The organism is Streptomyces sp. x-19, assembly GCF_046549115.1.
In the GTDB taxonomy this organism is placed as follows: Bacteria; Actinomycetota; Actinomycetes; order Streptomycetales; family Streptomycetaceae; genus Streptomyces; species Streptomyces albulus_C.
In genome coordinates, this window is sequence record NZ_JAJPWK010000025.1 from 57,480 (window position 1) to 107,303 (window position 49,824).

At 73.0% G+C, this 49,824-nt stretch carries 41 protein-coding genes, 1 tRNA gene and 1 rRNA gene (1 of these 43 cut by a window edge); 19 read left to right on the forward strand and 24 right to left on the reverse strand.

Going from position 1 to position 49,824, the window contains the following annotated elements:
• Window positions 1-571, forward strand: the 3' portion of a protein-coding gene (locus ACLJT4_RS34920; RefSeq protein WP_411128634.1) for a TAXI family TRAP transporter solute-binding subunit. 422 nt of this gene lie to the left of the window's left edge; only the last 571 of its 993 coding nucleotides appear in the window; the start codon falls outside the window, past its left edge; the stop codon is at window positions 569-571.
• A 66-nt stretch (window positions 572-637) separates the two neighbouring features.
• On the opposite strand, the gene ACLJT4_RS34925 is transcribed toward ACLJT4_RS34920, so the two are convergent.
• Window positions 638-2,053: an ATP-binding protein gene (locus ACLJT4_RS34925; protein WP_411128636.1), complete on the reverse strand. Its 1,416-nt coding sequence runs from the start codon at window positions 2,051-2,053 to the stop codon at window positions 638-640.
• Window positions 2,054-2,068: 15 nt separating this feature from the next.
• Entirely contained in the window at window positions 2,069-2,812 is a 744-nt protein-coding gene (locus ACLJT4_RS34930; RefSeq protein ID WP_411128638.1) for a response regulator transcription factor, read from the reverse strand.
• A 282-nt stretch (window positions 2,813-3,094) separates the two neighbouring features.
• Between ACLJT4_RS34930 and ACLJT4_RS34935 the strand changes: the two genes are divergently transcribed.
• From ACLJT4_RS34935 to ACLJT4_RS34970, 8 genes are all read left to right on the forward strand, one after another.
• On the forward strand, window positions 3,095-3,880 hold the full coding sequence (locus ACLJT4_RS34935; RefSeq protein ID WP_411128640.1) for an amino acid ABC transporter ATP-binding protein: 786 nt from the start codon (window positions 3,095-3,097) through the stop codon (window positions 3,878-3,880).
• Window positions 3,881-3,936: 56 nt separating this feature from the next.
• Window positions 3,937-4,848, forward strand: coding sequence for a glutamate ABC transporter substrate-binding protein (locus ACLJT4_RS34940; RefSeq protein WP_411128642.1), 912 nt, complete (start codon window positions 3,937-3,939; stop codon window positions 4,846-4,848).
• Between the two features lie 167 nt (window positions 4,849-5,015).
• A complete protein-coding gene (locus tag ACLJT4_RS34945) occupies window positions 5,016-5,663 on the forward strand; it encodes an amino acid ABC transporter permease (RefSeq protein WP_351476931.1) in 648 nt (215 codons plus the stop codon).
• Between the two features lie 91 nt (window positions 5,664-5,754).
• Window positions 5,755-6,690 carry an amino acid ABC transporter permease gene (locus ACLJT4_RS34950; protein WP_411128644.1) on the forward strand — a complete coding sequence of 312 codons (936 nt, stop codon included), beginning with the start codon at window positions 5,755-5,757 and terminating at the stop codon, window positions 6,688-6,690.
• Window positions 6,691-6,874: 184 nt separating this feature from the next.
• Window positions 6,875-8,674 (forward strand): FAD-dependent monooxygenase, encoded by a 1,800-nt coding sequence (locus ACLJT4_RS34955; RefSeq protein WP_411128646.1) that lies wholly within the window; start codon window positions 6,875-6,877, stop codon window positions 8,672-8,674.
• Window positions 8,667-8,753: a putative leader peptide gene (locus ACLJT4_RS34960; protein ID WP_311203421.1), complete on the forward strand. Its 87-nt coding sequence runs from the start codon at window positions 8,667-8,669 to the stop codon at window positions 8,751-8,753. The genes ACLJT4_RS34955 and ACLJT4_RS34960 overlap by 8 nt, the downstream gene beginning before the upstream one ends.
• A gap of 96 nt (window positions 8,754-8,849) precedes the next feature.
• A complete protein-coding gene (locus ACLJT4_RS34965; RefSeq protein WP_411128648.1) occupies window positions 8,850-9,389 on the forward strand; it encodes a cysteine dioxygenase in 540 nt (179 codons plus the stop codon).
• A complete protein-coding gene (locus tag ACLJT4_RS34970) occupies window positions 9,389-9,787 on the forward strand; it encodes a rhodanese-like domain-containing protein (RefSeq protein ID WP_411128650.1) in 399 nt (132 codons plus the stop codon). The genes ACLJT4_RS34965 and ACLJT4_RS34970 overlap by 1 nt, the downstream gene beginning before the upstream one ends.
• A 143-nt stretch (window positions 9,788-9,930) precedes the next feature.
• On the opposite strand, the gene recX is transcribed toward ACLJT4_RS34970, so the two are convergent.
• The 4 genes from recX to ACLJT4_RS34990 all read right to left on the reverse strand — a co-directional run bounded on the left by recX (window position 9,931) and on the right by ACLJT4_RS34990 (window position 13,502).
• Window positions 9,931-10,599 carry a recombination regulator RecX gene (gene recX / locus ACLJT4_RS34975; protein ID WP_411128652.1) on the reverse strand — a complete coding sequence of 223 codons (669 nt, stop codon included), beginning with the start codon at window positions 10,597-10,599 and terminating at the stop codon, window positions 9,931-9,933.
• 6 nt (window positions 10,600-10,605) lie between these two features.
• Window positions 10,606-11,730 (reverse strand): recombinase RecA, encoded by a 1,125-nt coding sequence (gene recA / locus ACLJT4_RS34980; protein WP_411128654.1) that lies wholly within the window; start codon window positions 11,728-11,730, stop codon window positions 10,606-10,608.
• Between the two features lie 221 nt (window positions 11,731-11,951).
• On the reverse strand, window positions 11,952-13,262 hold the full coding sequence (locus ACLJT4_RS34985) for an AI-2E family transporter (RefSeq protein ID WP_411128656.1): 1,311 nt from the start codon (window positions 13,260-13,262) through the stop codon (window positions 11,952-11,954).
• A 45-nt stretch (window positions 13,263-13,307) separates the two neighbouring features.
• Window positions 13,308-13,502: a DUF3046 domain-containing protein gene (locus ACLJT4_RS34990; protein WP_275462663.1), complete on the reverse strand. Its 195-nt coding sequence runs from the start codon at window positions 13,500-13,502 to the stop codon at window positions 13,308-13,310.
• A 382-nt stretch (window positions 13,503-13,884) separates the two neighbouring features.
• Between ACLJT4_RS34990 and ACLJT4_RS34995 the strand changes: the two genes are divergently transcribed.
• From ACLJT4_RS34995 to ACLJT4_RS35005, 3 genes are all read left to right on the forward strand, one after another.
• Complete coding sequence (locus tag ACLJT4_RS34995; RefSeq protein ID WP_411128658.1) at window positions 13,885-14,457, forward strand: DUF6542 domain-containing protein; 573 nt, start codon at window positions 13,885-13,887, stop codon at window positions 14,455-14,457.
• Window positions 14,450-16,105: an LCP family protein gene (locus tag ACLJT4_RS35000; protein ID WP_411128660.1), complete on the forward strand. Its 1,656-nt coding sequence runs from the start codon at window positions 14,450-14,452 to the stop codon at window positions 16,103-16,105. The genes ACLJT4_RS34995 and ACLJT4_RS35000 overlap by 8 nt, the downstream gene beginning before the upstream one ends.
• A 226-nt stretch (window positions 16,106-16,331) precedes the next feature.
• Window positions 16,332-16,625 (forward strand): ArsR/SmtB family transcription factor, encoded by a 294-nt coding sequence (locus ACLJT4_RS35005; protein WP_232817344.1) that lies wholly within the window; start codon window positions 16,332-16,334, stop codon window positions 16,623-16,625.
• Window positions 16,626-16,651: 26 nt separating this feature from the next.
• Here the strand turns inward: ACLJT4_RS35005 and ACLJT4_RS35010 are convergent, their stop codons facing one another.
• Window positions 16,652-17,065, reverse strand: coding sequence for a sec-independent translocase (locus ACLJT4_RS35010; RefSeq protein ID WP_411128662.1), 414 nt, complete (start codon window positions 17,063-17,065; stop codon window positions 16,652-16,654).
• A gap of 157 nt (window positions 17,066-17,222) precedes the next feature.
• On the opposite strand from ACLJT4_RS35010, the gene ACLJT4_RS35015 reads away from it, so the two are divergent.
• The 3 genes from ACLJT4_RS35015 (at window position 17,223) to ACLJT4_RS35025 (ending at window position 19,887) form a co-directional block, all read left to right on the forward strand.
• Window positions 17,223-17,801, forward strand: coding sequence for a TerD family protein (locus ACLJT4_RS35015; protein WP_016572786.1), 579 nt, complete (start codon window positions 17,223-17,225; stop codon window positions 17,799-17,801).
• Window positions 17,802-17,858: 57 nt separating this feature from the next.
• A complete protein-coding gene (locus ACLJT4_RS35020; protein ID WP_411128665.1) occupies window positions 17,859-18,539 on the forward strand; it encodes a transglycosylase SLT domain-containing protein in 681 nt (226 codons plus the stop codon).
• Window positions 18,540-18,726: 187 nt separating this feature from the next.
• Window positions 18,727-19,887, forward strand: a complete 1,161-nt coding sequence (locus tag ACLJT4_RS35025; RefSeq protein WP_411128667.1) for a TerD family protein — start codon at window positions 18,727-18,729, stop codon at window positions 19,885-19,887.
• A gap of 87 nt (window positions 19,888-19,974) precedes the next feature.
• Here the strand turns inward: ACLJT4_RS35025 and ACLJT4_RS35030 are convergent, their stop codons facing one another.
• Entirely contained in the window at window positions 19,975-21,390 is a 1,416-nt protein-coding gene (locus tag ACLJT4_RS35030) for a hypothetical protein (protein WP_411128669.1), read from the reverse strand.
• Window positions 21,391-21,982: 592 nt separating this feature from the next.
• Between ACLJT4_RS35030 and ACLJT4_RS35035 the strand changes: the two genes are divergently transcribed.
• Window positions 21,983-22,906, forward strand: coding sequence for a hypothetical protein (locus ACLJT4_RS35035; RefSeq protein ID WP_411128671.1), 924 nt, complete (start codon window positions 21,983-21,985; stop codon window positions 22,904-22,906).
• A gap of 31 nt (window positions 22,907-22,937) precedes the next feature.
• On the opposite strand, the gene ACLJT4_RS35040 is transcribed toward ACLJT4_RS35035, so the two are convergent.
• The 3 genes from ACLJT4_RS35040 to ACLJT4_RS35050 all read right to left on the reverse strand — a co-directional run bounded on the left by ACLJT4_RS35040 (window position 22,938) and on the right by ACLJT4_RS35050 (window position 25,132).
• On the reverse strand, window positions 22,938-23,246 hold the full coding sequence (locus ACLJT4_RS35040) for an AzlD domain-containing protein (RefSeq protein WP_411128673.1): 309 nt from the start codon (window positions 23,244-23,246) through the stop codon (window positions 22,938-22,940).
• Window positions 23,243-24,016, reverse strand: a complete 774-nt coding sequence (locus ACLJT4_RS35045; protein WP_411128707.1) for an AzlC family ABC transporter permease — start codon at window positions 24,014-24,016, stop codon at window positions 23,243-23,245. Before ACLJT4_RS35045 ends, ACLJT4_RS35040 begins: the two co-directional genes overlap by 4 nt.
• A 180-nt stretch (window positions 24,017-24,196) precedes the next feature.
• Window positions 24,197-25,132 carry an AraC family transcriptional regulator gene (locus ACLJT4_RS35050; protein ID WP_411128675.1) on the reverse strand — a complete coding sequence of 312 codons (936 nt, stop codon included), beginning with the start codon at window positions 25,130-25,132 and terminating at the stop codon, window positions 24,197-24,199.
• A gap of 121 nt (window positions 25,133-25,253) precedes the next feature.
• Here ACLJT4_RS35050 and ACLJT4_RS35055 point away from each other — a divergent pair, with 121 nt between their 5' ends.
• Window positions 25,254-30,008 carry a DEAD/DEAH box helicase gene (locus tag ACLJT4_RS35055; protein ID WP_411128677.1) on the forward strand — a complete coding sequence of 1,585 codons (4,755 nt, stop codon included), beginning with the start codon at window positions 25,254-25,256 and terminating at the stop codon, window positions 30,006-30,008.
• Window positions 30,009-30,092: 84 nt separating this feature from the next.
• Entirely contained in the window at window positions 30,093-30,926 is an 834-nt protein-coding gene (locus tag ACLJT4_RS35060) for an Fpg/Nei family DNA glycosylase (protein ID WP_411128679.1), read from the forward strand.
• Window positions 30,927-30,933: 7 nt separating this feature from the next.
• Here ACLJT4_RS35060 and ACLJT4_RS35065 read toward each other — a convergent pair whose 3' ends face one another.
• From ACLJT4_RS35065 to ACLJT4_RS35110, 10 genes are all read right to left on the reverse strand, one after another.
• Entirely contained in the window at window positions 30,934-31,263 is a 330-nt protein-coding gene (locus ACLJT4_RS35065; RefSeq protein ID WP_411128681.1) for a hypothetical protein, read from the reverse strand.
• Window positions 31,264-31,412: 149 nt separating this feature from the next.
• Complete coding sequence (locus tag ACLJT4_RS35070; protein WP_411128683.1) at window positions 31,413-31,883, reverse strand: Dps family protein; 471 nt, start codon at window positions 31,881-31,883, stop codon at window positions 31,413-31,415.
• A gap of 193 nt (window positions 31,884-32,076) precedes the next feature.
• The gene (locus ACLJT4_RS35075) at window positions 32,077-32,460 is read right to left on the reverse strand and encodes a helix-turn-helix domain-containing protein (RefSeq protein WP_233660265.1); all 384 of its coding nucleotides are present in this window, start codon (window positions 32,458-32,460) and stop codon (window positions 32,077-32,079) included.
• 94 nt (window positions 32,461-32,554) lie between these two features.
• Window positions 32,555-33,091: a CinA family protein gene (locus ACLJT4_RS35080; protein ID WP_016571083.1), complete on the reverse strand. Its 537-nt coding sequence runs from the start codon at window positions 33,089-33,091 to the stop codon at window positions 32,555-32,557.
• The gene (gene pgsA / locus ACLJT4_RS35085; RefSeq protein WP_411128686.1) at window positions 33,088-33,756 is read right to left on the reverse strand and encodes a CDP-diacylglycerol--glycerol-3-phosphate 3-phosphatidyltransferase; all 669 of its coding nucleotides are present in this window, start codon (window positions 33,754-33,756) and stop codon (window positions 33,088-33,090) included. Before pgsA ends, ACLJT4_RS35080 begins: the two co-directional genes overlap by 4 nt.
• Window positions 33,753-35,258, reverse strand: a complete 1,506-nt coding sequence (gene rimO, locus ACLJT4_RS35090; protein ID WP_411128688.1) for a 30S ribosomal protein S12 methylthiotransferase RimO — start codon at window positions 35,256-35,258, stop codon at window positions 33,753-33,755. The genes pgsA and rimO overlap by 4 nt, the downstream gene beginning before the upstream one ends.
• A 105-nt stretch (window positions 35,259-35,363) precedes the next feature.
• Window positions 35,364-36,203, reverse strand: a complete 840-nt coding sequence (locus tag ACLJT4_RS35095) for a helix-turn-helix domain-containing protein (RefSeq protein ID WP_411128690.1) — start codon at window positions 36,201-36,203, stop codon at window positions 35,364-35,366.
• 224 nt (window positions 36,204-36,427) lie between these two features.
• Window positions 36,428-39,229: a DNA translocase FtsK gene (locus tag ACLJT4_RS35100; RefSeq protein ID WP_411128692.1), complete on the reverse strand. Its 2,802-nt coding sequence runs from the start codon at window positions 39,227-39,229 to the stop codon at window positions 36,428-36,430.
• Between the two features lie 110 nt (window positions 39,230-39,339).
• Window positions 39,340-39,999, reverse strand: a complete 660-nt coding sequence (locus ACLJT4_RS35105; RefSeq protein WP_411128694.1) for a two-component system response regulator — start codon at window positions 39,997-39,999, stop codon at window positions 39,340-39,342.
• Window positions 40,000-40,266: 267 nt separating this feature from the next.
• Window positions 40,267-45,759, reverse strand: coding sequence for a HAMP domain-containing protein (locus tag ACLJT4_RS35110; protein ID WP_411128696.1), 5,493 nt, complete (start codon window positions 45,757-45,759; stop codon window positions 40,267-40,269).
• A gap of 260 nt (window positions 45,760-46,019) precedes the next feature.
• On the opposite strand from ACLJT4_RS35110, the gene ACLJT4_RS35115 reads away from it, so the two are divergent.
• Entirely contained in the window at window positions 46,020-48,680 is a 2,661-nt protein-coding gene (locus ACLJT4_RS35115; RefSeq protein WP_411128698.1) for a SpoIIE family protein phosphatase, read from the forward strand.
• A gap of 97 nt (window positions 48,681-48,777) precedes the next feature.
• Here ACLJT4_RS35115 and ACLJT4_RS35120 read toward each other — a convergent pair.
• The 3 genes from ACLJT4_RS35120 to rrf all read right to left on the reverse strand — a co-directional run bounded on the left by ACLJT4_RS35120 (window position 48,778) and on the right by rrf (window position 49,821).
• Window positions 48,778-48,850: transfer RNA gene (locus ACLJT4_RS35120), tRNA-Thr, on the reverse strand.
• A gap of 60 nt (window positions 48,851-48,910) precedes the next feature.
• Window positions 48,911-49,588 carry a DegT/DnrJ/EryC1/StrS family aminotransferase gene (locus tag ACLJT4_RS35125; protein WP_411128700.1) on the reverse strand — a complete coding sequence of 226 codons (678 nt, stop codon included), beginning with the start codon at window positions 49,586-49,588 and terminating at the stop codon, window positions 48,911-48,913.
• A gap of 116 nt (window positions 49,589-49,704) precedes the next feature.
• Window positions 49,705-49,821 (reverse strand): 5S ribosomal RNA (rrf, locus tag ACLJT4_RS35130).
• Window positions 49,822-49,824: the final 3 nt, after the last annotated feature.

A 49,824-nucleotide genomic window follows, 5' to 3' on the forward strand; every position in this document is an offset into this window, starting at 1 on the left:
CCGTGCCCTGAAGGGGCTGCGGGTGGGCGTCGGCTCGGACGGGTCGGGCGTCCAGCTCATCACCCGGCGGCTGCTGGAGGCGGCGGGGCTGGACTTCGCCGCCGACATCACCCCGGTGCGGGTGGGCATCGACCGGATGCCGAGCATGCTGGAGCACGGGCAGATCGACGCGTTCTTCTGGTCGGGCGGGCTGCCGACGCTGGCGGTGCAGCAGTTGGCGCAGCGGTTCCCGGTGCGGTTGGTGCAGCTCGGGGACCTGATCCCGGCCCTGCACCGGCAGGGCGAGTCGACCCGCTACTACCGGGCGGCGGTGATGCCGGCCGACGCGTATCCGCGGGTGCAGAACGGCGAGGCGGTGAAGACGATCGCGGTGGCGAACCTGCTGGTGACCACGGACCGGGAGGACGCCGCGCTGACGTTCGGGATCACCAAGGCCGTGATCAACAGCCGGGACGCGATCGGGCACGTGGTGCACGCGGCGCAGAACGTGGACCTGCGGACGGCGGTGTTCACCGATCCGCTGCCGTTGCACGCCGGCGCCCGGGAGTACTACGTCTCGGCCAAGCAGTGACGGCGGCGGTGCGCACGGCGCGTCCGGGTGGCGGCGTCGGCGCGCCGCGGCGCGGGGGCCGACCGCTCAGGGGGCGTTGCGCGGGACCGAGACGGTGACCTCCAGGCCGTGCGGCGGGTGCGGCGCGTAGTCGATGGTGGCGCCGCCGGCCGCGAGCAGTGCGCGGGTGATGGACAGGCCCAGGCCGGAGCCCGAGACGTTCTGGTGGCGGCTGCTGCGCCAGAAGCGGTCGCCGATCCGGGCCAGTTCGTCCTCGGTGAGCCCGGGGCCGCGGTCGGCGACGGTGACGGTGACGCGTTCGCCGTCGGGGGCCACGGCCACCGTGACGGGTTCTCCGGCCGGGGTGAACTTCAGGGCGTTGTCGACCACCGCGTCCAGGGCGCTGGAGAGGGCCACCGGGTCGGCCCAGCCGGTGACCGCGGGGTGGCCCTCGTAGCTGAGGCGGACGCCCCGGTCCTCGGCGAGCGGGCGCCAGGCGTCGACGCGTTCGACGGTCAGCGCCGCGATGTCGGTGAGGTGGAGGTCGGCGGCGGTGTGCTCGGCGAGCGCCAGGTCGAGGAGGTCTTCCAGGACCCGGGCCAGCCGCTTGCCCTCGGTGCGCACCGAGGCGATCTCCTCGTTGCCCTCGGGGAGTTCGAGGGCCAGCAGCTCGATCCGCAGCAGCAGCGCGGAGAGCGGGTTGCGCAGTTGGTGCGAGGCGTCGGCGACGAAGGCCCGCTGCTGCTCCAGGACGTCCTCGACGTGGTCGGCCATCTCGTTGAACGAGCGTGCCAGCCGGCGGAGTTCGGGCGGTCCCGCGGTGGCGGCGACCCGGGCCTTCATCAGGCCGGTGGCGATGTCGTGGCTGGCCGCGTCGAGCACCCGCACGGGCCGCAGCACCCAGCCGGTGAGCCGGAACGCCGCCGCGACGGCCACCAGCATGGCCGCGCACTCGCCGGCCGCGATCAGCAGCCAGCCGTGCAGGATGCGACTGCGCATCTGCCCGGTGGGCGAGTCGGTGACGACCACGGCGACCACGTCGCCGTCCCGGACGACGGGCGAGGCGACCGCGATCCGGCCGGTGTCGTCCCAGGGCCAGACCTGGTGCGGGTCGTGGCTGCGGCGGCCGGCCAGCGCCTCGCTGAACGCCTGGGCGCCCTCGCCGTCGGCGGGCACCGTCAGGTCCCGCGGGGCGGCGGCCATCGGGGTGCGGTCGCGGTAGAAGACGCCGGCGCGGATCCCGTAGAGCTCTTGGTAGCGCAGGAGTTCGGCGCGCAGGGTGGCCAGCCGTTCGTCCTCCTCGGGGGTCTTGCTGCCGGCGGCGGCGCTGGGGCGGGCGGTGACGAACTGGGCGAGGGAGGCGAACCGGGCGGCGTCGTCGATCCGGTCGACCACCACCTTCTGCTGCTCCACCCCGGCGGTGATCACGCCGAGCGGGACGCCGAGCGCGAGCAGCACGCCGGCCATCAGCACGATGAGGAGCGGGAGGAGTCGGGTGTGCACGGGGCCGGGCAGCCGTCAGGGGGCCGGCGGGCGGAGGCCCGCGGCGGGGCCGGCGGCCGGTGCGACCAGGCGGTAGCCGACGCCGCGGATCGTCTCGATCAGCGCCGGCATGCGGAGTTTGGCGCGGAGCGAGGCGACGTGCACCTCCAGCGTGCGGCCGGTGCCCTCCCAACTCGTCCGCCACACCTCGCTGATGATCTGCTCCCGGCGGAAGACCACGCCGGGGCGCTGCGCGAGCAGCGCGAGCAGGTCGAACTCCTTGCGGGTCAGCGGGACCGCGGCACCGTCCACGGACACCTGGCGGGTGGGGAGTTCGACGGTGAGCGCTCCGAGCCGGAGCGGCTCGCCGGGGCCGGGTTCCTCGACCGGTGCGTCGCCGGGGCCGCCCGGGGCGCCGGTGCGCCGGCTCACCGCGTGGATGCGGGCGAGGAGTTCACCGGTGTCGTAGGGCTTGACGACGTAGTCGTCGGCGCCGAGGTTGAGGCCGTGTATCCGGGAGCGGACGTCGGAGCGCGCGGTGACCATGATGACCGGGGTGGCGGAGACCTTCCGGATCCGGCCGCACACCTCGAAGCCGTCCTGGTCGGGCAGCCCGAGGTCGAGCAGCACCACGGCGAACGGCTCGGCGTCGTCGGGCAGCAGCGCCTGGAGCGCCTCCCCGCCGCTGCGGGCGTGCACGACGGTCAGCCCGTGCCGGGACAGCACCGCGGACAGGGCCGCGGCGACGTGGTCGTCGTCCTCGACGAGGAGCAGTCTCATGGGCCCTCCCCTCCGGTGTGCGTACGGGCCACAGGGCATCTACGGCGATGGGTGGCCCGCCCGTCAAGAGGATGCCGCCTCCGCGCCGCCATCCGTTACCCAGCCGGTACCCCCCGACCGCATACCGTCGGTAACTGGGCCGCGGGCCCCCGAGCCGCCCGTTCACCCTAAGTGTCCGTTTGCGGCCGGATCGTTATGCTCAATTCTCCCTCAGATGTAATGACGCTGGTCGCGGGCCGTCATTAGGGTCCTCCCAACCGAGGAGGACGGAGCTGTACGCCGATGAGCGAAGTATCGGTGACCAAGAACGCCGGGGGCCCTGCGCCCACGGGTGACCCGTTGGTCGTCCTGGACAACGTGAACAAGCACTTCGGCGCGCTGCACGTGCTCCAGGACATCAACCTGACGATCCGACGCGGCGAGGTGGTCGTGGTGATCGGGCCCTCCGGGTCCGGCAAGTCCACGCTCTGCCGCACGATCAACCGCCTGGAGACCATCGACACCGGCGACATCAGCATCGACGCCAAACCGCTGCCCCAGGAGGGGCGCGAACTGGCGCGACTGCGCGCCGACGTGGGCATGGTGTTCCAGTCCTTCAACCTCTTCGCGCACAAGACGGTGCTGGAAAACGTGGTGCTGGGCCAGACCAAGGTCCGCAAGACGGACAAGGCGACCGCGGAGGAGAAGGCCCGCGCGCTGCTCGACCGGGTCGGCGTCGGCGCCCAGGCGGAGAAGTACCCCGCACAGCTTTCCGGCGGCCAGCAGCAGCGGGTGGCGATCGCCCGCGCCCTGGCGATGGACCCGAAAGTGATGCTCTTCGACGAGCCGACCTCGGCCCTGGACCCGGAGATGATCAACGAGGTGCTGGAGGTCATGCAGCAGCTCGCCCGGGACGGGATGACGATGGTCGTGGTCACCCACGAGATGGGGTTCGCGCGCTCCGCGGCGAACCGGGTCGTCTTCATGGCGGACGGCAAGATCATCGAAGAGGCCGAACCGAACCAGTTCTTCAACAACCCGCGCAGTGACCGGGCAAAGGACTTCCTGTCGAAGATCCTCCATCACTGAGGCCGCGGTTGGGCCACCATGATTGCCAACACCTGTTGAACCAAAGGATGTTCACCATGAGGATGCGTAAGACGGCTGCTGCGGGTGCCATGGTGCTCGCGCTGGCGGCGACGGCGACCGCCTGCGGTGGCGAGTCGGGCTCGGCGGGCGACAAGCAGCCTGGAAGCGACGTCTACAGCGCCGACTACAAGGTCGCCAAGGACGTCAAGGTCGACTCCGCGACGCTGAAGAAGGCCCAGAAGGCCGGCAAGATCACCATCGGTGTCAAGGCCGACCAGCCGTTCCTCGGCTTCAAGGACCCGGCGACCAACACCTACTCCGGCTTCGACATCGAGATCGCCAAGATGGTCGCCGCCGACCTGGGCTTCTCCGACAAGCAGATCAACTTCCAGACGGTCGACTCGAACGTCCGTGAGACCGCCATCTCCAAGGGCCAGGTCGACTACTACGTCGGCACGTACACGATCAACGACGAGCGCAAGAAGCAGGTCAGCTTCGCGGGCCCGTACTACACCGCCGGCGCCGACCTCCTGGTGCGCCAGGACGACAAGGCCATCACCGGGCCGGACGCCCTCCAGGGCAAGAAGGTCTGCTCGATCGTCGGCTCCACCCCGCTCCAGGAGATCAAGAAGCCGAAGTACGGCGCGGTCACCACCGAGCTGTCGAAGTACTCGGACTGCGTGAAGTCCCTGCTGGACGGGTCGGTCGACGCGGTCACCACCGACGACGCGATCCTCAAGGGCTACGCCGCCCAGCGCCCGGGCAAGCTGCGGGTCGTCGGGAAGCCCTTCACCAAGGAGCCCTACGGCGTCGGCCTGGGCAAGGACGACAAGGCCCTGCGCGAGGCGATCACCACCGCGCTGGAGAACCACATCAAGAACGGTGACTACAAGAAGGCGTACGAGGGCACGCTCGGCAAGTCCGGCTCCCCCTACGTCGCCCCGGAGACGCCGCTGCCGCGCTACTGACGGCCCGCGCAACGCACCGGACAGCGCCGCCCCGTACGCCCGCCGCGACGGGTGTGCGGGGCGCGCTGCCTTCCGCGCGCCCCACCGACCTGCGGGCGGTGCCGCGCGGTGCCCCGTAGTACCCCGCCGTTCCCCGCCGCCGACCCGACCGCTACCGCGGAGACCCCATGAACGTACTCCTCGATTATCTGCCCGAGTTCCGGGACGGGTTCCTCGGAACCCTGGCGATCACCGCGTCCGCCGCGCTGCTCGCGCTGGTGCTCGGCGTGCTCATAGCCGGTTTCCGGGTCTCTCCGGTCCCGCCGCTGCGCGTCTTCGGCACGGCCTGGGTGACGGTGCTGCGCAACACGCCCCTGACGCTGCTCTTCCTGGTCGCGTTCTTCGTCGTGCCGCAGATCATCTTCCAGGGGGCCAGCCCCTACGTCCTGGGCACGTTGGCGCTCGGCTTCTACACGTCGTCGTTCGTGTGCGAGGCGGTGCGGTCCGGCATCAGCACCGTGCCGCTGGGGCAGGCGGAGGCGGCCCGGAGCCTGGGCATGAGCTTCTCCCAGACGCTGCGGCTGATCGTGCTCCCGCAGGCCACCCGCACCGTGATCCCGCCGCTGAGCAGCATCATCATCGCGCTCACCAAGAACTCCGCGATCGCCGGCGCGTTCGGGTACGGCGAGCTCTTCAACGTCTCCAAGCTGCTCAACGACAAGGGCTACGCGATCGCCTGGATCTTCCTGTGGACGGCACTCGCCTACCTCGTCATCACCTTCGCGGTCAGCGGCCTGTTCCGGCTGCTGGAGCGCCGGATGGGGGTCGCCCGATGAGCGGATCCGACGGCCGCAACACCAGGAACGACACCCACGGACGGGCGCCGTCGCCGCGCACCGGCGGGGCGGGACGAAGCGAGGTAAGGGCATGAGTGGCGCGAGCGTCCTCTACGACGTGCCGGGTCCGAAGGCGAAGGCCCGCAACCGCATCTACAGCGTCATCGGCGCGCTGGCGGTGCTGGGACTGATCGCCTTCGCGATCCTGCGGCTGGACTCCAAGGGCCAGCTGGACCCCGAGGTCTGGCGGATCTTCAACTACGCCGGCGTGCGGACCAGCATCCGCGACGGCGTGCTGACCACCCTCCAGGTCTTCGCGGTGGCGGCGGTGCTGTCGCTGGCGCTGGGCGTGCTGCTGGCGGTGGCCCGGCTCTCCGACCACAAGCCGATCCGCTGGCTGGCCACCGGCTTCGTCGAGCTGTTCCGCGCCGTCCCGCTGCTGATCACCATCTACGCGCTGTGGGTCATCCTCCTCACCAACCGTGACGCGCTGGGCCTGACCGGCAGCCAGCCGCAGTTCTGGGCCCTGGTCGTGGGCCTGACGGTCTACAACGGTTCGGTGCAGGCCGAGGTGCTGCGGGCCGGCATCAACGCCGTGCCCAAGGGCCAGCGGGAGGCCGCGTACGCGCTCGGCATGACCAAGACGCAGGTCATGACGACGGTGCTGGTCCCGCAGGCGATCCGCGCGATGCTGCCGACGATCATCAGCCAGCTGGTGGTGACCCTGAAGGACACCTCGCTGGGCTACATCATCACCTTCGAGGAGCTCCTCTACACCGCCCGGCTGATGAGCACCAACATCATCGTCAACGGGAACGACACCTACATCCCGGTGATCACCGTCATCGGCAGCATCTACGTGGCGATGTGCCTGGCGCTGTCCGCCCTGGCCAACTGGATCGAGCGGCGCGGCCGCCGGGCCCGCACCGGCATCGGCGTGGCCCCGGCCGCGGAGCCGGTGGCGGCCGGGGACGCCGCGGAACCGACCGGTCCGGTCGCCGACGCGCCGGCGGCCACGAAGGACTGACGGAACGTCCGGTCGCCCCGCGGCCGACACCGACCGTCCGGAGGCGGTGGCAACGGCGCCACCGCCTCCGTCACTTGACGCCAGCGGTCGCAATGGGTTGCATACGCTGTGTGATCACGCACCGGGCCCCCACCGTCAGTTCCCGCACGTCCCGTACGCACCGCCGGATCCAGGGAGCCGCCCCGTGGAGCCGGTGATCGTCGTCGGGGCCGGCCCGGTCGGTCTCGCCCTCGCCCTCGCCCTGGCCCGGCACGGCGTCCCCGTCGTCGTCCTCGACGAGACCGGCGGCAAGGAGGAGGTCCGGCCGGCCCGCACCGTCGTGCTCCGCCCGGACACCGCGGCGTTCGCCGCCCGGCTCGGCTGCGCGGAATCCCTGGCGGCCGACGGCGCCCGCTGGTCGGCGTGGCGCACCATGCGCCGCCGCCGACTGCTGGAACGGGTCGCCTTCGCCGCCGACGGCACCGCCGCGCCGGACCGGGACGACTCCGGTGCCGGCGCGTCCCCGGTGCACCTGCCCCAGCACGCGCTCACCCGCGCGCTGCGCGCCGCGCTGGCCGGCGAACCGCTCGCCCAGATCGTCCACGACAGCCGGCTGGCCGCCGTCGAACAGGACGACAAGGGCGTCAGCGCCCAGACCCGCGGGGACAACGGGACGTGGTGGCGCGGGAGTTACCTGGTCGGCTGCGACGGCCCGCGGTCCACCGTCCGCAAGCTGCTGGACGTCCGCTTCCCGGGCCGCACCGCCGTCGAGCGGCACGCGGTGGCCACGCTGCGTACCGAACTCCCCTGGCCCGACGAGGCGCTGCTGCACCGCGCGCCGGCCCGACACGGGGGCGGCCGGGTCAGCGAGGTGTCCGCCCGGCCGCTGCCCGGTGGGGTCTGGCGGCTGGACTGGCTGCTGCCCCCGGGGCGCGAGCTGGTCACCCCGGACGCGCTGGTGGCCCGGATCCGCGACTCGCTGGCCGGCTGGGCCGCCGAGGCCGCCGACGGGTCCGCCGACGAGGGCGCCGCGGGCGGACGCCCGCACACCGGCCTGGTCCCGCCCTACGAACTCCTCGACACCGGCGTCCACACCGTCCACCACCGGCTGGCCCGGACCTGGCGGCGGAGTCGCGCCTTCCTGGCCGGCGACGCCGCCCACCTGCTCGGCGCCCTGGGCACCCAGGGCCTGGACGAGGGCCTGCGGGACGCCGAGAACCTCGCCTGGAAACTGGGCCTGGCCTGGCATCACGGTGCCACCGAGGACCTCTTGGACAGCTACCAGATCGAGCGGCGGGGCGCGGTCGCCGCCCGACTGCGGGCCGCGGACTCGGCGTTGCCGCTGCTGCGGGACGGCGGCGCGGTGCGGTGGCGGACGGTGCTGCCCGGCGCGGCGCGCGGACGCAGCACCCTGCTGACCGACGGCCATCTGGGCCGCGGTCCGCTCGGCGCGGCCCCGGCCTACCCGCGGACGCCGCTGGCCGCCCCCGACGGCCTGCCCGGCGAGACGGCGGTCGGCACCCTCCCGGGGGCACCCGTGGTGGACGTGCCGGTGACCGCCTCCGACGGTGCGTCGGTGGGGCTGCGCGACCGGCTCGGGCGCGGGCTGTTGGTGGTGCTGGTGGCGCCCGGCACCGGGGTCTGGGACCGACGGCACTGGCAGTCGGCGGGGTTGATGCCGCGGCTGACGGACGCGGTCGGGGCGCTGCCGATGCGTGCGGAGATCCTGGTCACCGAGGCGTATCCGGGCGCCGCGGCGCACACCGTGCTCGTGGTGCGGCCCGACGGCCATCTGGTCGCCGCGCTGTCCGGGGTCCGGCCCGACGAACTGGCCGCCTGCGCCGAGGCGGTGCGCGGCGGGGCCGACGGGGCGGCGGGCCGCCGACCGACCGCGGACGTGCCGGCCCAAGGGGGCGGGCCGCTCGACGCGGTGACGGAGCCGGTGGGGGACGCGGTGCCGGTTGACCCTCCGGGAAGCTCCGTGCTTCACTCCGAGGGTGACTGATCACAGCTCGCGGTTCTGGCGGAGGGTCCATCTGGACCTGGTCCGCTACGCGGGCTGCACGTGTCGTCCGTCCTGTTGATCCCCACCGCCGCGGTCGTTCGCCGCGGTGGTCCTCCCCGCGCGGCAGTGCGCCGGACTCCGGCGGTCGCGCCCCCGATCACTCAGGACGGTTCCCGTGCCCGACGTACACCTGCCTGCGCGCCCGCGCGCCCGCGCCCAGGACGGCGGCCCCAGCGCCGCCGAACTCCTCGACTTCGCCCGCCGCACCGCCGCCGACCGCGCGCTGGTCGCGTCCCTGCCGCTCGATCCGGAGGGCCGCACCTGGGTCCGGCTGGACGGGCCCGGCGGCAGCGAGGCATGGCTGATCGGCTGGCCGCCCGGCACCGGCACCGGCTGGCACGACCACGGCGGTTCCCGCGGTGCCTTCGCGGCGGCCGCCGGGGAGTTGACCGAGCAGTCGCTCGCCGCCGCGATCCCCACCGAGGGGTGGAAGACCCTGGAACTCGCCGACGACGTCGACCGGGAGCGGCGGTTGAGCGACGGCCGGGGAAGGGCGTTCGGCCCGCACCACGTGCACCAGGTGCTCAACCTCTCGTCCGACGCCCATGCGGTGTCGGTGCACGCCTACTACCCGCCACTGCCGTTGATGCGGCGGTACAGCCGCACCGGCGCGGTGCTGCGGCTGGAAGAGGTCGAACGTCCGGAGGAGTGGTGATGAGCACGGTCGACGAACTGCTGGCACGGGCCCGGCGCGGACTGGACCGGGTGGACCCCGCACGGGCCGCGGCGCTCCAGGAGGCCGGCGGGCTGCTGGTGGACATCCGCTACGCGCGGCTGCGGGAACGCGACGGGACCATCCCCGGGGCGTTGGTCGTCGAGCGCAACGAGTTGGAGTGGCGCCTCGATCCCACGGGCGAGCACCGCGCCCCCGAGGCGACCCACCACGACCTGCCGATCGTGGTGATCTGCAACGAGGGGTACGCCTCCAGCCTCGCCGCGGTCTCCCTGCACGCCCTCGGCCTGCACCGCGCCACCGACCTGATCGGCGGCTTCCAGGCGTGGCGGGAGGCGGGGCTGCCGGTGCAGGGGGCGGGTTTGCCGGCGGAGGGCTAGCGCCGGCGGCGAGTCGACTCCCGTCGTGGGGCGGCGGGTTGGGCGGTGCCGCGGCCCGGCCCGCTCAACTCCCCGACCGGGTCGGCCGGGCCCCGGGAGTCGTGGGCCGGGGCGAGCGCGGTGGGCCGGCGTCCCGGGCCCGGTCAGGCGTCCGGGAGGTGGTGGTCGAGGAGGTCCGGGTCCTCGCCCTCCTCCTCCAGCGCGCGGCGGACGACGCGGAGGGCGAGGCCCTCCGGGTAGCCCTTGCGGGCCAGCATGCCGGCCAGCCGGCGCAACCGCTTGTCGCGGTCCAGACCGCGGGTCGTGCGCAGCTTGCGCGCGACCAGCTCGCGCGCGGTGGACTCCTCCTGTTCGGCGTCGAGCCGACCGACGGCCTCGTCGATCAGGGCGGAGTCCACCCCCTTGGTACGCAGCTCCCGGGCGAGGGCGCGGCGGGCCAGGCCCCGGCCGTGGTGCCGGGACTCCACCCAGGCGTCGGCGAAGGCCGCGTCGTCGATCAACCCGACGTCCTCGAAGCGGGCGAGCACCTCCTCCGCGGCCTCGTCGGGGATGCCCCGCTCTCGCAGGGCGTCCGCCAGCTGCCGGCGGGTGCGCGCGCTCCCGGTGAGCAGGCGCAGGCAGATCGCCCGCGCCTGCTCCTCGGGCGTGCGCGGCGGCCCCGACCCGGCCCTCGACGGGAGGGAGCCACCGCCGTCCCTGGCGGCGCCGTCCTCTTCGGGGGCGGCACCGCGGTTGCGGCGGCTACGGTTCTCGGCGTCGCCGGCAGCGCTGCCGAAACCGGCGCTGTCCGGCCATTCCGTTCGCCGTGTCATGGCGCGTCAGCTCTTGGCCGCCGCGGCCTTGGCGCCCTTGGCGCTCTTGGCGGCCGCGGCCGGTGCGGCGGCCTTGGCCGGAGCCTCGGCCGGGCCGGCGGCGTCCGTACCGGGCTCCGCCGCGACGGCCTCGGGCTTCACTCCGACGCCCAGCTTCTCCTTGATCTTCTTCTCGACCTCGTTGGCGAGGTCGGGGTTGTCCTTGAGGAAGTTGCGGGCGTTCTCCTTGCCCTGGCCGAGCTGGTCGCCCTCGTAGGTGTACCAGGCGCCGGACTTGCGGATGAAGCCGTGCTCGACGCCCATGTCGATCAGGCCGCCCTCGCGGCTGATGCCCTGGCCGTAGAGGATGTCGAACTCGGCCTGCTTGAAGGGGGGCGCGACCTTGTTCTTGACGACCTTGCAGCGGGTGCGGTTGCCGACCGCATCGGTGCCGTCCTTGAGGGTCTCGATCCGGCGGATGTCGATCCGGACGGAGGCGTAGAACTTCAGCGCACGGCCACCGGTCGTGGTCTCCGGGGAGCCGAACATCACGCCGATCTTCTCGCGGAGCTGGTTGATGAAGATCGCGGTGGTCTTGGACTGGTTGAGCGCGCTGGTGATCTTCCGCAGGGCCTGGCTCATCAGACGGGCCTGGAGGCCGACGTGGGAGTCGCCCATCTCGCCCTCGATCTCGGCCCGCGGCACCAGGGCGGCCACGGAGTCGATCACGATGAGGTCCAGGGCGCCGGAGCGGACCAGCATGTCGACGATCTCCAGCGCCTGCTCGCCGTTGTCCGGCTGGGACAGGATGAGGTTGTCGATGTCGACGCCGAGCTTCTGCGCGTACTCGGGGTCCAGGGCGTGCTCGGCGTCCACGAACGCGACCTGGCCGCCGGCCTTCTGTGCGTTCGCCACCGCGTGCAGGGTCAGGGTGGTCTTACCGGAGGACTCCGGTCCGTAGACCTCCACGACCCGGCCGCGCGGCAGGCCGCCGACGCCGAGCGCGACGTCGAGGGCGGTCGAGCCGGTCGGGATGACCTCGATGGGCTCCCTGGACCGCTCGCCCATGCGCATGACCGCGCCCTTGCCGAATTGCCGTTCAATCTGTGCGAGTGCGGCGTCCAGCGCCTTCTCGCGGTCGGTGCCTGCCATGGGTTCCACCCGGTTTGCTTGAGTCGATCGCTTCACGTCCATGACGCTAACGCCTGCCACTGACAATGCGCCCGGACCCGGCCCCGGCCTGTGGATAACTCGGCGCTCGGCCCGGGATTCCCGTGGGCCGGAGCCGCGTGGAGCGGCCGGAGCCCCCATGAGAATGGATGTTCGATTTTGGTGTCAAGCGCGCCGCGCCCGGCACCGCGGCACCGCCGGCCTCACTCGCCGGCCGGCCGCGCCGCCTGCGGCACGGCCTTCTCCTCGCCGCCCGGCGCACCGGCGGCCGGCTCCCGCTCGGGGGCCCGCACCGGCTCCCCGTCCGCCGCCCGGGCCGGCTCCGACGCGCCCTCGCCGCCACCGTCCCGGGCCCGGCTCCGACGCCTCGCCCGGAAGCCGGCCCGCGGGTCGGCGGTGACCTCGTAGCGCTTGACGTAGGCGCCGAGGAACGCCTGAAGGGTCGCGGTGGCCGGGATCGCGATCAGCGCGCCGACCGCACCCATCAGGGCCGTGCCGGCGATCACCGAGCCGAACGCGACGGCGGGGTGGATGTCCACGGTCTTCGCGGTGATCCGGGGCTGGAGGAGGTAGTTCTCGAACTGCTGGTAGACCACGACGAAGCCGAAGACCCACAGCGCGTACCAGGGGTTGACGGTGAACGCGATCAGGATGGGCAGCGCACCCGCCAGGTACGTGCCGATCGTCGGCACGAACTGCGAGATCAGGCCGACCCAGATGCCGAGCGCCGGCGCGTAGGGCACGCCCAGGATCTCCAGCAGGACGTAGTGCGAGACGCCGGAGATCAGCGCCATCAGGCCACGGGAGTAGAGGTAGCCGCCGGTCTTGGCGACCGCGATCTCCCAGGCGCGCAGCACCTCGGCCTGCCGGCGCGGCGGCAGCACCGAGCACAGCGCCCGCCGCAGCCGGGGGCCGTCGGCGGCGAAGTAGAACGAGAACAGCGCGATGGTGAGGAGGTTGAAGAGCCCGCCGAGCACCTGCGCGGAGACCGCCAGGACGTTGTTGGCGCTGTCCTGGACGTACTTCTGCAACCAGTCGGAGTTCAGCAGGTTGTTCTGCACCTGGACCCGGGAGAGGTGGGTGTGGAAGGTCTCGTTGATCCAGCTGATGACGGAGTCCAGGTACTGCGGGAACTCCTCGACCATGGTGGCGATCTGCCCGGCCACCATGGAGCCCAGCAGCGCGAAGAAGCCGATCGTGCCGACGAGGATCGCGAGGAACACCAGGCCGGTGGCGAGTCCGCGCCGCATGCCGCGGGCGGCCATCCAGTCGACGGCCGGCTCGACGGCCAGGGCCAGGAAGAACGCGATCAGCACGTTCAGCAGCAGCCCGATCAGCTGGTGGAAGCCCCAGGTGGCGAGCTGGAAGCACGCCACCAGGGCGAGCGCGAGCACCATGGCGCGCGGGAGCCAGCGCGGCATCCGCGCCCCGTACCGGTCGTCGTCGGGCCGGGCCTGGGGCGGGTCGGCGGGGCGGGAGCCGTCGTGGCTGCTGGTCTCATCTGTCACGCGCACGCTGCCCAGTGTCGCGCACCGGGCCGACACCGGGCCCGGGCCGGCTCAGCGCTTGTCCTGCGGCACGTCCATCACCGTGCAGACCACGCGCCAGACCTCCTTGGCGCTCCAGCCCGCCGCCAGCGCCTCGTGGACGGTGCGGCCACCGAGCCCCGCCATCACGTGGTCGCGCGCGAACGAGTCGGCGTAGGCCGCACCGAAGTGGTCCGCCATCCGCTCCCAGAACACCGTCAACCGCATGATTCCCGCCTCACACCCGCTTCGGCCTGCACCTTCCCCGGCTTCCCGCCGCCCGGTGCACGCGCCCCAGGGGCGTTCCGGGTCCGGCCCCTTCATACCGCCGGAGCCGGTCGAAGGGCCAGCGAGGGCGGGCGGCCGTCCAAGCCGCGGGGTGTGCCGGCGGGGCGGGGCGGCCTGCCCGCCCGCACCCCGGCCGGTCGCGGCGCGCCCCGGGAGGCTGGCACGGACCACCCCGACACACTTGCTAGATTGCGCAATCAAGCAGTCGAACGTGAAACCGGCTCGGCGCAATCGTCGTCTTCCTGGCCGGAACCACCCTCTTCCGCCACCGTGCGGCATGCCCCGAGACCGCTTCGCCGGTCCGACCGTCCAAAGGATGCGAATGACAGGTCAGCGCACCGAAGCCCCTGACGGCTACGACGACCTGGCCCGGAACCCGACACGGGTGTCACGCCGGGTGCCGGGTCCCCGCCGCCGCGGGGAGCGGCATCCGGGAACGGACATCGGGCCGGCGCCAGGACGGGCCGGCGCCCGACCGGACCGGGCGGGCCGCGGGCGCCGGGCGGCCCGGGCCGCCGCGGTGGCGCTGGTGGTGGCCGCCGCCGGCGCCCTGGTCGACACGGCGCTCTGGGGCCGGCCGGGCTGGGTGTTCGCGGTCACCGCGGCGCTCGGTGCGGCGCTGGCCGCGCGGACCTGCACCCGGGCCGGCGCCTGGTGGCTGATATCCGCGCCGCCCCTGGTGGTGGCGATGGTCACCGTGGCGTGCGAGGAGGCGGCCGGCACCACCACCCTCCAGGGCAAGGGGCTGGCGACGGCGGCGGTGCGCTGGGCCGTGGACGGGTTCCCGGCCATGGCGGCGGCCGAGGCGGTGCTGATCGCGGTGCTGCTGGTCCGCGGCGTGCGGGCGGGCCGGCGCGGCGGCCGGAAGCGGAGCGGGAGGAACAGCGGTGCATGACGAGCGGAGCCCCTACGGGCGGAGTCCGTACGGACCGGACGACCGGGAGTCCGGCGGGACGGGCGGCCGGGCCGCACGCCGCCGCGCGCCCCGTGGGCGGGGCGACCGACGGCGCTCCCCGTTGGTCGTCGCCGGCCGGACCGCGCTGGCCCTGTCCTCGGCGCTGGTCCTCCTGGCCAGCGGGGTGTCGTGGGCGGCGTACAACTGGGTCAGCAGCGGGCTGACCACCTCCGACGCGCTCAACGCCATCGGCGGCAAGGACGCGCCCAAGCACCTGGACAACTCCGTCAACCTGCTGCTGATCGGCCTGGACTCGCGCAAGGACATGAACGGCAACGACCTGCCGCGGGAGTTCGTCCGGGACCAGTTGCACGCCGGGTCCAGCGACATCGGCTACTACAACACCAACACCCTGATCCTGATGCACATCCCGGCGGACGGCGGGAAGGTCACCGCGTTCTCCATCCCGCGCGACGACTACGTGCAGACCTTCAACGGGGACGGCACCTCCCAGGGGCACTTCAAGATCAAGGAGGCGTACGCCAACGCCTACACGGTCGCCCACGACAAGTTCTCCGCCCAGGGGGTCAAGGGCGCCGACCTGGAGAGCCGGAGCCGGGAGGCCGGTCGGGAGGCGACGCTGGCCACCGTGCAGAACTTCCTCAAGGTGCCGATCGACCACTTCGCCGAGGTCAACCTGCTGGGCTTCTACGACATCGCCAAGGTCCTCCAGCCCATCGAGGTCTGCCTGAAGCACCCGGTGAAGGACCGCTACTCGGGCGCCGACTTCCCGGCGGGCCGCCAACAGCTCGACCCGAAGCAGGCGCTCGCCTTCGTCCGGCAGCGGCACGGCCTGGAGGGCGGCGACCTGGACCGCACCCACCGCCAGCAGGCGTTCCTGTCCTCGGTGACCCACAAGCTGAAGAGCGAGGGGGTCTTCGGCGACCTGGGCAAGCTCCAGGGGCTGTTCGACGTGGTGAAGAAGGACCTGGTGATCGACAGCAAGTTCGACGTCCTGGACTTCGCCCAACAGGCCACCAACCTGACCGGCGGGAACGTGGTGTTCCACACCCTGCCGATCGCCGGATTCGCCACCCGCAACCGCGAGTCCGTCAACCTGGTGGACGTCCCCAAGATCCAGTCCATCGTGCAGTCCCTGATCGGCGGGAAGTCCGGGAGCCCGGGCGGCGCGGGCGACGACGCGTCGTCGCCCGCGCCGTCGACGAAGGCCGCGCCGGGCACCGTCGACGTCCTCAACGGCGCCGGACAGACGAAGCCGGGGGCCGCCGCCGACGAACTCAAGGCGCTGACCGCGCTCGGCTACACCCCGGGCCGCGCCGACAACGCCGCGCCCCGGCAGCGCACCACCGTCCTGTACGGCGCCGGCGCCCAGGACGCCGCCCGGCAGATCGCCGACCGTGTGAGCGCCGGCGCGCCGGCCTCCTCGGCCTCGGTGCCCGCCGGGCACGTACAGGTCGTCCTCGGCGCCGACTTCACCGCCCCGCCGGCGACCGGGGCCACCACCCCGCCGGCGACGTCGGGCAAGTCCACCGGCTCGGGCGGGCAGGACGCCGCCCCCACGCCCGTGCCGTCCGACGCCTTCGCCGGCGACTCCGTCAAGGAGGGCGGCATCCCGTGCGTCAACTGACGCCCGAGGGGCGGCCGGTGGCCCCGTCGGCCACCGGGTGCCCCGGCCGCCTCCGGGGCACCGCCCGCCCCGGCGACCGTACGGGCCGGGGGTGCGCCGCCTAGACTGGGCCGACCGGGGGCCTAATACGGGGAGAGCCGCAGTGGTGAAGAGCGTCGAAGGTGCGGGCGGGAGTAGGGGCGCGGCGGTCGACCCGTCAGCCGAAGTGCTGGCCGAGGCGGCCGGGATGTTCGGCCTGCTGGCCTCGCCGCCGCGGCTGCACATCGTCTGGGCGCTCGCCCAGGGCGAGAGCGACGTCAGCGGCCTCGCCGAACGCGTGGGCGGCGCCCTGCCCGCCATCAGCCAACACCTGTCCAAGCTCAAACTGGCCGGCCTCGTCCGCTCCCGCCGCGAGGGCCGGCGGGTGGTGTACTTCGTCGACGACCCGGACACGGTCGCGGTGATGCGCACGCTCGTCGTCCAACTCGCCGCCCGCGAGGCGGACGCGCCGCCGGCCCGCCTGCGCCGACTGGGCGGCTGAGGGCCCCACCGGGCGCGCGGACCGCTTCAGGTCGCGTCGGCGTCGAACGGCGGGCGCTCCCCCGTTGGGGCGTCGGCCGCGGACCGCTTGCGCAGGTCCACCGGCACGCGGCTCGCGTGCGGCGCCGCCGCCGGCTCCGGGTCGAGTGCGGCGCGCAGTTCCCCGAGGCCGTCGCGGAGTTCCCCGAGGCCCAGTCCGTCGTCGCCGAGCAGTTGTTTGCGCACGAAGGTCCGCGGGTGCAGGTCGGTGAACTCGAAGTCCTTGAATTCCGGGCCCAGTCCGGCGCGCACCTCCTCCTTGGCCTGGTCGGAGAAGTTCCGCACCTTGCGTACCAGCGCGGTGGCGTTCTGGAGGAACTCCGGTAGTTTGTCCGGTCCGAAGAGCAGCACCGCCAGGATGCCGATGACGAGCACGTCGGGGGTACTCATGCCCAGGAACATCCCGCCACTCCTCTTGGGTCGCCGGTGCGCCGCACCGCTGCGTCACGCACGTCCGCGGACATTTTAGATATTGCGCAATCGTGGAACCAAGACGGGGTTCCCGGCGTTGTCCAGGACGACGGCACAGACAGGTTTCAGGACAGCTGGAGGGTTTTTCATGGGTGTGACCCTGTCCAAGGGCGGCAACGTCTCGCTCAGCAAGGAGGCCCCGGGCCTCAGCGCGGTGACCATCGGCCTGGGCTGGGCCGTCCGCACCACCACCGGCGCCGACTACGACCTGGACGCCTCCGCCCTGCTGTGCGCCCAGTCCGGGAAGGTCCTCACCGACCAGCACTTCGTCTTCTTCAACAACCTCACCAGCCCCGACGGTTCCGTGGTGCACTCCGGTGACAACCTCACCGGCGGCAGCCACGGCGACGACGAGCAGATCCAGGTGAACCTGGCCGCGGTCCCGGCCGAGGTCGGCAAGATCGTCTTCCCGGTCTCCATCTACGAGGCCGAGGAACGCGGTCAGAGCTTCGGCCAGGTCCGCGAGGCGTTCATCCGGGTGGTCAACCAGGCCGACGGCCGCGAGATCGCCCGCTACGACCTCACCGAGGACGCCTCCACCGAGACGGCCATGGTCTTCGGCGAGGTCTACCGGCACGGCGCGGAGTGGAAGTTCCGCGCCATCGGGCAGGGTTACGCCTCGGGCCTGCGCGGCATCGCCCAGGACTTCGGGGTCAACGTCGGCTGAACGGCGCGCCGGGCAGGGTGTCCGCCGGACGCCGGTGCGGGGCGGAAGGAGCGGGAGATGGCTGCATCCCGGGTGCGGTGGCGGTGGTGGGTGCTGCCGGGTGCCGCCCTGGCCGTCTGGGCCGTGGCGCACACCGACCGCGGCGGCACCACCCCGGACGCCGCACCGCGCCCGGCCGCCACGTCGTCCGCCGCGCCGGACGCCACCCCGTCCGCGACGCCCGGTGGCAGCACGACCGCCCCGCAGTCGGCGGGGGCGTACGACCCGGCCGACTGCGCCGCCGCGGTCCGCCGGTACGCGGCGGCCGCCGGCATCCGCCCCCAGTTGCTGATGGCGATCCTCTACAACGAGTCCTACAAGCCGCACGACCCGGCCCTGGAGCGGGCCTGGCAGCGCTACAAACCCGATGCCGCGTTCGGGGTCGCCAACATGCACCGGGCCGCGTTCGACGAGGTCAAGCGCGGCCGGGCGTTCGCCGACCGGAAGTGGGAGGAACTGCCGGACGACCGGGACCTCGCCGTCGAGGCGGCCGCCTGGTACCTGCACGACCTGGACCGCCAACTGCCCGCACGGCCCGTCGGGCACACCCGCGACGAACTGCTGGCGCTGGGCTACAACGCCGGTGCGGGCAACATGCGCGCCTTCGCGCACGGCACCCCGCCGGGCGTCCAGGCCCAGTCCTACCTGGACCGCCTGCACGAGAACTGGGCGCGGGCCGGCCGGGCCGTCAACCGGTGAGGCGACCGTCACCCCCGTGACGGTCCGGCGACAGGAAGGCGTCAGGACGCGGTGGTGGCGCGCTTTTGACGCCGCCTCACCCTGATACTTCAGGCATTGCGCAAGATAGGGAACCTTGCTGATTTCCTTGGCGTTGTAGCCGACGGACGCCGGACGCCGGACGCCGGGAACGTTATGGAGGAAGCTCATGGGCGTGGCCCTGACCAAGGGCGGCAACGTGTCGCTCAGCAAACAGGCCCCAGGTCTGACCGCCGTCAGGGTGGGGCTGGGCTGGCAGGTGGCGACCGCCACGGGGACCGGTCACGACCTGGACGCCAGCGCGCTGCTGTGCGGCGAGTCCGGCACGGTCCTGACCGACCAACACTTCGTCTTCTTCAACAACCTCACCAGCCCCGACGGTTCGGTGCGCCACTCGGGCAGCCGCCCCACGGGCGAGGACCAGGAACAGATCGAGGTCGACCTCGCCGCGGTCCCGCCCGAGGTCGCCAAGATCGTCTTCCCGGTCTCGCTCTACGAGGCCGAGCAGCGCCGGCAGAATTTCGGCCAGCTCAGCAGCGCCTACATCCGCGTGGTCGACCGGACCGGCGGCGCCGAGCTGGCCCGTTTCGACCTGTCCGGCCAGGCCGCCACCGAGACCGCCATGGTCTTCGGCGAGTTGTACCGCCACGGCACGGACTGGAAGTTCCGCGCGATCGGCCAGGGCTACGCCTCCGGGCTCGCCGGCATCGCGCAGGACTACGGCGTCGACGTGCTGCGCCAGGAGCCGGCCCCCGCGGCCGCACCGGCCCAGTCCGCGCCGCCCGCCCACCCCTCCACTGCGCCCACCGGGCCCGCCGCCCCGCCGGCGCCGCCCACGCCCACGGTGACGTCCGTGGCCGTGGCACCGGCCGCCGGAGCGGCGCCGTCCGGGCCGGGCTACGCCCCTGCCACCTCACCGCAACCGACAGGAAGTTCCGACATGACCTGCTTCTTCGACCCCAGCCACGGCCCCGGGATGACGCCCGTGACGTGGTCCCCGCAGTGGGGCGTGCCGCGCCAGGTCCAGACCTGCGGCGGCTGTGCGCAGCGGGTGCAGACCACCGCGCCGCCGTTCTACACCCCGGCCCAGGCCGGCTATCCGCAGCCCGTTCAGCAGGGCTACCCGCAGCAGGCGCAGCCGGGTTACCCCCAGCAGGGCTACGCCCAGCAGCCGGACCACCAGCAGGGCGGCGGCCGGCGCTTCGGCACCGGCGCGCTGATCGGCGCCGGTGCCGCCGGCCTGGTGGGCGGTGCGCTGCTGAACGAGGCGTTCGACGACGACGAGCCCGAGGTGGTCGTCAACAACTACTACGAGGGCGACGAGTACTGATCCGCCGCGTGGCAGCACCCGCCGGAGCCCGGTCGTGACCCGTCACGGCCGGGCTCCGGCGCGTTCGGCACCGGGCCGCCCGCGCGCTCACTGGGGCGCGATCCGCACCACCCCGGTGAGGGTGCCCTGCCACCACACGCCGCCCGGCGTGGCGTTGCCCGCCATCTGGAGCGTGTCGAAGAGGAAGCCGGTCCCCATGCGGTGACGGCTCGTCACCCGTCCGGTCTCCGCGTCGACGGCCAGGAAGTCGTAGCGGTCCAGGATGCCGGTCCGTGCCGGGTCCAGCAGGCCGGTGCGCTCCACGGTGTAGAGCGTGCCGTCCGCGACGGACAGCTTGGGCACGGCGGCGGAGCGGATCCGGGTGTCCCAGCGGATCGCGCAGCCGCTCCCGTCGCGGTCGACGTCGACCCGGGTGAGCCCGCCGGAGAACGGGGCGCTCGCCGGCTCCGCCGCCCCGGCGCCGTCCGGCACCGCCGGGTAGGGGTAGCCGTAGGTGCTGGCCACGTAGACGCTGTTGCCGGCCCCGATGGGCGAGTTCTCGGTGCCGCTGCCGTTGGGGTCGAGGACCGGTATCCGGCATACCGTGCGGTTGTCCTCGGTGGACACCACGATCAGGTGCTCCTGGGGAGCGGCGTTGTCGGTGATCGCCAGGTACTCGGAGCCGGTGCGCGGCCCGAAGAACGTCGGGGTGGCGCCCGTCCCGTGGCTGAGCTGCCCCGGTTTGCGGGCCGGCCCGCGGTCGTAGGACCGCTGCCAGAGCACCCGCGGCGTGCCGTCCGCGCCCGCGCGCAGCAGGTACAGCGCGCGGTCGGTGGCGACGGCGGTGCCCTCGGGCGCGGTGGAGATCGAGTTGGCGACGGGCTCGCCGAGGTCCGTCGTCCGCACCGTCTTCGTCGTCGTGTCCACCGTGCCGACGAGGCCGTGCGCGGTCGCGAACCACACCCGTCCCCGCCAGTCCGGGGAGAGCCCGACCACGCTGTCCCCGGCGGGCACGGCGCCGGTCAGCGGCGTCCGCTCGACGACCTTCAGTTCCCAGCCGCCGTCCGCCTTCTTGGTGTGGGCGATCCGCAGCAGGTCGCCGGAGCCGTCGGCGACCACCAGCCGGTCCCGCTCGTCCAGATAGCTGTAGATGCCGCCCAGGACGCTGGACTTGGCGAGCGTCAGTTCGGTGAGCGAGGCGCCGGTCGCCGGGTCGAGCAGGTGGACGTGCGGCGCCCGGTCGAACATGCCGGTGCACACGGCCACCGGGTAGCCGTCCGACCCGGCGACCACGGTCGGGCAGGCGGCCTGGAGCGCCGTGCGGTGGCTGACGGTCCCGCCGGCCCCGGGGCCGCTGCGGGGCGTGGTGTCCGACGAGGCACTGTCGCCGTGCATGGCCCCCGCCCCACCGGCGGCGAGGTGGGGGTTGGCGGGCGGGGCCGCGGCCCGCGCGGGCCCGGCCGTACCAAGGACGGCGGCCAGGGCGGCGGCGAGCGCGAGAACGCGGGTGCTGCGAGGGGGCATGGATCGGCTCCAGGATTCGGGAAGGGGGACGGCGCGCACCGGATTCGGGCGCGCCGGAAGCGCGGGCGGGACGGTGCACGCGCGGGTCGCACGGTCAGCGGTGGGGACGGTGGTGCGGAACGGGCGGCGCCGATCAACCGGCCCACCGGGAGGATCGGTTGGCATCGGCACCCCGGGGGCCGGCAGGCGGCGCGGCGGCATCCGGGACGATCGGTCCCGCACGCCGCGCGCACGGCGGTCCGGCGCGGAATCGGCCGGGCACGGTGGTCCGGCCGCCGTCCCGGACGACTGACGCCCGGTACGAACACGTACGAAAGAGGACGAACGGGGCGGGGTCAGCGGCCCGCCGGACGACACGCCGCGGACGCGAGCCGCGCGAGGTCCAGGAAGAGGCGTCTGTGCAGCGGGAGTTGACCCATCACGCGCGGCATTGCAGCATGCGCACCGCGAACCCGCAATCCCCGTCCCACCCCTGAAGACGCCCCGCGCCCACCGCGGAGATCGTCAACCGGATGCCTCCAGGGTCCCGCCCTCGGAGGGCAGCGGGCCGCGAGCCGGTGCCCACGCGGGGTTTGGCCCCTACGGTCGGGCCATGGCCGAAAACGAAAGTCCCCCAGCGCCCCCTCTCGCGCGCGCCGAGCGGTTCGTCTGGCTGACCGCCCGGGTGCTGGAGCAGCGGCTCTTCGCGTACCACTTCCTCGGCGGCGGCGCAGACCCGGTCGAGACCGCGCTCACCGCGTACCGCAACGACGACGACGGCTACGGCCACGCCCTGGAACCCGACCTGCGCGGCCCGGTCAGCCAGCCGCTGCACACCGCGCACGCCCTGAAGGTCCTGGACCGCATCGAGCGGTGCGACGGCCGCCGGGTCGAACGGATCTGCCGCTACCTCACCCGCATCTCGACCCCCGACGGGGCGCTGCCCGCGGTGCACCCCTCACTGCGCGGCTACCCGGCCGCACCCTGGATCCCGGTGGTCGACACCCCGCCGAGCTCCCTCCTGGCCACCGGCCCGGTGGTGGGGCTCCTGCACCGCAACCAGGTCTGGCACGCCTGGCTCTTCCGGGCCACCGACTACTGCTGGGCGGTCGTGGAGTCGCTGGAGCAGACCCACCCCTACGAGGCCGCGGCGGCCGTGGCCTTCCTGGACGGCGCCCCGGACCGGCCGCGGGCGGCCGCCGCGGCGCAGCGACTGGGCCGACTGGTGCGGGAGCAGGGCCTGGTCGTCCTCGATCCCGCGCGGGCGGCCGAGGCCCCGGTACCGGAGGGGTACGCCCCCGGGGAGCACCACTTCGCCTACCACTACGCGGCCACGCCCCGTTCGCTGGCCCGCAGTTGGTTCACCGACCAGGAGGTGGACCGGGCGCTGGACCACCTCGTCGCGCTCCAGGGGGACGACGGCGGCTGGCCCGTCACCTGGCGCCTGTGGGCACCGGGCACCGCGTTGGAGAGCCGTCCGATGGTGACACTGGAGGCGCTGCTCACCCTGCGCGCCTACGGGCGGCCGCTGGGTTGACCGGGGCCGCGCCGCCGGGCCGGCGGCGCGGTCACCCGCCCAGGGCCCGCACCCCCGCGGTGACGGCCACCGCGACCACGACGATCAACAGGAACGGCGCGCGCAGCAGCAGGGCGACGACCGCGGCGGCGACCCCGGCGGCCTTGGCGTCGAGCAGCAGGTGCCGGCCCTCGCTGAAGGTCTCCTGGGCGGTCAGCGCGGCCAGCAGCGCCACCGGCAACAGCGCGGCCAACCGTCTGACCAGGGGGCGCTCCAAGAGGCCGGCGGGCGCCGACAGGCCCAGGAACTTGACCAGGTAGCAGCCCACGGCGGTGGCGCCGATCGCGATCCAGACGGTCATGCCCGGTCCTCCCCCGGTCCGTCGTGGGACGCGCCGGCCCGCTCCTGTAGGACCGGCGCCTCGGGTATCGCCTCCCCCGGGGCGGGCGCCCGCCCGCGCCGCCCGTGGACGGCGAGGACGACGGGCGCGGCCAGCGCCGCGAGCAGCACCGGCACCCCGGCGGGCACGAGTGGCAGCGTCACCAGGAGCAGCAGCGCCGCGAGGCCGGCCGTGCAGCGCTCCACGGTGGACCGCAGCATCGGCGCGAGCAGCGCGACGAAGACGGCGGGGCCGGCCGCGTCCAGGCCCCAGGCGTCGGTGTCGCCGAGCGCCCGGGCCCCCAGGGCGCCGCCGAGGGTGGTGAGGTTCCACAGGACGTACAGCGACAGCCCGGTGACGGTGAAGCCCAGCCGGGCGCTGCGCCGGTCGGGCTGGGCCAGGGCGACCGCGGAGGTCTCGTCGATGATCCAGTGGGCGGCCAGCGGGCGGACCGCTCCCCGGTAGCCCAGGACGGCGGAGAGCCGCAGCCCGTAGAACGCGTTGCGGACGCCGAGGAAGAAGGCGCCGGCCGCGGCCGTCAACGGGTTGCCGCCCGCGGCGAGCGCGCCCACCAGGGCGAACTGCGAGGCCCCCGTGAAGACCAGCAGGCTCAGCGCGCAACTCTGCCAGACGCTGAGCCCGGCCCCGGCGGAGGTCACGCCGAAGGCGAAGCCGGACAGCCCGACCGCGACGCCGACGCCCAACGCGTCCCGGATCACGGCGGAGTCGGGCCACTGCGGCAGGGGCGCCACCGCCCGGACCGCCTGCTCGGCGGGCGCGCCCCGCGCCCCTCTCGGTGCCGTCTGCCGCGTGTCTGCTTGCGCTCTCTGTTTCGCCACGCCCCGGACCCTAGGAGGCGCCGCCGCCACCGTCTTGTACGTTCTTGCGCGCGACCGGGCCTCCGGGGAAGCGGGGGGACGGGGCCGCGCCGGCTAGCGCTCGGCGTCGCCGCGGGCCCGCGGCCTCGTGCTCCCGGGCCCCCCGGGCTCCCCTCCCAGCGCGCCGTGCGGCGCCGCGCGCTCCCGGCGGTAGGCGCCCGGCGGCACCCCGACGATCCGGGTGAAGTGCCGGTTCAGGTGCGGCTGGTCGGTGAAGCCGACCGCCACCGCCGTCCGTGCGGGCGGAGTGCCGGCCTCCAGGAGGCGGCGGGCGCGCCGTACCCGGGCGTCGGTGAGCCAGGTGTGCGGTGGCATCCCGTACGCCGCACGGAAGGCCCGCAGCAGCGCGAACGGACCGGTCCCCAGCTCCCGGGCGAGTTCCTCCAGGGTGGGCGGGTCGGCCATCCGCTCCTCCAGGACCGCCCTGGCCCGGGCGGCGGCGCGGGTGCCCGCCGTGCGGGGCGCGCGGGCCGGCAGCGGCCCCCCGTGGCCGCGCAGCAGCCGGGCCAGTGCGATCCGCAGCAGGCTGTCGGCGGCCAGCGCGTTGCCGGCCTCGGCGGCCCGGTGGATGCCGGCGATCAACCGGCCGGTGCCGGGCTCGTCGGCGACGGTACGGACGAAGCCCGCGGTGCCGCGCAGCCCGGTGGTCTCCCGGGCGATCCCGGCGACGACCTCCGCCGACGGGTACAGCGTGGCGTAGCTCCAGCCCTCGGGGGCACCGGCCCGCGCGCTGTGCGGCACCTCCGGGTTGAGCATCACGATGCCGCCGGGGCCGGCCCGGACCACGCCGTCCCGCAGCCCGACCGCCTCCACCCCCGAGGTGACCACGCAGATCACGTAGCCGTCGTGGGCGTGGCGGGGGAAGGAGTGCCCGACGTAGCGGGCCCGCAGCAGGTCCAGGCCGGGCAACTCGGGAGGGCGCCAGTGGCGCGCCCATTCGCCGCGCGCCCGCGGCACGGTCGGCGCGCCCCCCGCACTGATCATGGCCATGCCGCCATTGTGCGTCCGGCGCGCGGTCGGGCGGCGCGGCGTCCGCCCGGTGGACCGACCGCGACCCGGCCGCGGCCGCCTGCGGACCGGATTGTCAGTGGTCCGGTGCACGATGGGGGACATGACCCAGTCAGCGCTCGACTCCTTCTCGCCCGCGACCCGCGGCTGGTTCGCGGGGGCGTTCCGTGCGCCCACCGCGGCGCAGGAGGGCGCCTGGCGGGCCATCGCCGAGGGGTCGGACGTCCTGGTGGTCGCGCCGACGGGCTCCGGGAAGACGCTGGCCGCGTTCCTGGCGTCGCTGGACGCCCTGGCGAGCACCCCGCCGCCCGCCGAGCCGAAGAAGCGCTGCCGGGTGCTGTACGTCTCGCCGCTGAAGGCGCTCGCCGTCGACGTGGAGCGCAATCTGCGCAGTCCGCTGACGGGCATCCGCCAGGAGTCGGTCCGCCGCGGGCTGCCGGAGCCGGACGTCCGGGTCGGCACCCGCTCCGGCGACACCCCGGCCGCCGAGCGCCGTGCGCTGGCCACCCGCCCGCCGGACATCCTCATCACCACGCCCGAGTCGCTGTTCCTGATGTTGACGTCCGCGGCCCGGGAGGCGCTGGCCGGCGTCGAGACGGTGATCGTGGACGAGGTGCACGCGGTCGCCGGCACCAAGCGCGGCGCCCACCTCGCCCTGTCCCTGGAGCGGCTGGACGAGCTGCTGGACCGCCCGGCACGCCGGATCGGGCTGTCCGCGACGGTCCGCCCGGTGGAGGAGGTGGCCCGCTACCTCTCGCCCCGGCGCCGGGTGGAGATCGTCCAGCCGCCGTCCGGCAAGCGGTTCGACCTCACGGTGGTCGTCCCGGTGGAGGACATGGGCGAGCTCGGCAGCGCCCCCGTCCAGGAGGGCGAGACGGGCGAGAAGCCCTCCATCTGGCCGCAGGTCGAGGAGCGGATCGTCGATCTCGTCCAGGCGCACCGCTCCACGATCGTCTTCGCCAACTCCCGCCGCCTCGCCGAGCGGCTGTGCAACCGCCTCAACGAGATCGCCTACGAGCGCACCACGGGCACGCCGCTGCCCGAGCACCACTCCCCCGCCGAGCTGATGGCCGAGGCCGGCGCCGCCAAGGGAGCACCGGCCCTGCTGGCCCGCGCGCACCACGGCTCGGTCTCCAAGGAGCAGCGGGCCCAGGTGGAGGAGGACCTCAAGGCCGGGCGGCTGCCGGCCGTGGTCGCCACGTCCAGTCTGGAGCTGGGCATCGACATGGGCGCGGTCGACCTGGTCGTCCAGGTGGAGTCGCCGCCGTCGGTCGCCTCCGGACTCCAGCGGGTGGGGCGGGCCGGCCACCAGGTCGGCGCGGTCTCCAAGGGCATCGTCTTTCCCAAGTACCGCGGCGATCTGGTGCAGGCGGCGGTGGTCACCGAGCGGATGCGCGCGGGCGCCATCGAGGCGCTTCGGGTGCCCGCCAATCCGCTGGACGTGCTGGCCCAACAGGTGGTCGCGATGGCCGCGATGGACACCTGGGACGTCGAGGAGCTGCTGGCCGTGGTCCGCCGGGCGGCCCCGTTCGCCGCGCTCCCGGAGTCCGCGTTCACCGCCGTGCTGGACATGCTCGCCGGCCGCTATCCCTCCGACGCCTTCGCCGAGCTGCGCCCGCGCCTGGTCTGGGACCGCGTCGCGCAGACCGTCACCGGCCGTCCCGGTGCCCAGCGGCTGGCCGTGACGTCCGGCGGCACCATCCCGGACCGCGGCCTGTTCGGCGTCTTCCTGGCCGGCGAGAGCTCCGGAAAGGGCGGCGGCGGACGCCGGGTCGGCGAGCTGGACGAGGAGATGGTCTACGAGTCCCGCGTCGGCGACGTCTTCACGCTCGGCACCACGTCCTGGCGCATCGAGGACATCACCCGCGACCGGGTCCTGGTCACGCCCGCCCCCGGGGTGCCCGGCCGGCTGCCGTTCTGGAAGGGCGACCAGCTCGGCCGCCCGCTCGAACTGGGCCGCGCACTGGGCGCGTTCCTCCGGGAGATCGGCTCGCTCGCCCCCGAGGACGCCGGCGCCCGGATGTCCGCCGCCGGCCTCGACGACTGGGCGGTCGCCAACGTCCAGGGCTACCTCGCCGAGCAGCGCCAGTCCTGCGGCCACGTCCCGGACGACCGCACCATCGTCGTCGAGCGCTTCCGCGACGAGCTGGGCGACTGGCGGGTCGTCATCCACTCCCCCTTCGGGGCGCAGGTGCACGCCCCGTGGGCGCTGGCCCTGGGTGCCCGGCTCTCCGAGCGCTACGGCCTGGACGCCCAGGTGATGCACGCCGACGACGGCATCGTGCTGCGGCTGCCGGACGCCGACCTGATGGGCCTGGACTTCCTCGACGGCGAGGGCGACGGCGGCGGCTCCGGTGCGGCCGACCGCGCGGAGTTCGACCCCGAGCAGTCCCCGGTCGGCGCCGCCGACGTGGTCTTCGACCACGGCGAGGTCGACCAGCTCGTCACCGAACAGGTCGGCGGCTCCGCGCTGTTCGCCTCCCGCTTCCGGGAGTGCGCGGCGCGCGCCCTGTTGCTGCCCCGCCGCAGCCCCGGCAAGCGCACCCCGCTGTGGCAACAGCGCCAGCGCGCGGCCCAGTTGCTCCAGGTGGCGAGCGAGTTCGGGTCGTTCCCGATCGTCCTGGAGGCGGTCCGCGAATGCCTCCAGGACGTCTTCGACGTGCCGGGGCTGACGGAGTTGATGGCCGACATCGAGGCCCGCCGGGTGCGCCTGGTGGAGGTCACGACCCCCGAGCCGTCCCCGTTCGCCCGCTCGCTGCTCTTCGGCTACGTCGCCCAGTTCCTCTACGAGGGCGACTCCCCGCTCGCCGAGCGTCGCGCCGCCGCGCTGTCCCTGGATTCCCGGCTGCTGGCCGAGCTGTTGGGCCGGGCGGAGCTGCGCGAGCTGCTGGACGCGGAGGTCCTGACGGAGCTGGAGGCCGAGCTCCAGTGGCGCACCGAGGACCGTCGCGTCAAGGACGTCGAGGGCGTCGCCGACCTGCTGCGCCTGTTGGGGCCGCTGACCGACGCCGAGTTGGCCGAGCGGGGCGCCGAGCCGGCCTGGCCCGCGGAGCTGGCCGCGGCCCGCCGCGCCATCCGGGTGCGGATCGCCGGCACCGAGCACTGGGCCGCCGTCGAGGACGCCGGCCGCCTCCGGGACGCCCTGGGCACCGCGCTCCCGGTCGGCGTCCCCGAGTCGTTCACCGAGCCGGTCAAGGACCCGCTGGGCGATCTGCTCTCCCGGTACGCCCGCACCCACGGACCGTTCACGTCCGAGCAGGCGGCCACCCGCTTCGGCCTGGGCACCGCCGTGACCGACGGCACCCTCCAGCGCCTGGCCGCCACCGGCCGCCTCGTCCAGGGCGAGTTCCACCCCCAGGGGATCGGTCAGGAGTGGTGCGACGCCCAGGTGTTGCGCCGGCTGCGCCGCCGTTCGCTGGCCGCGCTGCGCGAGGAGTTGGAGCCGGTGCCGCCCGCCGCGCTGGCCGCCTTCCTCCCCCAGTGGCAGCACGTCGGCGCGCCGCGGCCGGCGCCCTCCTCCGGGGCGCCCGCGCCGCCGGCCGCCGGCTCGTCCGGGCTGCGCGGCCTCGACGGCCTGGTCCGCGCCGTCGAGCAGCTCCAGGGCGCGCCGGTGCCGGCCTCCGCCCTGGAGAAGCTGGTCCTGCCGTCCCGGGTCGGCGGCTACGCCCCGGCGCTGCTGGACGAGCTCACCGCCACCGGCGAAGTGCTGTGGGCCGGCGCGGGCGCCCTGCCCGGCAAGGACGGCTGGCTCTCGCTCCACCTCGCCGACACCGCGCCCCTCCTGCTCCGGCCCCCGCTGCCCCTGGAACTGTCCGCGCTGCACGAGTCGGTGCTGCGCGCCCTCGCCCCCGGCTACGGCCTGTTCTTCCGGCAGATCGCCGACCAGGTCCGGGCCACCACGCATCCGGACGCCACCGATCCGCAGCTCGCCGACGCCCTGTGGGAGCTGGCCTGGTCGGGTCGGCTCACCAACGACACCCTCGCCCCGCTGCGCGCCCTGCTCGGCTCGGGCCGCACGGCGGGCTCCACGGCCCACCGCGCCCGCCGCGCCGTCCCCCGGGGGAGGTATGGCACGCTGACCGCCGCCGCCCGCCCCACCGCGTCCCGCTCGGGTCCGCCGACCGTCGGCGGCCGCTGGTCCCTGCTCCCCGCGCCCGAGCCGGATCCGACGCACCGCGCCCACGCCCTGGCCCGCACGCTCCTCGACCGGCACGGCATCGTCACCCGCGGCGCGGTCGCCGCCGAGGGGGTCACCGGCGGCTTCTCCGCCGCCTACCGCGTGCTGGCCGCCTTCGAGGAGTCCGGGCAAGCCCGCCGCGGCTACGTCGTCGAGGGGCTGGGCGCCGCCCAGTTCGCCATGGACGGCGCGGTGGACCGCCTCCGGGCGATCAGCACCCAGCGGGAGCGCGGCACCGACGGCCCGTTCCCGGACGGCGGCCCGGCCCGGCGCGGGCGCGGCGGGGGGCCGCGCGCCCTGGTCCTCGCCGCGGCCGACCCGGCCAACGCGTACGGCGCCGCGCTGCCCTGGCCGGAGCCGCCCGAGGGCGCCACCCACAAGCCGGGCCGCAAGGCGGGCTCCCTGGTCGTCCTGGTCGACGGCGAGCTGACGCTCTACCTGGAGCGCGGCGGCAAGACGCTCCTGATGTGGCCGCTGGGCGGCGACCCGGCCCAGGCCGCCACCGACCCCCGCCTGCACTCCGCCGTCGAGGCCCTCGTCGACGGGGCCCGGGCGGGCGCCGTCGGCACCCTCACCACCGAGCGCATCAACGGCACCTCCGCCCTCACCTCCCCCTACGCGCCCGTCCTGGAGGCCGCGGGCTTCCACCCCACGCCCCGGGGAATGCGGCTGCGCGGCTGACCCCGCCGGCGGTCTGACCCCGCCGGCGGTCTCCGGGCCGTGGACCGGGCCGCCCGCCCGCAGCCCACGGTGCATGATGGCCCCATGCCCGAAGGCGACACCGTCTGGCGGCTGGCGCACCGTCTCCACCAGGCGCTGGCCGGCGCCCCGCTGATCCGCTGCGACTTCCGCGTCCCGCGCCTGGCGACGGTGGACCTCACCGGCCGCGAGGTACGGGCGGTGGTGTCCCGCGGCAAGCACCTGCTCACCCGCTTCGACGGCGACCTGACCCTCCACTCCCACCTGCGGATGGACGGCGCCTGGAAGATCTACGCCCCGGCCGAGCGCTGGCGCGGCGGCCCCGCGCACCAGATCCGGGCGGTCCTCGGCACCACCGTGCACACCGCCGTCGGCTACCGCCTGCCCGTCCTGGAGCTGTTGCGCACCGCCGACGAGCCCCGGGTCACCGGGCATCTGGGCCCCGATCTGCTGGGCCCGGACTGGGACGCCGCCGAGGCCCTGAGCCGGCTGCTCGCCATACCCGACCGCCCCCTCGGCGAGGCCCTGCTCGACCAGCGCAACCTCGCCGGCATCGGCAATGTCTACAAGTCCGAGCTGTGCTTCCTGCTCGGCGCCTCCCCTTGGCTGCCCATCGGCCGCCTCACCGCCCCGGAACGCGCCCCCGCGCTGGCCAAGAAGCTCCTGGAGGCCAACAAGGACCGCCCGACCCGGGTCACCACCCCCTGGGGCGCCCGCTCCCGCCCCTTCGACGGCGGCGCGGCCGCCCGCTCGGACCGCCGCCTGTGGGTCTACGGCCGCGCCGGCCGCCCCTGCCTGCGCTGCGGTACCGTCGTCCACACCGCCGAGCAGGGCCCCGGCAGCGAAGAACGGGTCACCTACTGGTGCCCCACCTGCCAGCCGCCCCCATCCGCGCCGTGACGCTCCGTCAGTCGCCCCCGCTCCGGGACCTGCGCCACCACTGCCCGACGAGCCGCCCCGCCTCGGAGCGCCGCCACGCCTGCGTCAGCCGTGCCTCCACGGCCGCGACCGCGCCGTCCCGCCGGAACGGACCGCGCGCCCCCGCCCGTCGCCCGCTCCACGGAACGCAGTGCACGGGCAGCAGGCTGAGCCCCCAGCCCGCGGTCGCCACCGCCCCTTCCACCGGTCCGGCCGACCCCGGCCACAGGACCAGCCGGCACACCGCCCACCACCACACGCCCCCGACGAGCGCCGCGGATATCCACCGTCCCGGCACGTACCACGCACGCCTCGCCATGCCTGCCTCCTCGGGCCGACGCTAGACCGGGCCCGTCACCGGCGACAGGGGCGCACCGGCGCACGCCCGGCGCGTGCGGTGCGCTCCGAAAACCCCGGCGACGGGCCCGTTCACCGGCCGGTCACCGGGCCGAGTCCGACGGGCCGCGGTCAGTGGGCCTCGGCCTGGAACATCCAGTGGTGCTTCTCCAGGTCGGCGGTGAGGCCGATGAGGATGTCCTGGCTGACCGGGTCGGGCTCGTCGGTCGCGGCGATCCGCTCCCGCATCCGCCCGATGATCACTCCGAGCGCGTCCACCAGCGTCCGGACGACGTCGACGTCCTTGACCCAGCCGTCCGGCGCCTCGCTGATGCCGCTGGTCTTGGCGACCGTCGCGGACCGGCCGTCCGGCGAGACCCCGATCGCCGAGGCCCGCTCAGCCACCGTGTCGGCGTGCATCCGGGCGGTGGCGACGACCTCGTCGAGCTGGAGGTGGACGGAGCGGAAGCGCGGACCGACGACGTTCCAGTGCACCTGCTTGGCGACCAGGGAGAGGTCCACCAGGTCCACCAGGGCCCCCTGGAGGGCGTTGCCGACGACGGCTCGGGCTTCCTCGGACAGCGTGCTTGTGACCACAGACATCCAGATACTCCCTTTCAGGCGCATTAAGGACATTCATGCGAATAATCCGATTTAGCCCCATGGTACGGGCCAGGGCTCCGCTCCGAGCAGCCCAGCCGGTCCGGCCGGGCCCGCACCGGGGCACCATCCGGCCAGCAGGAAGCCCCGGCGGGCTGCTGCCCGCCGGGGCTCCGGCCGTGCTTGGTCTGCGGTGTCAGGCCGCGACGACATCCACGACGTCGGCCGGGGACTTGATGGTCACGCGCTCCTCCGGCACTCCGGCCAGGGACGCGACGGACACCGAGTTGAGCTTCGGTCGCACCGGCGCCGGCACCGTGTCCGTCGCAGCCGCGGAGGCCGCCAGCTCGGCGAGCGCCAGCTCGTCGCTGACCTCCCGCATCAGCTCGGACATGCGCACGTCCAGCGCGTCGCAGATCGCCGAGAGCAGTTCGGAGGACGCCTCCTTCTGGCCCCTCTCGACCTCGGACAAGTAGCCGAGTGACACCCGGGCGGAGGACGAGACCTCGCGCAGGGTGCGGCCTTGGCGCTGACGCTGTCGGCGCAGCACGTCACCCAGCAGGCGACGAAGCAGAATCATCGCTGGCTCCCTCCTCGGACCTCGGACGCGGATCCTTCTCGCCCCACCGTACCGCCTCGGGCCGCAGCCGTGCCGGGAGCGAGTACGTGTTCACTCAGGGCTGCAAACATCCATTCCCCCCGTGTTGTTCCGTATCCTGTGCCCGCGCATTTTCTGCGAGTTCGCCCAACAGCAGCGCGAGCACCGCCTGAACGCTGTCCCGACGGATCCGGTCACGATCCCCCGCCAGCGCCAGCCGCCGTGCCTTTCCCACACCGTCCGGCCCCTGGACGGCCACGTAGACGGTGCCCACCGGCTGCCCGTCCTGCGGCTCCGGCCCCGCGACGCCGGTGGTGGCGATGCCCCAGTCGGCCCCGAGCACCCGGCGCACCCCGGCCGCCATCTGCCGCGCGACCTCGCCGTCCACGGCCCCACGGGCGTCCAGCAGCGCGCCGTCCACGCCCAGGAGTTCCCGCTTGACGTCGGTGGCGTAGGCCGTGACCGACCCGCGCACCACCCGCGAGGCCCCGGGAACGCCGGTCAGCTCGCCCGCGACCAGCCCGCCGGTGAGCGATTCGGCCACCGCCAGGCTCTGCCGCCGCCCGGCGAGCACCTCCAGCGCCCCGGCCGCCGCAGAACCCGGCGCACTCACCGGTCCTCGCCCGTTTCCGCCCGCACGGCCCGCTCGACTTGTTCGGCCCGCTCGCGGGCCAGCCCGGCCCGGCGCAGCACCACGGCCTGTCGGACGTAGTCGAGCCCGGTCGCCACGGTCAGGACCACCGCCACCGCCATCACCCACCAGCGGAAGGTGGCCAGCGGCCCGGTCAGCACCAGGACGTACATGCCCACGGCGGTGCCCTGCGCCAATGTCTTGATCTTGCCGCCCCGGCTGGCCGGAATCACTCCGTGTTTGATCACCCAGAACCGCATCAGGGTGATGCCCAGCTCCCGGAAGAGGATCACGCCCGTCACCCACCAGGGCAGGTCCCCCAGCATCGACAGGCAGATCAGCGCCGCCCCCATGATCGCCTTGTCCGCGATCGGGTCGGCGATCTTGCCGAAGTCGGTGACCAGGTTGTACGTCCGCGCCAGGTGACCGTCGAAGATGTCGGTGATCATGGCGATGGCGAAGGCCGCCCAGGCGAACGCCCGCCAGGCCGGGTCGTGGCCGCCGTCGTGCACCAGCAGCAGCACGAACGCCGGGACCAGCAGCAACCGCAGCATCGTCAGGACGTTGGCGATGTTCCACAGCCCGGCCTGCCGGGCGACCGGCGCCGTGCGCGGCCTCCCGGCGGCAGAAGCCGAGGCTCCGCTCATCTGCCCGCCTCCTCGGTACATCCCGTACCGTCCACCGACAGCACCTCCGCCACGAGGTCCACGCCCTCGCTGGCGACCACCTTTGCTTCGACCATACGACCGGGCCGCAGGTCCTGGCCGCCCGTGAGCAGCGTGACGCCGTCGGTCTCCGGCGCCTGGTGCGCGGCCCGCCCGACGACGCCGTCGTCCTCGTCGTCGATCCGGTCCACCAGCACCCGGACGCTCTCCCCGACCCGCTCGGAGGCCCGCTGCGCGGTCAGCTCCTCGGCCAGGCGGGAGACCCGCGCCAGCCGCTCGGCGACCACCTCGGGGTCGAGCTTGTCGCCGTAGCCGGCGGCCTCGGTGCCGTCCTCGTCGGAGTAGCCGAAGACGCCGATGGCGTCCAGCCGGGCCTCGCCGAGGAACCGCTCCAGCTCCGCCACGTCGCCCTCCGACTCGCCGGGGAAGCCGACGATGAAGTTCGAGCGGGCGCCGGCCTGCGGCGCCTTGCTGCGGATGGTCTCCAGGAGCTCCAGGAAGCGGTCGGTGTCGCCGAACCGCCGCATCGCGCGCAGCACCCCGGGCGCGGAGTGCTGGAAGGACAGGTCGAAGTAGGGCGCCACCTTGTCGGTGCCGGTCAGCACGTCGATCAGGCCGGGCCGCATCTCGGCGGGCTGGAGGTAGCTGACCCGGATCCGCTCGATGCCGTCGACGGCGGCCAGCTCCGGCAGCAGCGTCTCCAGCAGGCGGATGTCGCCCAGGTCCTTGCCGTAGGACGTGTTGTTCTCGGAGACCAGCATGATCTCCTTGACGCCCTGCTCGGCCAGCCAGCGGGTCTCGCCGAGCACGTCCGAGGGACGGCGCGAGATGAACGAGCCGCGGAAGGACGGGATCGCGCAGAACGAACAGCGCCGGTCACAGCCCGAAGCCAGCTTCACCGAGGCCACCGGCTCGTTGCCCAGTCTGCGGCGCAGCGGCGCCCGCGGCCCCGAAGCCGGTGCGACGCCCTCGGGCAGGTCCTGCGGCGGCGCCGCGGGCTCCTCGGCGTCGGACTGGGCGTGGCCGGGCAGCGCGATCCCCGCGGCGTCCTGGCGCTCCGCCGGGCTGATCGGCAGCAGCTTGCGGCGGTCGCGCGGGGTGTGCGAGGCGTGGACTCCGCCGCTGAGGATGGTCTGCAGGCGGTCGGAGATGTCGGCGTAGTCGTCGAACCCGAGAACCCCGTCCGCCTCGGGCAGCGCCTCGGCGAGTTCCTTGCCGTAGCGCTCGGCCATGCAGCCGACGGCGACGACGGCCTGGGTCCGGCCCTGATCCTTCAGATCGTTGGCTTCCAGCAGGGCGTCGACGGAGTCCTTCTTGGCGGCTTCGACGAAGCCGCAGGTGTTGACGACGGCGACGTCCGCATCGGTGGCGTCCTCGACGAGCTCCCAGCCGTCCGCTGCCAAGCGGCCTGCGAGCTCCTCCGAGTCCACCTCGTTACGGGCGCAGCCAAGGGTGACGAGGGCGACGGTACGGCGTTCGGGCATGGGGCTCAGCCTACTTCGTCCCGGACACCCCCATGGCGCGCAGGTCTCCGCCGCCCGTCCCAGGGGTCCCGGGAGGGGCGGCGGAAGGGTTCCGACCGGCGCTGCTCAGCCCGCCTGCGGGTCCCCCGGCGTGTAGCTCAGCCGCTCCACCGAGCCCTCGTCGCCGACCTTCTTGACCTCCTTGCCGTTGACGTACAGCTGTACGGCCCCGGCGTTGCCGACGACGAGGTCGATCCGCTTCTTGTCGGTGAACGTCTTCGACTCCCCCTGCTTGAGCAGCCCGTCCTGCAGGAGCTTGCCGTTGGCGTCCTTGGCGGAGACCCAGCTCTGGCCGTCCTTGGCGGTCACCTTGATCGTGACCTTGTCCTTGGGCAGTCCGGCGATGGCGCTGTCGGAGGGCGCCGGACGGGGCGGCTGCGGGGCCTGGGGTCGGATGGTGCTGGGGGCCGGGCCGGGCTTGTCGGCCTTGGCGGTGTCGGAGGCGATCGGCCCGCCCTGGTGCTTGCTGCCACTGCTGAAGAACGTGAAGCCGGCGAAGCCGATCACCGCGACGATGGCCGCCACCATCGCCGCGGTCCAGTTGGGGCGGCGCGGTTCCGACCGGATCCGCTCCGCCTCGAAGAGCGGGGCGGCGACGGTCGGGGTGGGCCGGCCGCCGTGGTCGGCGTCGTAGCGTTCGATCAGGGATTGGGGGTCGAGGGAGACGGCTCGGGCGAGCGCTCTGATGTGTCCGCGTGCGTAGACGTCGCCGCCGCAGCGGGAGAAGTCGTCCTGCTCGATCGCGTGCACGAGGGGGATCCGCACCCGTGTCGCCGTACTGACCTCTTCGACGGTCAGTCCCGCGCCGATGCGGGCCTGCTGGAGGGCTCGGCCGACCGAAGGCCGGTCCGGACCGGGGGAAGCCCGGTCCTCTTCGGGGGAGTTGGGGGAGTTGCCGATGGACACGGGGGCGCCTTTCGAGCGTGTAGCCACCTGCTGGAAGTTCAGTCTAGGGGTGTTGCGAAAGGGTCGGGCAAGCGGGAGAGCCGGGTTTGTACGCCATCAGAACGCCCCGCGGCGCTGCCTCGGGGCCGGAGGCCGCAGCGGCCTCCCCCGCTTCCCTCAACTTGACGTGCGGCCAAGGAAAACGGTTGCCTCCGCGCGCGGACGAAGGGGCCCGCACGTGCGTGCTACTGGGTAGCCTCCCCCCGGATGACGGCGAGCACTCCGTCCAATTCATCCGGCTTCACCAACACGTCGCGCGCCTTGGAGCCCTCGCTCGGCCCTACGACGTTCCGCGACTCCATCAGGTCCATCAGCCGTCCGGCCTTGGCGAAGCCCACCCGCAGCTTGCGCTGGAGCATCGAGGTCGACCCGAACTGGGTGGACACCACCAGCTCCGCCGCCTGGCACAGCAGGTCGAGGTCGTCGCCGATGTCCTCGTCGATCTCCTTCTTCTTGGCGGTGCCGACGGTGACGTCGTCCCGGAAGACCGGCGCCATCTGGTCCTTGCAGTGCTGGACGACGGCCGCCACCTCGTCCTCGGTGACGAACGCGCCCTGCATCCGGACCGGCTTGTTCGCGCCCATCGGCAGGAACAGCCCGTCGCCCTTGCCGATCAGCTTCTCGGCGCCGGGCTGGTCGAGGATGACGCGGCTGTCGGCCAGCGAGGAGGTCGCGAACGCCAGCCGGGACGGCACGTTGGCCTTGATCAGGCCGGTGACGACGTCGACCGACGGCCGCTGGGTGGCCAGCACCAGGTGGATGCCGGCCGCGCGGGCCAGCTGCGTGATGCGGACGATGGCGTCCTCGACGTCCCGCGGCGCGACCATCATCAGGTCGGCCAGCTCGTCCACGATCACCAGCAGGTACGGGTACGGCGACAGCTCCCGCTCGCTGCCCGCGGGCGTCTTGAGCTTGCCGGAGCGGACGGCCTCGTTGAAGTCGTCGATGTGCCGGTAGCCGAACGCCGCGAGGTCGTCGTAGCGCAGGTCCATCTCGCGCACCACCCACTGGAGCGCCTCGGCGGCCCGCTTGGGGTTGGTGATGATCGGCGTGATCAGGTGCGGGATGCCCTCGTAGGCCGTCAGTTCCACCCGCTTGGGGTCGACGAGCACCATCCGGACGTCGTCGGGGCTGGCCCGCATCATGATCGAGGTGATCAGGCAGTTGATGCAGGACGACTTGCCGGAGCCGGTGGCACCGGCGACCAGCACGTGCGGCATCTTCGCGATGTTCGCCATCACGTAGCCGCCCTCGACGTCCTTGCCGAGCGCGACCAGCATCGGGTGGTCGTCCCCGGCGGCGTCCGCCAGGCGCAGCACGTCGCCGACGTTGACCATCTCGCGGTCGGTGTTCGGGATCTCGATGCCGACCGCGGACTTGCCCGGAATCGGCGAGATGATCCGCACGTCCGGGGAGGCCACCGCGTACGCGATGTTCTTGGCCAGCGCGGTGATCTTCTCGACCTTCACCGCGGGGCCGAGCTCGACCTCGTAGCGGGTGACCGTCGGGCCGCGGGTGAAGCCGGTGACCGAGGCGTCGACCTTGAACTCGGTGAAGACGTTGGTCAGCGACTCCACTATGGCGTCGTTGGCGGCGCTGCGGGACTTCCCCGGGCCGCCGCGGGTCAGCAGGTCCAGCGAGGGCAGGGCGTAGGTGATGTCGCCGGCGAGCTGGAGCTGCTCGGCGCGCGGCGGCAGGTCGCCGGACGGCTCGGGGGCGGCCTTGGTCAGGTCCGGCACCGCGGCCTTGGTGAGGTCCGGCACCTTCGCGGAACGCTCGGCCGCGACCGGCGGGGCGGCCGCGGCGGGCTCCGCGCCCCGCGCCGGCGGCACCGCGCCGCTCTCCTCGGTGACGTCGCCGGTGCGCTCCCGGCGCTCCCCGGAGATGCCGCCGCTGAGCTCGGCGACCAGCGGCGAGGGCTGGACGCCGTGCAACACCGCGCCGTCCAGCGCCGCGGCGGCCGCGGCGGCGACGTCCACCGCGTCCATCGGCCGGTCGGCGGGCTGGGCCGACGTCCGGCGCGGCCGCCGCTTGGCCAGCGCCGCCTCCTCCAACGCCTCCGGCTCGGTCGGGTCGGCGGGGGCGCGCCGCGACCGGCGGGCCGGTGCCTCGCGCCAGTCCTCCGCGTACTCCGGTTCCTCGTCGTACACGTCGGCGTCGGCGGGCTCCAGGACGCCCAGGCGCGCGCCGAGCGCCCGCAGCCGCTGCGGGATGGCGTTCACCGGTGTCGCGGTCACCACCAGCAGCCCGAAGACGGTGAGCAGCACCAGCAGCGCCACCGCCAGGGTCTGGCCGACGGTGAAGATCAACGGTTTGGAGACCGCCCAGCCGACGTAGCCGCCGGCGTCCTGTATGGCGGCGAGCCCGTCGCCGCGCCCCGGGGAGCCGCAGGCCATCGCCACCTGGCCGAGCACCCCGATCACCAGCGCCGAGAGCCCGATGACGATCCGTCCGTTGGCCTCCGGCCGCTCCGGATGCCGGATGAGCCGGATCGCGATGCCGCCGAGGAGGATCGGGACGACCAGGTCGAGCCGCCCGAACGCACCGGTCACCAGCAGCTCGACGAGGTTGCCGACCGGGCCGGAGAGGTTGGACCAGGTGCCGGCCGCGACGACCAGCGCCAGGCCGAGCAGCAGCAGCGCCAGCCCGTCCTTGCGGTGCGCCGGGTCGAGGTTCTTGGCACCGCGGCCGAAGCTGCGGAACACCGCTCCGATGCCGTGCGCGGCACCCAGCCAGCAGGCCCGCGCGAGCCGGTAGACGCCGCCGGTCGGCGACGGTGCCGGAGCCGGCCTCGGCGCCGCCTTCTTCTTGGCGGTCGCCTTCTTCGCCGGCGCCTTCTTGGCGACCGCGGCCTTCTTGGCCGGCGGCCGCTTCGCGGGTGCCTTCTTGGCGGCGGCCTTCTTCGCTGCGCCCCCGGACTGTCCGGCGCGCGGCTTCGAGGGGCCCGCCGTGCGCTGGGTTCCCTTGCCGGACGTACGTGAGGCCATGCCGACGAGATTACAGGCGCCGGCGCGCGCGGCACGAGCGCACGGCGCTTCACCCATTCGTGTCGCGCGCCGGGCGGGTGACAGGCCGTCAGCCGGCCGCGGACGCCCCGTCAGCCGGCGGGCGTCCCCGCACCGGGCTCCAGGGCGTCCAGCGCCCGCCGCAGGCCGGTCAGTTTGCGCTCCAAGTGCGCGGCGGTGGCCACCGCCGCGGCGTCCGCGGTCTCGTCGAGCTGTTTGGAGAGCGCCTCGGCCTGCTCCTCGACGGCGGCCAGCCGCGCGGAGAGTTCGGCCAGCAGCCCGGCGGTCTCCTTGGTCTCGCCGACGTTCTGCCGGCCGCCGTCCAGCTGGAGCCGAAGCAGCGCCGCCTGCTCCCGCAGTTGGCAGTTCTTCATGTACAGGTCGACGAAGACCGAGACCTTCGCGCGCAGCACCCACGGGTCGAACGGCTTGGAGATGTAGTCGACCGCACCGGCCGCGTACCCGCGGAAGGTGTGGTGCGGACCGTGGTTGATCGCGGTGAGGAAGATGATCGGGATGTCGCGGGTGCGCTCCCGCCGCTTGATGTGCGCGGCGGTCTCGAACCCGTCCATCCCCGGCATCTGCACGTCGAGCAGGATCACCGCGAAGTCGTCGGTGAGCAGTGCTTTGAGCGCTTCCTCCCCGGACGATGCCCGCACCAGTGTCTGATCGAGCGCGGAGAGGATCGCCTCCAGCGCCAGCAGATTCTCCGGCCGGTCATCGACCAGGAGGATCTTGGCCTTCTGCACCATGGCCCGTCCTCCTCGCCCCGGCATGGAACCGGACGCCGCCCCAGGGGACGACTCCGTCACGCCGCCCGTCCTTGTGCCGGTCATCGTAGCTGCACCCCGCCTGTCGCCACACCCTGTCACCGCGATGTCACAGTGCACGTAGCAGAAACGCAGCGAGAGACGAGAAAGTTCCCCGAATCGCGCGGTTCCACACGTCCACGGCCACACTCAGTCAGCACGCGGTGATCCTCTTCCCGGTTCCATACTGGACGCCCACTGGACGGCCCGTCACCTCTGGCGCATCCAGTGCTCCATGACCGACAACAGATGATCGGTGTCCACCGGCTTGGTCACGTAGTCCGACGCCCCGGAGTCGATGCTCTTCTCCCGGTCGCCCTTCATCGCCTTCGCCGTCAGCGCGATGATCGGCAGCCCGGCGAACTGCGGCATCCGCCGGATCGCCGCGGTCGTCGCGTAGCCGTCCATCTCCGGCATCATGATGTCCATCAGGACCAGCACGATGTCGTCGTGCTGCTCCAGCACCTCGATGCCCTCCCGGCCGTTCTCGGCGTACAGCACCGAAAGGCCGTGCTGCTCCAGGACGCTGGTGAGCGCGAAGACGTTGCGGATGTCGTCGTCTACGATCAGCACCTTCTCACCGTGGAAACCGCCCTCGAAGGCCGGGTCGACGAGGTCCTGTCCGTTGCCGAGCCAGGACTCCTCGGGCTGTCGCGCGGACGGCTGCGCCGCCGCGGAGAGCTGCTGTGCCACGGGCGTCGGCTGGCCGGGCAGCGCGAACCGCTGCGTCCCGCCGGAGACCGCCCGCCGACGCCGCCGGTTGAGGCTGCCGCCGCTCCCCGCATCGTTCGGCGGCTGCTCGCCCTCCTGGCGCCCGTCCTCGGTCTCGCGCGCCTCCGCGTCCATCGCCAGGCCACCGGCGACCAGCTGCGGGTAGCCCTGCGGCGGCAGCCCGCCCGGGTTGTGCGGAAGGTACAGGGTGAACGTCGAACCGCGGTTGGGCTCGCTCTGGGCGTGGATCTCGCCGCCCAGCAGCCGGGCGATCTCCCGGCTGATGGACAGGCCCAGGCCGGTGCCGCCGTACTTGCGGCTGGTGGTGCCGTCCGCCTGCTTGAACGCCTCGAAGATGACGCGCATCTTGCTCGACGCGATGCCGATGCCGGTGTCGGTCACCGAGAAGGCGATCATCGGGGCGTCCGGGTCGCGCAGCGAACCGTGCTCCAGCAACTGCTCGCGGATGGCCACCGGGACGTCCTCCCCGGCAGGCCGGATCACCAGCTCGACGGCGCCGCTGTCGGTGAACTTCACCGCGTTGGAGAGCAGGTTGCGCAGCACCTGAAGGAGCCGCTGCTCGTCGGTGTGCAGCGTCGCCGGCAGCTCCGGGGAGACCCGTACCGAGAAGTCCAGTCCCTTCTCGGCGGTCAACGGCCGGAAAGTGGCCTCGACGTAGTCGACAAGCTGGACCAGTGCGATCCGGGTCGGGCTGACGTCCATCTTGCCGGCCTCGACCTTCGACAGGTCGAGGATGTCGTTGATCAGCTGGAGCAGGTCCGAGCCGGCGCCGTGGATGGTCTCGGAGAACTCCACCTGCTTCGGGGAGAGGTTGCCCTCGGCGTTGTCGGCCAGCAGCTTGGCGAGGATCAGCAGCGAGTTCAGCGGCGTGCGCAGCTCGTGCGACATGTTCGCCAGGAACTCCGACTTGTAGCGCATCGAGACCGCGAGCTGCTCGGCGCGCTCCTCCAGGACCTGCCGCGCCTCCTCGATCTCGGTGTTCTTCACCTCGATGTCGCGGTTCTGCGCGCGCAGTTGCTCGGCCTTCTCCTCCAGTTCGGAGTTGGACAGCTCCAGCGCCCTCTGGCGGCTCTCCAACTCCGCTGAGCGCTCCCGCAGTTGCTCGGTCAGCTCCTGCGACTGGCCCAGCAGCACCTCGGTCTTGGTGTTGACCGAAATGGTGTTGACGCTGGTCGCGATCATCTCGGCGATCTGGCTGAGGAAGTCCTTCTGGATCTGGGTGAACGGCTGGAACGACGCCAGTTCGATCACGCCGAGCACCTTGTCCTCGAAGAGCACCGGCAGCACGATGACGTTGGCCGGCGGCGCCTCCCCGAGCCCCGAGGCGATCTTGAGGTATCCGGACGGCACGTTCTCCACCAGGATCGTGCGGCCCTCCTCGGCCGCCGTCCCGATCAGCGTCTCGCCGGGCTTGAACGTCGTCGGCATCTCCCCCATGGAGTAGCCGTACGAGCCCATCAGCCGCAGTTCGTACCGGCCGTCGCCGTCGTTGCCGATCTCCTGCACCTCGGGCCGCGCGGCGAGGAAGAACGCGCCGTGCTGCGCCGAGACCGCGGGCGAGAGCTCGCTCATGATGAGCGTGGCGACGTCCTTGAGGTCGCGGCGGCCCTGCATCAGACCGGAGATCCGGGCGAGGTTGCCCTTCAGCCAGTCCTGCTCCTCGTTGGCGAGGGTGGTCTCCCGGAGCGTGGAGATCATGGTGTTGATGTTGTCCTGGAGCTCCAGGATCTCGCCGGCCGCGTCCACGTCGATGCGGACGTTGTGGTCGCCGAGGGTCACCGCCGCGGCGACCGCGGCGATGGCCCGCACCTGCCGGGTGAGGTTCCCGGCCATCTCGTTCACCGACTCCGTCAGGTCCTTCCAGGTGCCGGCCACGCCGCGCACCTGCGCCTGACCGCCCAGTTGGCCCTCCGTACCCACCTCACGGGCCACCCTGGTGACCTGCTCGGCGAAGGACGACAGCTGGTCGACCATCGTGTTGATGGTGGTCTTCAGCGCCAGGATCTCGCCCCGCGCATCGATGTCGATCTTCTTGGTCAGATCACCCTTGGCGATGGCGGTGGTGACCATGGCGATGTTGCGGACCTGACCCGTCAGGTTGTTGGCCATGGAGTTCACCGACTCGGTGAGGTCCTTCCACGTGCCGGCGACGCCGGGCACGCGGGCCTGGCCGCCCAGGATGCCGTCGGTGCCCACCTCACGGGCCACCCGGGTCACCTCGTCGGCGAACGACGAGAGGGTGGTCACCATGGTGTTGACGGTGTCGGCGAGCTGCGCGACCTCGCCGCGCGCCTCGACCGTCACCTTCTTCGTCAGGTCACCGTTGGCGACCGCCGCCGAGACCTGCGAGATGTTCCGCACCTGGATGGTCAGGTTGTTGGCCATCAGGTTGACGTTGTCGCTGAGGTCCTTCCAGATGCCGGTGACGCCCGGAACCCGTGCCTGGCCGCCGAGTTGCCCCTCGGTGCCGACCTCGCGGGCCACCCGCGTCACCTGCTCCGCGAACAGCGACAGCTGGTCGACCATGGTGTTCACGGTCGTGACGAGTTCGAGGATCTCGCCCTTGGCGTCGACCGTGATCTTCTTCGACAGGTCGCCGCGGGCCACCGCGGTGGTCACCTCGCCGATGTTGCGCACCTGCGAGGTCAGGTTGTTCGCCATGAAGTTGACGGACTGGGTGAGGTCCTTCCAGGTGCCGCTGACGCCCTGGACCTCGGCCTGGCCGCCCAGGATGCCCTCGGTGCCGACCTCGCGGGCGACCCGGGTGACCTCCTCCGCGAACGAGGAGAGCTGGTCCACCATCGTGTTGAGGGTGTTCTTCAGCTCCAGGATCTCGCCGCGCGCGTCCACGTCGATCTTCTGCGACAGGTCGCCGCGCGCCACCGCCGTCGCGACCTGCGCGATGTTGCGGACCTGCGCGGTGAGGTTGCCGGCCATGCCGTTCACGGAGTCGGTCAGGTCGCGCCAGACGCCGGCGACGCCCGGCACCTGCGCCTGACCGCCGAGCCGGCCCTCGGTGCCGACCTCGCGGGCGACCCGGGTCACCTGCTCCGCGAAGGCGGAGAGCTGGTCGACCATCGTGTTGATGGTGCTCTTCAGCTCCAGGATCTCGCCGCGGGCATCGACGTCGATCTTCTGCGACAGGTCACCGCGCGCCACCGCCGTCGTCACCTGGGCGATCTGGCGCACCTGCGAGGTGAGGTTCCCCGCCATGAAGTTGACGGAGTCGGTGAGTTCCTTCCATGTGCCACTGACGCCGTCCACCCGTGCCTGACCGCCCAGCCGGCCCTCCGTGCCCACGTCCCGGGCCATGCGGGTGACCTGGTCGGCGAACGAGGACAGCTGGTCCACCATGGTGTTCACGGTGTTCTTCAGCTGGAGCATCTCGCCGGAGACGTCGACGGTGACCTTCTGCGACAGGTCGCCGTTGGCCACCGCCGTGGTCACCTGCGCGATGTTGCGAACCTGCCCGGTGAGGTTGCGGAAGGCCGTGTTGACGGAGTCGGTGAGGTCCTTCCAGGTGCCCGCGGCGCCCGGTACGGCGGCCTGGCCGCCCAGTTCGCCCTCGACGCCGATCTCCCGGGCCACCCGCGTCACTTCGGCACCGAACGAGGAGAGCTGGTCGACCATCGTGTTGACGGTGTTCTTCAGCTCCAGCATCTCGCCGGCCACATCGACGGTGACCTTCTGCGACAGGTCGCCGTTGGCCACCGCCGTGGTCACCTGCGCGATGTCCCGGACCTGCCCGGTGAGGTTGCGGAAGGCGTTGTTCACCGAGTCGGTGAGGTCCTTCCAGGTGCCGGCCGCGCCGGGCACCTGCGCCTGACCGCCGAGTTGCCCCTCGGCCCCGACCTCGTTCGCGACGCGCGTCACCTCGTCGGCGAAGGTGCGCAGCGTCTCGGTCATCGTGTTGATGGTCTCGGCCAGCTGCGCCACCTCGCCGCGGGCGCTGACCGTGACCTTCTGCGAGAGGTCACCACTGGCGACCGCGGTCGTGACCTGGGCGATCCCGCGCACCTGCGCGGTGAGGTTGCCGGCCATGAGGTTGACCGAGTCGGTCAGGTCCTTCCACACCCCGGCCACGCCGGGCACCTGCGCCTGACCGCCCAGTTCGCCCTCGGTGCCGACCTCCCGGGCGACCCGGGTCACCTCGGAGGCGAACGAGGAGAGCTGGTCCACCATCGTGTTGACGGTGTTCTTCAGCTCCAGCATCTCGCCCGCGACGTGGACGGTCACCTTCCGCGACAGGTCGCCCTTGGCGACGGCCGTGGTGACGAGCGCGATGTCCCGCACCTGCGCGGTCAACCTGGACGCCATCGTGTTGACGGAGTCCGTGAGGTCCTTCCAGGAGCCCGACATGCCGCGCACCCGCGCCTGCCCGCCGAGCTTGCCCTCCGTACCGACCTCGCTCGCCACCCTGGTGACCTCGTCGGTGAAGGCGGAGAGCTGGTCCACCAGACCGTTGACGGTCCGCCCGACCTTCAGGAACTCACCGCGCAGGGGATGCTCCGAAGAGCTGTCCGAACTCCGCGACCGCAGGTCCATCCGCTGTTCCAGGTCGCCCTCGGAGACCGCGGACAGCACCCGGCCCACCTCGGAGACCGGCCGCACCAGATCGTCCACCAGGGCGTTGGACGCCTCGATGGCCGCGGCCCAGGACCCCTCGGCCGCGCCGGCCTCCAGCCGTTCCGTGAGTTTTCCCTCACGACCCACGACCCGACGCACCCGCGCCAGCTCGCCGGTCAGATGAAGATTGCGGTCGGCGACCTCGTTGAAGACCGCCGCGATCTCCGACATGACGCCTTCGCCGGAAACCGTCAACCGTTTCCGGAAGTTTCCGTCCCGCATGGCGACGAGCGCGGCGAGCAGCCGATTCAGGGCAGCTGCATCGACCTCAGTCGTCCCATTACTGCGGGATCGTCCGCCTTTCGCGCGCGTGCCTGCGCCCCGCGCCGCTGCGCCAGACTCCACCGTGTCCCTCCCGCAGGGTCGACCGTTCTCTCGTGCTCTCTCTTCATGCTTGCCCAGTGTTTCACCATGGCTCAACCAGGCCATAACAGTTCGGCAGCATCGCACACCGTCCCGATGCACGATTGGGGCGAAAGACACGTGACCGGCATCCCCGGGCCCGGCGAAGGTAAGTAACCTGGCATACGGCTGTCCACCCGCCCCGGCGTTTCCCGACGGGCGGTGGTGCGAGCACGACAGGTATTCGGAGGGGCACCGCGACCATGGGGGAGCAGATCACCGACACACGCATGAGGAGACCAGTGATCACCGCGCGGGCCGCCGCCACCTTCGAGCCGGTCGGGCGCTCGGTCGCCACTGCCCGTGCTTTCGTCCGCGACACCCTCCAGGGTTGGGGCTACGCCGACATCGTCGACGACGCCGTGGTCCTCACCAGCGAACTGGTCACCAATGCCGTGGTCCACGCCGGTACCGCGGCCGACGTCCTGTGCCTGCGCACCGACGGCGGCGTCCGCATCTCCGTCGCCGACCGCTACCCCGAACGTGAGATTCCACTCCAGAGCACCGGCCCCGCCATGGTCCACCCCGACCGCGAGGGCGGCCGCGGGCTGCTCCTCTGCGGCGCCCTGGCCGCCCGCTGGGGTGTGGAATACACCACGGCCCAGAAACACGTCTGGTTCCACCTCGACCTCCCCGAACGTCCGGCCGGCACCCGTTCGGCCGGCCCCGCGCTCCCCGTGGACGCCCTCCCCGTCACCGACGCCCGGGTGCGGGTCGCGGTGATCCAGATCGACCGCGGCGGTTGCGTCACCTCCTGGAACGAGGACTCCCAGGACCTCTTCGGCTACGACCCCGAACAGGTCGTCGGCAAGCCCCTCACCGACTTCGCCGCCTGGCCGCACACCCCCGGCACCGGCACCGGCATCGCCGAGGCGCTCCTGCTCTCCCGCTGGGAGGGCTCCTACGGCATAAGGGGTGCCGACGGCCGGGTCGTCCCGGTCTACGCCTCCCACCTGCGGGTCCGCGACGCCGACGGCGAGGCGTCCACCGTCTGCCTCCTGGTCCGCGACCACGAGCGCGCCATCTTGCAGAGCCCCCAGCGGCCACCGGCCACCGACGGCGTCACCTCCGCCGAGGGCCGCCCCGCCGACCCCTTCGAGGTCTTCATCGGCTCCCCCGCCCCCGACGACCTGGACGGCCTGCTCCAGCGCACCGTCGAACGCGCCCGCGACATGCTCGACGGCGACGCCGCCTACCTCCTCCTGGCCACCGACGACGAGACCGAGTTGGAGGTCCGCGCCTCGACCGGCCTGCCCTCCGCCCGCCAGCGCTTCGCCCGCGTCCCCGTCGAGGCCGGCTCCGGACGCTACGGCTCCGCCCGGATGCCCGCCGTCCACGAGGACCTCACCGCGGTCCCCGGAGCCGTCCCGCTGCTGGCCGGCACCGGCATGCGCTCGGTCGTCACCGTCCCGCTCAAGGTCGAGGGCCGTCTCACCGGCTCGCTGGGCGTCGCCGCCGAGAACGCCGCCCGCTACACCAACGAGGAGGCCCTGCGCCTCCAGTTCGCCGCCGACCGGATCGCCCTCGCCGTGGAGCGGGCCCGCCTCACCGAGTTGGAGAAGCTCCGCCGCGGTTCCCTCTCCTTCCTCGTCGAGGCGTCCGACCTGTTGGCCGGCACCCTCGACCGCGACCAGACGCTGGCGCTGATGGCCCAGATGACGGTCCCCACCCTCGCCACCTGGTGCGCCGTCTACACCGTCGCCGACCAGGCGTCCGAGCCGGAGCTCTCCTACGTCCTGCACGAGGACGAGGACCGCATCGACGGCCTCAAGACCCTGCTGAGGAAGGTCGATCCGCCCGAACCGGTCCCCACCCCCGGGGCCCGCGTCTGGACCGCCCCCTCCGACGCCGCCCACGACGCGGCGCTGCGCACCTCGCTGCGCAGCCTCGGCCTGGAGGAGTCCGCCCGCCCGTCCAAGGGGCCGGGCGCGACCCTCGCCACCGCCTCCGCCGTCGGCGGCGAAACCGTCGTGCTCCCCCTCGTCGCCCGCAACCGCGTCATCGGCATGCTCACCCTCGGCAAGCCGGCCGAGGAGCACTTCCGCCAGGAGATCCTCGAACTCGCCGAGGACCTCTCCCGCCGCGCCGCCCTGGCCCTGGACAACGCCCGCCTCTACAGCGAGCGCACCGCCATCAGCCAGTCGCTCCAGCGCAGCCTGCTGCCCCCGGAGCTCCCCGACATCCCCGGCGTCGAGGCCGAGGTCATCTACCGCGCGGCCGGCGAGGGCAACGAGGTCGGCGGTGACTTCTACGACCTCTTCCCGATCCGCGACGGCGCCTACGGCTTCGCCATCGGCGACGTCTGCGGCACCGGCCCGGAGGCCGCCGCCGTCACCGGCCTGGCCCGGCACGCCCTGCGCCTGCTGGCCCGCGAGGGCTTCGGCGGCCCCGCCGTCCTGGAGCGCCTGAACGCCGCCATCCTCGACGAGGGCGCCCGCAGCCGCTTCCTGACGCTCCTTTACGGCGAACTGTGGCCCCAGTCCGACGGCAGCGCCCTGTTGAAGGTGGTCTGCGCCGGCCACCCGCTGCCGCTCCGCCTCCGCCAGGACGGCACCGTCGAACCGGCCGCCGAGCCCCAACCGCTCCTGGGCGTCATGGACGACCTCGAACTCTACGAACAGACCGTCACCCTCGACCCGGGCGACGTGCTGCTCTGCGTCACCGACGGCGTCACCGAACGCCGCGAGGGCACCCGCATGCTCGGCGACGACGGCCTCACCGACGTCCTGACGACGTGTACGGGCCTCACCGCCGGCGCGGTCGCCGCGCGCGTCCTGCGCGCCGTGGAGCGCTTCGCCGCCGAACCGGCCTCCGACGACATGGCCATCCTCGCCCTGCGCGTGCCCGAAGTCCCCGCCGCCTAGCCCCCACCGGGGCGGGCCTGCGGCCTCGGGCCACTGGCCCCCATGCCCCCAAACGAAAAAGTCCCCCGCCGAACGGCGGGGGACTTTCCCTTATGTGAGCCCCAATACGGAATCGAACCGTAGACCTTCTCCTTACCATGGAGACGCTCTGCCGACTGAGCTATTGGGGCCGGCAACGAGATAAATACTACCCCACTGTTGAGGTAATTCAGAACCAGCCCCGAGCCCGCCTAGAAGGCCGGCTGCAGCAATCCCCCCAGCGCATTGCAGGCCCCCGCCATGCGCTGGACCTGACGCCGCGTCATCGACGCGTCCAACGGCAGCGCCAACGTCTCGTCGACCGCCCGCTCGGTCTCCGGCAGGAACACGTCCCGCCGCAGCCCGGGCATCCGGTACACGGGCGCCTGCACCGGCACCTTGCACACAACTCCCTTGTCCCGCAGGGCCCGTGCGAACGCGTCCCGATCCGGCCGACCGTTCCCCGGCACCCGCACCACGTACTGCTCGTAGCGGTGCCCGGACACCGGCACCGGCGTCCGCACGCCGCTGAGCCGTCCGTCCAGGTACGCGGCGTGCTCCCGCCGCAGTTCCGCCCCGTCCGGCCGTGTTCCCGGCTCGTCCTCGACCAGCACCAACACCCCGTACCGCTGGCCGACTTCACGGAGCGACGCCACGTCCGCGGGCCGTCCGAACCGATGCACCGCCACCACCGCGGTGGTCCGCCCGTTCACCGCGTCCGCCACCGCCGCCGGATCCAGGCAGTAGCTCTCGGCATCCACGTCGGCGAACACCGGCACCGCCCCCAACTCCACCACCGCCCTGGCGACTTCGGCGTTGCCGTAGGCCGGCACCACCACTTCGTCACCCGCACGGACACCGGCCGACCTGAGCGTTCCCACTGTCCCCATGCCGCGGAGCATGTCCAGGTCAGTTGAACGTCACGTTACGACCAGCACTGCACCCAACAAACAAAAAAGCTCCGGTCCCTGAACCAGGAAGGTTCAGGGACCGGAGCTTAAATTTAGTTCGGCGGCGTCCTACTCTCCCACAGGGTCCCCCCTGCAGTACCATCGGCGCTGAAAGGCTTAGCTTCCGGGTTCGAAATGTAACCGGGCGTTTCCCTAACGCTATAACCACCGAAACA

What these genes read in the sequence shown, in the direction of transcription:
- ACLJT4_RS35105 (WP_411128694.1), bottom strand. Translation starts at nt 39,999, where the DNA reads ATGGTGCAGAAGGCCAAGATCCTCCTGGTCGATGACCGGCCGGAGAAT.
- ACLJT4_RS35065 (WP_411128681.1), bottom strand. Translation starts at nt 31,263, where the DNA reads ATGGCGAGGCGTGCGTGGTACGTGCCGGGACGGTGGATATCCGCGGCG.
- ACLJT4_RS35030 (WP_411128669.1), bottom strand. Translation starts at nt 21,390, where the DNA reads ATGCCCCCTCGCAGCACCCGCGTTCTCGCGCTCGCCGCCGCCCTGGCC.
- ACLJT4_RS35125 (WP_411128700.1), bottom strand. Translation starts at nt 49,588, where the DNA reads ATGGGGACAGTGGGAACGCTCAGGTCGGCCGGTGTCCGTGCGGGTGAC.
- ACLJT4_RS34950 (WP_411128644.1), top strand. Translation starts at nt 5,755, where the DNA reads ATGAGTGGCGCGAGCGTCCTCTACGACGTGCCGGGTCCGAAGGCGAAG.
- ACLJT4_RS35025 (WP_411128667.1), top strand. Translation starts at nt 18,727, where the DNA reads ATGGGCGTGGCCCTGACCAAGGGCGGCAACGTGTCGCTCAGCAAACAG.
- ACLJT4_RS34990 (WP_275462663.1), bottom strand. Translation starts at nt 13,502, where the DNA reads ATGCGGTTGACGGTGTTCTGGGAGCGGATGGCGGACCACTTCGGTGCG.
- ACLJT4_RS35050 (WP_411128675.1), bottom strand. Translation starts at nt 25,132, where the DNA reads ATGGCCATGATCAGTGCGGGGGGCGCGCCGACCGTGCCGCGGGCGCGC.
- ACLJT4_RS34945 (WP_351476931.1), top strand. Translation starts at nt 5,016, where the DNA reads ATGAACGTACTCCTCGATTATCTGCCCGAGTTCCGGGACGGGTTCCTC.
- ACLJT4_RS35100 (WP_411128692.1), bottom strand. Translation starts at nt 39,229, where the DNA reads ATGGCCTCACGTACGTCCGGCAAGGGAACCCAGCGCACGGCGGGCCCC.
- ACLJT4_RS35070 (WP_411128683.1), bottom strand. Translation starts at nt 31,883, where the DNA reads ATGTCTGTGGTCACAAGCACGCTGTCCGAGGAAGCCCGAGCCGTCGTC.
- ACLJT4_RS35015 (WP_016572786.1), top strand. Translation starts at nt 17,223, where the DNA reads ATGGGTGTGACCCTGTCCAAGGGCGGCAACGTCTCGCTCAGCAAGGAG.
- ACLJT4_RS34995 (WP_411128658.1), top strand. Translation starts at nt 13,885, where the DNA reads ATGACAGGTCAGCGCACCGAAGCCCCTGACGGCTACGACGACCTGGCC.
- ACLJT4_RS34935 (WP_411128640.1), top strand. Translation starts at nt 3,095, where the DNA reads ATGAGCGAAGTATCGGTGACCAAGAACGCCGGGGGCCCTGCGCCCACG.
- ACLJT4_RS35115 (WP_411128698.1), top strand. Translation starts at nt 46,020, where the DNA reads ATGGGGGAGCAGATCACCGACACACGCATGAGGAGACCAGTGATCACC.
- ACLJT4_RS35075 (WP_233660265.1), bottom strand. Translation starts at nt 32,460, where the DNA reads ATGATTCTGCTTCGTCGCCTGCTGGGTGACGTGCTGCGCCGACAGCGT.
- ACLJT4_RS34930 (WP_411128638.1), bottom strand. Translation starts at nt 2,812, where the DNA reads ATGAGACTGCTCCTCGTCGAGGACGACGACCACGTCGCCGCGGCCCTG.
- ACLJT4_RS35040 (WP_411128673.1), bottom strand. Translation starts at nt 23,246, where the DNA reads ATGACCGTCTGGATCGCGATCGGCGCCACCGCCGTGGGCTGCTACCTG.
- ACLJT4_RS34940 (WP_411128642.1), top strand. Translation starts at nt 3,937, where the DNA reads ATGAGGATGCGTAAGACGGCTGCTGCGGGTGCCATGGTGCTCGCGCTG.
- ACLJT4_RS35005 (WP_232817344.1), top strand. Translation starts at nt 16,332, where the DNA reads ATGTTCGGCCTGCTGGCCTCGCCGCCGCGGCTGCACATCGTCTGGGCG.
- recA (WP_411128654.1), bottom strand. Translation starts at nt 11,730, where the DNA reads ATGGCAGGCACCGACCGCGAGAAGGCGCTGGACGCCGCACTCGCACAG.
- ACLJT4_RS35010 (WP_411128662.1), bottom strand. Translation starts at nt 17,065, where the DNA reads ATGTTCCTGGGCATGAGTACCCCCGACGTGCTCGTCATCGGCATCCTG.
- ACLJT4_RS35060 (WP_411128679.1), top strand. Translation starts at nt 30,093, where the DNA reads ATGCCCGAAGGCGACACCGTCTGGCGGCTGGCGCACCGTCTCCACCAG.
- pgsA (WP_411128686.1), bottom strand. Translation starts at nt 33,756, where the DNA reads ATGAGCGGAGCCTCGGCTTCTGCCGCCGGGAGGCCGCGCACGGCGCCG.
- ACLJT4_RS34970 (WP_411128650.1), top strand. Translation starts at nt 9,389, where the DNA reads ATGAGCACGGTCGACGAACTGCTGGCACGGGCCCGGCGCGGACTGGAC.
- recX (WP_411128652.1), bottom strand. Translation starts at nt 10,599, where the DNA reads ATGACACGGCGAACGGAATGGCCGGACAGCGCCGGTTTCGGCAGCGCT.
- ACLJT4_RS35035 (WP_411128671.1), top strand. Translation starts at nt 21,983, where the DNA reads ATGGCCGAAAACGAAAGTCCCCCAGCGCCCCCTCTCGCGCGCGCCGAG.
- ACLJT4_RS35020 (WP_411128665.1), top strand. Translation starts at nt 17,859, where the DNA reads ATGGCTGCATCCCGGGTGCGGTGGCGGTGGTGGGTGCTGCCGGGTGCC.
- ACLJT4_RS35055 (WP_411128677.1), top strand. Translation starts at nt 25,254, where the DNA reads ATGACCCAGTCAGCGCTCGACTCCTTCTCGCCCGCGACCCGCGGCTGG.
- rimO (WP_411128688.1), bottom strand. Translation starts at nt 35,258, where the DNA reads ATGCCCGAACGCCGTACCGTCGCCCTCGTCACCCTTGGCTGCGCCCGT.